This window comes from Allobosea sp. LC85, from assembly GCF_000735605.1.
Classification (GTDB): domain Bacteria; phylum Pseudomonadota; class Alphaproteobacteria; order Rhizobiales; family Beijerinckiaceae; genus Allobosea.
In genome coordinates, this window is record NZ_JPKG01000054.1 from 1 (window position 1) to 55,884 (window position 55,884).

A 55,884-nucleotide genomic window follows, 5' to 3' on the forward strand; every position below is an offset into this window, starting at 1 on the left:
ACGAAAACAACGATCCCGTCCGTTCGTCCCCACCGCGCATCCAAATCAATCCTGTGGCCGCAACCCCACGGAATCATCACACCAACCAAAAAGCCAGCGCGTTTTTCAGCAGCCTGCTAGAAGCATTTTCGAGCGAAGTGGACACCGGTTCGCGTGAAGAAAATGCGATAAAACAAAGAGCTAGCATTTTCGCGATTCGGAGAAACACGGAAATGCTCTAGCCGACGACGCGCTCGACCCGGCTGATCACCCGCTTCTCACGCAGCTCGCTGATGATGGCGCTGAGATGTTTGAGATCCCAGACGGTGAGATCGATGGTGACATCGGTGAAGTCGGGCGTCGGCCGCACCATCGTGACCGCATCGATATTGCCGTCATGCTCGGCGATGGTGGTGGTGATCTGCGCCAGCGAGCCGGGCTCGTTGATCGAGTTGAGCGCGATGCGCGCCGGAAAGCGCTGGGGCGTCTTGTCGTCGAGGTCCCAGCGCACATCGAGCCAGCGATCGGGCTCATTGTCGAAGGCTGCCAGCGAAGGCGACTGGATCGGGTAGATCGTCACGCCTTCGCCCGGCGTCAGGATGCCGACGATGCGGTCTCCCGGAACGGCACCGCCATTCGGCGCGAACCGCACCGGCAGGTCGCCGCCGAGGCCGCGGATCGGGATGGCATTGGCGCCGGGCGTCTCGCCCGGCAGCTTGAACTTGAGGTTGTCGCCCTTGCGCAGCTCGAACCAGCCCTTGCCGCTGCTTTCGCCCTTGGCTTCGGGTGTGGACCGCTTCTCCGACTCGAGGTCGGGATAGACCGCCTTGACGACGTCGCCCGAGAACATCTCGCCGCGCCCGACCGCGGCGAACACGTCGTCGACGGCGGTGCGGGCGAGCCGCCTGAGCGCCGCCTTGAGCTTTTCGTCGGTGAAGACACGCTCGGCGCGCATGAAGGCGCGTTCGAGGATCTGGCGGCCGAGCCCGGCATATTGCCGGCGCACAGCCGCGCGCGTCGCCCTGCGGATCGCGGCGCGGGCCTTGCCGGTGACGACGAGCGATTCCCAGGCCGCGGGTGGCACCTGTCCGTCGGCGCGGGTGATCTCGACCTCGTCGCCATTCTGCAGTTCGGTGAGCAGCGGCGCGATGCGGCCATTGATCTTGGCGCCGACGGCCGTGTTCCCGACATCGGTATGGACCGCATAGGCGAAGTCGATCGGGGTCGCCCCGCGCGGCAAGGCGATCAGGCGGCCCTTGGGCGTGAAGCAGAAGACCTGGTCGTGGAAGAGCTCAAGCTTGGTATGCTCCAGGAATTCTTCCGGATTGTCGCCTTCGGCGAGCAGGTCGACGGTGCGCCGCAGCCACTGATAGGCCCGGCTTTCATCGGCCGCGCCGGAGAGCTCCGTGGTCCGCCCGTCCTTGTAATGGGCATGGGCCGCGATGCCGTATTCGGCGATGCGGTCCATCTTGTCGGTGCGGATCTGCAGTTCGACGCGGCTATGGCCCGGGCCGACCACCGTGGTGTGGATCGAGCGATAGTCGTTCTGCTTCGGTGTCGAGATGTAGTCCTTGTAGCGCCCGGGAACCATCGGCCAGGTCGTGTGCACGACGCCGAGCACCCGGTAGCAATCCTCCAGCTTGTCGACGATGACCCGAAAGCCGAAAATGTCCGAAAGCTGCTCGAAGGAGACCGATTTGCGCTCCATCTTGCGCCAGATCGAATAGGGGCGCTTGCGCCGCCCGGCGACCTCCGCCTGGATGCCGCGCGCGGCCAGCTTCTCCTTGAGGTCGATCTCGATCGCGCTGATGACGGAGCCTTCGCGCTCGGTCACCTCCTCGAGGCGCCTGGTGATGGTGGAGTGGGCCTCCGGCTTGATATGGCGGAAGGCCAGTTCCTCCAGTTCCTCGCGCAGTTCCTGCATGCCCATGCGCCCGGCGAGCGGGGCATAGATCTCGGCGGTCTCCTCGGCGACGCGCAGTCGCTTCTCGGGCGGCACGAAATGCAGGGTGCGCATGTTGTGCAGCCGGTCGGCGAGCTTGACCAGGAGCACCCGGACATCGTCGGCGATGGCCAGCAGCAGCTTGCGGAAATTCTCGCCCTGGGCCGCCTTCTTCGAGACGAGGTCGAGCTTCTTGATCTTGGTCAGCCCGTCGACGAGCCGGCGGATATCCGGCCCGAATATGCTCTCGATCTCTTCGAGAGTGGCTGCGGTATCCTCGACGGTGTCATGCAGCACGGCGGCGACGATCGTCGCGTCGTCGAGCTTGAGATCGGTCAGGATCGCCGCGACTTCGAGGGGATGCGCGAAGAAGGGGTCGCCCGAGGCGCGCTTCTGCGTGCCATGCGCGCGCATGGCGTAGACATAAGCCCGGTTGAGCAGGTCCTCGTCGGTATTCGGGTTGTAGCTCCGGACCCGGTCAACGAGCTCGTATTGCCGCATCATGCCCATGCGGGCCCCTGTAACGCCTGCCAAGGATTGCAAAGCTTCAATATCGGCACGGCGTTCCGGCGGAGCAAGGCGAATCTATGCAGGGTGGACATGAAAAAGCCCGGCAATGCCGGGCTTTAGCTGGGAGTGGTGAACGCTTTGATCAGTCTTCGTCGTCGGCGCTCTCGGTCGGCGGCACGAGGCCGTCGAGGCCGCGCAGCAGATCTTCCTCGCTCATGCGGTCGAACTGGACTTCCGAATCGGGGGTCGCTGCGCTGGAGGGGCCGCTGGTCAGGAGCGGCACGGTCTCGGCCTCCGGCTCGTCGACCTCGACATGCTTCTGCAGCGAGTGGATCAGCTCTTCCTTCAGGTCTTCGGGAGTGAGCTTCTCGTCGGCGATTTCGCGCAGCGCCACGACAGGGTTCTTGTCGTTGTCACGGGGAACCAGAATCTGCGTGCCCGAAGCGATCATGCGGGCGCGGTGGCTGGCCAGCAGAACCAGCTCGAAGCGGTTCTCGACCTTGTCGATGCAGTCCTCAACGGTAACGCGAGCCATGGAACGGCTCCTTCTGATCTTGGCGATGCAGGGAAAGATTGATGTCGGCCGGCCATACAGGCAAAGCCGGGCGGATGCAAGATTTTGCTGCGCGCTCCGGCTCGGCCTTACCAGCTCTCGCCCTGCAAGCGGCTGACCAGTTCGTCGAGCCCCGGCTCGCGGTGGGCCAGTCCGTCGAGGATCGAGCCCCCCGCCATCGCCGGCAGCTCATGCGGCGCAAGCTCGGCAAAGCGCATGCGCATTGGCGTCGCCACGCCCTCGCCGAAGGCGATCGCCTCGCGGTTGCCGATGGCGGAGAGGAACCCGATCGTGCTCGCCGAGGCATCGGCAATGGCCGAGCGGATGATCTGCTGGTCGCGCTCATTGGCCAGCCGCATCGCGAAGATGGTCGAGCACTGCGACAGGATCGTCGGATCGAGCTCGCCCGGGCGCTGGGTCACGACGCCGAGATAGGCACCGTATTTGCGGCCTTCCTTGGCGATGCGGGCAATCGCCTGCCGGGTCGGCGCGAAGCCGAGCGACTGATCCGCCGGCACATAGCGATGGGCTTCCTCGCAGAGCAGCAGCACCTCGTAGCCGCCATGGCTGAACATCGCGAGGTCGAAGGCGATGCGCGACAGCACGGACGCGACGGAGTTGACGACATCGGCCGGCAGGCCGGCAAGCTGGAACACGCAGATCGGCCGGCCATGCTGCGGGATCCGGAAGATCTGGCCGATCACCTGGCCCATGCCTTCGACCATGTTCGCGCGTGCGAACATGAACTGGTAGCTCGGGTCGCCATAGAGCGCTTCGAGGCGGACCTTCAGCGATCGCAGCGCGGCACGCGGATAACGGATCTCATGGAGGCCCATCAGCTCGTCCAGGACCGCGAGCGCGTCCACCATCCTGTAGGGCAGCGGGGCGTCGCCGCTGGAGGCCGCGCCACCGGCCGCCGGCCGCCGCGCCGCCGGATCGAGCGGCCGCTTCAGCAGGGAGGAACCGAGGTCGCGGGCGAAATCCTGGGCCGCAGGCTTGCGATAGCGGGCGCGGGCCGCGGCGATGACCTCGCGCAGGATGTCGATCTCGTCGGCATCGGGGCGGCCGCGAAAGACGACATCGGCAAATTCTTCGAGGCGGAACATCCAGAAGGGCAGATCCAGGCTCTGCGCGTCGGTGACCACGGCCTTGTCGGGAAAGGCATGGGCGTATTCGTTGTGCGGATCGAGGATCAGCACCCGCAGATGCGGCTTCTCGGCAATCGCCTTGCGCAGCAGCAGCGAGACGGCGCTGGACTTGCCGACACCGGTCGTGCCGACCAGCGCGAAATGGCGCGACAGCAGATCGTCGATGCAGACCGTCGCCGGAATTGCTGAATCCTGCGTCAGGTGCCCGATGGCGACACCGGCCCTGGAGCCGAGGTCATGCACCAGGGCGAGATCCTGGGCCCTGATGCGGTGCGCGATTGCGCCGACCGGAGGATAGGTGGTGATGCCGGTCTGGAACGAGGTGCGGCCACCTTCGGCTTCGAGCACTTCGCCGAGCAGTTCCACCTCGATATGGACGGGATTGTCGACTAGCTCGTCCCAGAATTCCCTGACGGCCTTGATCTCGTAGACCATGCCGACGATCCGGCTGCGCCCGAGATTGATCGAGATCATCCGTCCGATCGTCCAGGCGTCGGGCGTTGCCGCGCCGGTGCGCGGCATGGTGGTGCCGATCGTCGCGCGCGCGCCATTGCATGACAGCACGCGGCCGATCGACCGGTCGGCGACCTGGTCGGCCGTGCGGCGGTCCGGCACGATATCGTTCGCGAACTGGCCCTGATTGACGGAAATCTGCACGGCCCTGGGTCTCTCGATCTGATCTGGGTCAGGCATGAAACGAGGCTGCGCGCTTAAGATTGGTTTCCAGGCCGCAGCAGCTTGGTGGCGCGGTTAGCAAATCACGAAGAATCCCGGGAAAGCTCGCGCGATATCCATCACCGAACCTGGCCTTGCCGATCAATTTCCTTGCCTTGAGCCGGGCAGGCGCAGGCGTTATGCACGCTGGCAAGGGGCGAGGGGACTTGTGATGACAAATGGCCGGTTGCGACTGGGCGTGAACATCGATCACGTTGCTACGGTGCGCAATGCGCGTGGCGGAGCCCTGCCCGATCCGATCCGTGCCGCGCATCTGGCGGTCAAGGCCGGTGCCGAGGGCATCACGGCGCATCTGCGCGAGGACCGGCGCCACATCCGCGATGTCGACATCGAGCGGCTGGCGGCGGAACTCACCGTGCCCCTGAATTTCGAGATGGCTGCCACTGCGGAGATGATCGCGCTGGCTTTGCGCCTGAAGCCGCACGCGGCCTGCCTCGTGCCCGAGAAGCGCGAGGAGCGCACGACCGAGGGCGGGCTCGATGTCGTCGGGCAGGAACGCGCCCTGGCGCCGGCGATCGCGCAGCTCAACGCGGCGGGCTCCCGGGTGTCGCTCTTCATCGAGCCGGATGCGGCGCCGATCAGGATGGCGGCCAAGCTCGGCGCGCCGGTGGTCGAGCTGCATACCGGAACCTGGTGCCATGCCGTCGTCGACGGCCGCCAGGACAAGGCCGATGCCGAATTCCGCCGTCTTGCCGAAGGGGCTGCTCTTGCGGCCTCGCTTGGCCTCGAAGTTCATGCCGGCCATGGGCTCGATTACGACACTGCGCGCCAATTGGCGGCGGTTCCCGAGTTCGTCGAGTTCAATATTGGTCACTTCCTGGTCGGCGAGGCGCTCTTCATCGGCCTCGAGCAAGCGATCGTGCAGATGCGTGCAGCCATGGACGAAGGGCGCGCCGCCAAGTAGACCGGCTCCATGATCCTCGGCATCGGCTCCGACCTCTGCGATATCCGCCGCATCGAGCAATCGCTGGAGCGGTTCGGCGAGCGCTTCACCCATCGCATCTTTACCGCGGGTGAGCGTGCCAAATCGGACCGCCGTGCCACCCGGGCCGCCTCCTATGCCCGCCGCTTCGCCGCCAAGGAAGCCTGCTCCAAGGCGCTTGGCACCGGTCTGAGCCGCGGCGTGTTCTGGCGCGACATGGAGGTGGTGAACCTGCCGGGCGGCCAGCCGACCATGCGGTTGACCGGCGGCGCGGCCGAGCGGCTTGCCGCGATGCTGCCGCCAGGGCACGAAGCCTTCGTCCATGTCTCGCTGACCGATGACCCGCCATTGGCGCAGGCTTTCGTCGTGATCGAGGCGCGGCCGCGGCTTCCCTGATTGGGAGTACGGGCATGGCTGGCGTTGTCGATGCGGAAACCGGGGAGCGCGTCCGCGCGAGCTTCCGGGGCCAGTGGAGGCCTGCCGCAGGCTCGGATCCCCCTTCACGGCGCTGTTCTGCGCCGACTATCACGGCCGCTGGGTCGAGTGGCGCTGGAGCCCGTTCCGATCAGCTTGCATCGCAAGCTGATCGGAACGGGCTCCATTCCAAAGTGAGAGACGGATTCACCGATCAGATTGGTTCAATCTGATCGGATCCGGCTCTAGGCAGGGTGCGGAACGCAAAACGGGCCGGAGTTCTGCGCTCCGGCCCGTTCGATCGCGGGAAACGAGACGCCGGACCGAGCCGGCGCCGTATGGTCTACTCCGGCTTGTCGGATTTCAGCCAGCGATAGAGCACGCCGCCGAGAGCGCCGCCGATCAGCGGTGCGACCCAGAACAGCCAGAGCTGCTGCAGCGCCCAGCCGCCGACGAACAGGGCAGGGCCGGTGCTGCGCGCCGGATTGACCGAGGTATTCGTCACCGGGATGCTGACCAGGTGGATCAGGGCAAGCCCAAGGCCGATGGCGAGCGGCGCGAAGCCGGCCGGCGCCTTGCCATGGGTCGCGCCCATGATGATGAAGAGGAACATCATCGTCATGACGACTTCCATCAGGAAGCCGGAGAGCAGGCTGTACTGGCCCGGCGAGTGTTCGCCATAGCCATTCGAGGCAAAACCCTTGGCGAGATCGAAGCCCGGGGCGCCCTTGGCGATCAGGTAGAGGATGAAGGCGCCGGCAACCGCGCCGATCACCTGGGCAACGATATAGGGAAGCACCTGTCCGGAGGGAAAGCGCCCGCCGGCCGCGAGCCCGACGGTGACCGCCGGATTGAGATGGCAGCCCGAAGTATGGCCGATGGCATAGGCCATGGTGACGACCGTCAGGCCGAACGCAAGTGAGACGCCGAGCAGCCCGATGCCGACCTGCGGGAAACCTGCAGCGATGACCGCGCTGCCGCAGCCGGCGAAGGTCAGCCAGAATGTGCCGATGGCTTCAGCTGCATATTTCTTCGAACTCATGCTGATTCCCCCAGAGGTTGTGACGATCCATCAGTGAACCTGTGCTTGGAATGCGTCAATTACGCTACTGCGGGGCTGCCCTTCACCAGCGGCAGGGGATAGATCATCGCAACCTGGCATCTGCTCGGGAGAGAGATCGGACGGTTCGAATTGTATCGCCCCAGTTGCGGCAGGTCACGGGCTGCAGGCCGCCGGCGAATTTTACGGCTGCAGCGCCAATGTTGCATTACCCGGGGCGAGCGGCCCTGTTCGCGCCATCTTGTGCGCGGATATCGCGTTGTCCCCGGCCGTACATTCCGCTATGCCGCGCCTCGGAACCGATGAAGGAGCGCCCCGGGTGGCCAACGACGCCGAAATCAAGAGCAAGACGGCCAAGGACGAGGGCGGCATCCTCGAGACGATCAAGGTCGTCGTCCAGGCGCTTCTCATCGCGCTTGTCATCCGCACGCTGTTGTTCCAGCCGTTCAACATTCCGTCGGGCTCGCTGATCCCGACATTGCTGATCGGTGACTATCTCTTCGTCTCCAAATACACCTACGGCTATTCCAAGCACTCGATCCCGTTCAGCCCGCCGCTATTCAAGGGCCGGGTCTGGGCTGCCGAGCCGAAGCGCGGCGACATCGCGGTTTTCAAGCTGCCGACAGACAATTCGACCGATTACATCAAGCGCGTCATCGGCCGGCCGGGCGATCGCATCCAGATGATCGACGGCATCCTGCACATCAACAACCAGCCGGTGAAGCGCGAGCGCATTGCCGACTTCGAAACCACCGACAACTGGGGCCGCAGCGCGAAGGTCATCCAGTATCGCGAGACGCTGCCCGAGGGTGTCAGCCACAACATCATCGAGCGCGAGGGCGACACCGGCACCTTCGACAACACGCCGGTCTTCCGCGTGCCCGAAGGCCATTTCTTCATGATGGGCGACAACCGCGACAACTCGCTGGACTCGCGGGACCGCAGCGTCGGCTACGTGCCTTTCGAGAACTTCGTCGGCCGCGCCGAGATCATCTTCTTCTCCATCGACGAAGGCGCCTCCGCCTGGCGTGTCTGGGAATGGCCCTGGACCGTGCGCTGGAACCGCCTGTTCAGCACGATCAAGTGACGAAGCCGCAAGTGACGAAGCCGGGGGACAGCGGGCGTAAGACGCCCGATCTCGTTCGGCTCGAGGCGAAGCTTGGCCATGTCTTCGCCAATCGCTCCCTGCTTGAAATCGCCCTGACCCATATGAGCGCCGAGAGTTCGCGGCTCGGCAGCTATCAGCGGCTCGAGTTCCTGGGCGATCGCGTCCTGGGGTTGAGCGTCGCCGACATGCTCTTCGAGCGCTATCCACAGGCCGAGGAAGGCGACATGTCGCGCCGGCTGGCCGATCTCGTGCGCAAGGAGACCTGCGCCGAAGTCGCGATGGGCTGGGATATCGGCAGCTTCCTGAAGCTCGGCGACGGCGAAATCCTGGGCGGCGCCCGCAAGAACAGGGCGATCCTGGCCGATGCCTGCGAGTCGATCATCGGTGCGGTCTTCATCGATGGCGGCTATGCTGCGGCCCGAGGACTCGTCGAGCGCGCCTTTGGCGAACGTCTGCTGAAGCCGGTGCGCCCGTTGCGCGATGCGAAGACCGCGTTGCAGGAATGGGCGCAGGGCAAGGGCTACCAGACGCCGACCTATACCGAGCGCGGTCGCTCCGGCCCGGACCATGCCCCGCTTTTCCGGGTCGCGGCCCGTATCGCCGGATTGATCGACGCCGAAGCCGAAGGGCGCTCCAAGCGCCTCGCCGAACAAGCTGCTGCCGAGGCGTTCCTGCGCCGCGAGGGGCTCTGGAACGAAACCATGGGAGATGACAATGGCTGAGGCCGACAAGCCCACACGCTGCGGCTTCGTTGCGCTGATCGGCGCGCCCAATGCCGGCAAGTCGACGCTGCTGAACAAGCTCGTCGGTGCCAAGATCTCGATCGTCTCGCGCAAGGTGCAGACGACGCGGACCCAGGTGCGCGGCATCGCGCTCGCCGGCGCGGCGCAGGTCATCTTCGTCGACACGCCCGGCATCTTCGCGCCCAAGCGCCGGCTCGACCGCGCCATGGTGACGAGCGCCTGGGGCGGCGCGACCGATGCGGACCTGATCGGCGTGCTGATCGATGTCGAACGCTTCGACAACGAGGAGAACACCCGGCTGCTCGAAAAGCTCGCCGAGCTGAAGCAGCCCAAATTCCTGATCCTCAACAAGATCGACACGATCGCGAAGGAGAAGCTGCTCACCATCACGACGCAGCTGAACGAGCGGAGCAAGTTCGAGACCACCTTCATGGTCGCGGCGCTGACCGGCTATGGCGTCAAGGACATCCTCGACTGGCTCGAGACGCGCCTGCCGCTCGGTCCCTGGCTTTACCCGGAGGACCAGATCTCGGATGCGCCGCTGCGCTTCCTCGCCGCCGAGATCACGCGGGAGAAGATCTTCGAGCGGCTGCACGACGAATTGCCCTATCGCTCGACCGTCGAGACCGAACAGTGGCAGCAGCGGCCCGATGGCTCGGTGCGCATCGAGCAGACGATCTATGTCGAGCGCGAGGGCCAACGGAAGATCGTGCTCGGCGAGGGTGGCCAGACCATCAAGGCGATTGGCCAGAAGGCCCGCGTCGAGATCGCCGAGGCGGCCGAGGCCAAGGTCCATCTCTTCCTGTTCGTCAAGGTTCGCGAGAACTGGAGCGACGATCCGGAGCGCTATCGCGAGATGGGGCTGGAATTCCCCAAAGGCTGAACTGGTAAGCGCTGAGCCTGCAAGCGCTGAACCGGCCCGCGAAACGCCGCCGCCAGCTCCCTGACGAAGGCGTTGGCGCGCGGTGTCGCGACATTGCTGCGCAGCACGACCTCGGATGAGCCGAGCACCGGCAGGCCCCAGTCCCTGCCGACATCGACGGCGCCGAGCGGCGCGATGCGCGCGGCGAGCGGCGTGACGCCGAGCCCGCCCTCGACGGCCGCCACGACCGCGGCCATGCCGCCGCCGACAAAGGCCTCGCGCCACCTGAGCCCGCCCTGGCCAAGCGCCTCGATGGCGTGACGCCTGAGCGCGCATTCCGTCATCAGGCTGACGAGCGGCAGCGGCTCAGACGGATCGCGTGTCAGCGTTGGCGCGGCGAACCAGCCAAAGGCGTCGTGGCGCAGCGTTTCGCCGGTCCGTCCCGCACCGATCCGCAGCATCACGGCGATATCGATCTCGCCGCGTTCGAAGGCCGCATCGAGCAGGCTCGAGCGTTCGATCCGCAGGCTGATCACCAGCGTCGGGTCATGGCCGAACAGGCGCGCCAGCAGGGCAGGCGCATCGGCGCCGACCGCCTGCTCGCTGATCCCGATTGCAATGCGCTCCGGCTCCTCGGTGAAGGCCGCGCGCGCCCGCTCATGCGCGGCGAGCAGCTCGCGTGCCGCCGGCACGAAGCGCTCGCCCTCGGCGGTGAGCTTGACGAGACGCGGGTGGCGCTGGAGCAGGGCCCGGCCGAGAGCCTCCTCGAGCCGCTTGACCCGGGTGCTGACCAGCGACTGGGTCGTACCCAGCGCCTCGGCGGCGCGCGTGAAGCTGCGCAGATCGGCCGCGCCGAGAAAGGCGGCGACCGCGTCGATATCGAGCGTCGTGGCCAGCATAGATCAAAAATCCATATGATTGATATCTTCAATCATACACTACAAGGATGTTTCGAACAGCGCTAGCTTGCTCTGGACAGCGAGGCGAACGGCCTCGCACGTACCGGAGATCCAACCATGCCCCTGATCCGCATTTCCATGAGGCGCGGCCGTCCCGCCTCCGAGCCAGCCGCCATTGTCGATGGCGTCTATCGGGCGATGCGCGAGACCTTCGAGGTGCCGGAGGACGATCTCTTCGCCGTGATCCACCAGCACGATCCCGACGAGTTCATCTTCAACGCCCGCTATTTCGGCTTCGAGCGCAGCGCCGGTCTCGTCATCATCCAGATCACCTGCAACAACAGCCGCGGCGTCACCCAGAAGAAGGCGCTGTTCGCCAAGATCGCCGAGAACTTGCGCCGGGAGCCGGGGCTGAAGCCCGACGACATCTTCATCAACCTGATCGAGACCGCGCGCGAGAACTGGTCCTTCGGCGGCGGCATCGCCCAGTATGTCTGAGGCCGGCTGCTTGCCGTCCCGGGCCGGCGCCGCTGACGCGATCTGTCGGGCTCGGATGCGGGCGGAAATTGACCCGGCCGGGTGCGCCGCCTAACTCCTTGCCATGGAGTGGAGCGACGACGGCACCATCATCGGCGTACGGCATCACGGCGAGAACGCCGTGATCCTGGAGGTGCTGACGCGCCTGCATGGCCGCCATCTCGGGCTCGTGCGCGGTGGGCGCTCGGCCCGGGTGCAGCCCGTGCTGCAGCCCGGCAATGCCGTCTCGCTGACCTGGCGGGCCCGGCTCGACGAGCATCTCGGCGAATACAAGGTCGAGCTCATCACCTCGCATGCAGCACGGCTGATGGCGGCGCCGGTCGCCCTCTATGGGCTGGCAGTGATCTCGGCGCTGTTGCGGCTGCTGCCGGAGCGCGATCCCCATCCCGCCCTGCATGAGGGGCTGGCGGTGCTGATCGAGCATCTCGACGAGCTGACGCTGGCGCCGGCCCTGGTCGTGCGTTTCGAACTCGCCATGCTGGCCGAACTCGGCTTCGGGCTTGATCTCACGCGCTGCGCCGTCACCGGTTCGCCCGACGACCTCAGCCATGTCTCGCCGAAATCGGGCAAGGCGGTCAGCCGCAAGGTGGCCGAGCCCTATCAGGATCGTCTGCTGGCGCTGCCGGGTTTCCTCAGCGAAGGGCAGGGCGCGCGGCAACCCTCCGCCGCCGAGATCGCCGCGGGCTTCGCCCTGACCGGCTTCTTCCTGCGCCGCCATGTGCTCGAGCCGCGCGGATTGCTCGAGCCGCCGGAGCGGGCGCGGCTGCTGGAGCTGGTCGCACGAATTCACTGATTTCCGGCGCGTTTGCGGTTAAGACGCTTTGCGCGGCTTGCATCGGGCCGGCATCGTCATAGGAAGTGATTCGCGGCCGGCGCTTCCCGGCGGCCGCGGCGTAGATCGAGGTTGAGTGACACATGGGAAAACCGGTCGAGCCGCCACCGGAGGACGAGACCGAGCGCATCGATCTGAAATCGGCGCTCGAGGAGCGCTATCTCGCCTATGCGCTGTCCACCATCATGCACCGTGCCCTGCCGGACGCGCGTGACGGCCTGAAGCCCGTCCATCGCCGCATCCTGCATGCGATGCGCCTGCTGCGCCTCGACCCCGGCCAGGTGCACAAGAAATGCGCCCGCATCGTCGGCGACGTCATCGGCAAGTTCCACCCGCATGGCGACCAGTCGGTCTATGACGCGCTGGTGCGCCTCGCGCAGGATTTCGCCCAGCGTTACCCGCTCGTCGACGGCCAGGGCAACTTTGGCAATATCGACGGCGATAACGCCGCCGCCTACCGCTACACCGAAGCGCGCATGACCGAGGTCGCGCGCCTCCTGCTCGACGGCATCGAGGAGGACGCGGTCGATTTCCGCGAGACCTATAACGGCGAGGACGAGGAGCCGATCGTCCTGCCGGCGGCTTTCCCCAACCTGCTGGCCAATGGCTCGCAGGGCATCGCGGTCGGCATGGCGACCTCGATCCCGCCGCATAACGCAGCCGAACTCTGCGATGCCGCGCTCTATTTGATCCAGCATCCGGAGACCACCTCCGAGCAGCTCATGACCTTCGTGCCCGGGCCGGATTTCCCGACCGGCGGCATCATCGTCGAGAGCCGGGCCTCGATGGCCGAGACCTATCGCACCGGGCGCGGCGCCTTCCGCACCCGGGCGCGCTGGCATGTCGAGGACCAGGGCCGCGGCACCTGGCTCGCTGTCGTCACCGAGATCCCCTACATGGTCTCGAAGGGCCGGCTGATCGAGAAGATCGCCGAGCTGCTGAACGAGCGGAAGCTGCCGCTGGTCGCGGACCTGCGCGACGAGTCGGCGGAGGACATCCGCGTCGTCATCGAGCCGCGCAGCCGCGCCGTCGATGCCAATCTGATGATGGAATCGCTGTTCAAGCTCACCGAGCTAGAATCGCGCATTTCGATGAACATGAACGTGCTGACCGGCGGGCTGGTGCCCCGCGTGCTCGGCCTCAACGAGGCCCTGCGCGCCTGGCTCGACCATCGCCGCGAGGTGCTGCTGCGCCGCTCGCGCTTCCGCCTCGGCCAGATCGAGAAGCGGCTCGAGATCCTGCGCGGCCTGCTGATCGTCTATCTCGACCTCGACCGGGTCATCAAGATCATCCGCGAGGAGGACGAGCCGAAGCTCGAGCTGATGCGCTATTTCGAGCTCAGCGAGGTCCAGGCCAACGCGATCCTCGACACGCGCCTGCGCGCCCTGCGCAAGCTCGAGGAGATGCAGCTCAAGACCGAACTCGACGAGCTGACCACCGAGAAGGGCCAGATCGAAGGCTTGCTGGCCTCCGAGGCGACGCAGTGGAAGACCATTTCCTGGGACATCCGCGAGGTGAAGAAGCTCTTCGGCCCGGAAACCGCGATCGGCAAGCGCCGCACCGATTTCGCCGACATGCCGGAGACGACCGATATCGACCTGACGCAGGCGATGGTCGAGCGCGAGCCGATCACCGTCGTCGTCTCCAAGAAGGGCTGGATCAGGGCGCTGAAGGGCCATGTCCAGGATCTCTCGACCCTGTCCTTCAAGGGCGATGACGCGCTGCAGCTCGGCTTCCACACCGAGACCACGGCGAAGCTGCTGGTCCTGGCCTCGAACGGCAAGGTCTTCACGCTGGAGGCTTCCAAGCTGCCGGGCGGCCGCGGCTTCGGCGATCCCATCCGCCTGATGATCGAGCTGGAGGAGGCGGCCGACATCGTCTCTGCCTTCCCCTACCGGCCCGGCCTCAAGCTCCTGATGGTGACGACGGATGGGCGCGGCTTCGTCGCTCCCAGCGACGATGTCGTGGCCAACACCCGCAAGGGCCGCCAGGTGCTCAACGTCAGCGATCCGGTCAAGGCACTGCTCGCCGTCCCGGCCGAGGGCGATCATGTCGCGATCATCGGCGAGAACCGCAAGCTGCTCTGCTTCCCGCTCTCCGAGGTCGCGGAGATGGGGCGCGGCAAGGGCGTGCGCCTGCAGCGCTACAAGGATGGCGGCGTCTCCGATGCCAAGACCTTCAAGCTGGCCGAGGGCCTGACCTGGCTCGACACCTCGAACCGGACCTGGACGGTCGGGGCGGCCGAACTGCTCGAGTGGCTCGGCCACCGTGCGGAATCAGGCCGCCTGCCGCCCAAGGGCTTTGCGAAGAACAACAGGTTCGGCGGCTGAGGCACATCTGCCCGGGCTTGAGCCCGGGCATCTGATCCCCTTGACCGCGGTCGCAAGGGCGGACCACTCGCTCGCAAAGCCGCGGTCACAGGCCCTTGGGCCTGCGCATCGCCGTTGCCGAAAGTAACGTATTGTCAACCTGTTGGCCGGACGCCTTGAATCAACGCGGCAGGGCGTTGAATCAGTTTCTCCGGTCCCTGAATCGATCTCTCAGCCCAGGTCAGCCTCGCAGCCCAGGTCGGCAGCCCCGGCCTGTCCGCCGCGAGGAGGGCCCTACCTGATCGCCTGGCCGACCACGCCGACCTCGAGGCCGAGCGTCAGGTTGTTGGTCACGGCCCATTCGACCCCGGCACGCGCCTCCGGCCGAACCGCGATCTCGCTGCGGTTGAACGGCGAGCTGAACGGCGTCGGGCCATAGCGCCAGGTTTCGTTGCCGGCAGCGAGCCCGACCTTGGTGTAGAGCAGCACGTTCTCGGTTGCGAACACGCCGGCCTTGAGCTGGAAGGCGCCGACGACGTCGCGCGTCCAGGCCACCGTGTTGAAGCTCGGCGTGCCGTAGCCGCCGATCGCAGGGGCGTATTCGAGCGCGCCGATGATGCCGTAGACGAAGTCGCCATCGCGCCACATCTTGCCGCCTTCGAGCCCGATCGTCGGGCCGGCCGAGGTGCCGAGCCCCTTCGCGCTGGTGACCTGGAAGCCGGTGGAGATGCGGGCATAGGAGCCTTCCCACTTCACGCCGCCGGGCGCCAGCGTCGGCTCCGACCAGGCGAAGGAGGGCACGGCGGCAAAGCCCGTGAAGGGCAGGTAGGCCTGCGCCTGCGCGGCACCGGCGCTGAGCGCGAGCGCGCAGAGCGCGCCGGAAAGGATCGGTAGTCTCACGTCGAAGGCATCCTCTCGGCCGAACCCCTGTGCTTGAGGCTAGCAGAAGGTCGCGTGAATGTCGCGGATTTGTGGCGGGAACGGCGCCAGGCGCCGCTCGTCCCTCGATCATCGGACCGGATACCGCATCCGGTCCGATGATCTAACCTTTTTGTGTTTGCGTCGGCTTTGCCCCGAAAACCGCAATCCACTGTTCGGGCCGATGCTTTAGCCGATCGTCGTCTTCAGCTTGAGAAAACGCAGCGTCCGCTCGGCGGTGGCGCTGTCGAGACCGGCATAGTTCTTCAGGTCGCCCTCGGCATCGCGCGCGCCGAAGAGCAGCCGCCGCGAGCGCAGCTCCAGCACGGCCTTGAAGGCCTCCGTGCCGAGATTCAGCGAGCGGCAGGTCACGGCGATGCCGCTGACATCGCGCTGGAGCAGGACACGCAGCGCCTGCTCGTTGGTGATGCCCGAGGCCTGCGCGATCACCTCGGCCAGGTGGTAGGCCCGGTCCTCCTCGGCCAGCATCGTCACGATCTCGTCGAGCTCGCGCTTGCCGGCGCCGAGATCGGCGAGCAGGAGTTTTACCTCCAGCCGCTGCTGGCGCGCGCGGCGGGCGAGCGTTGCGGCCTCGTCGGCGGGCTTGGACCAGAGTCCGGCGCCGCCGCTGAGCCCCTCGACGATCTCCAGGACGCGGCTGGCCCGGTTCGGCGTCAGGTCCGAGCGCCTGGCCAGCGCGCCGCCGATCTCGGCATCCTTGCTGCTGCGTTCCAGCAGCGTGTCAAAGCCCTTGTCGGAAAAATGTGCGCCCTCATTGGCGCTGACCGTGTGCAGCACGTTGCGGTCGCCGCGCTGGACGAGAATGTCGGTGACGCTCTCCGAGAGCCGGGCGCGCTCGGCGATCGCCACGAGATGGTACTGCGACTGGCTCACCGCGATCGCGGCGAGGTCGGTGTCGGTCAGCACCGGAGAGAGCTTCAGCACGAGGCGGGCGACTTCGGAATCGGTGTCGCCGGCAAGCGTCACCGCGACCTCATGCGGCAGGCTCGGCACGGCCGCGACCTGGCCGGCATAGGTCTTGCGGGCCTCGTTCTCGAGATGCGGCAGCGAACGCAGCGCGATCTCGCCGTAATGTGCCTTGGAGGGTTCAGTCGGATCCTGGTCGAGCAGGAACAGGTCTGTGACCGCATTGAGCAGCTGCCGGCGTGCCTCCGAGGACATCTCGGAGGGCATCCGTGTCAAGGAACTCAGCATTGGCCCCCCAGATAGGCGTCAGGCAAGAGCCGGCAACCTGCGACGGCCGGGTTTGATTTAGTCTTAAATCCGTCGCGGGTTTTTCCGGAAAGCGAAGAATTTTCGTTGGCGCCATCAACCAGCCTGCCGGGGGCGCATGCCGGTTGGGGATCCCACTCGCGAGCGGACGGGGCGCGCGACAATCTGAAGCCGGACGATCTAAAGAATGGATCCTGATCTCCAATCGGCGGGATGCTGAATCCCCAAGTAGGAGAACGCAGCCTTAGGTCAATTACAGAACAATCATATCTCGATACGTTAAGTAGAAATCAAAGCTGTTTGAGACGATGCGCTCAAATCGATCCTGAGTTCGTCCATAAATGGAATCTGTAGAATGATTGAAATAGGCACGCGAAGCTTCGCAAGAGAGAAACCTGATTGCGTTACCTCGATATTCAATTCGAGTGTCTGGACAGCCATGGTGCCTGTGGTAATTTTGCTTTTGAATATCTGATCAAGCTCGGCGGCGGTCAGTTTCTGGTTTAGTTGAAGTGCCCGTGCGGTGTCATCAATCGCAAATTTCGCCGCGGTCACATTGTAGGTTGCCCAGGCCGTGTAAAATATGCCGAACAAAAACAAGAGAAACACTGGAGCTACGATCGCAAACTCCAGGGCGGACGCTCCACTCTTGTCGGAGAAAAACCGCTTCTGCATATCACCGCGTCCGCACGATCTGTTCGAATTTGACCAATTGGGTCATGTCCAATGAATTGACATCGACTGGAGGCGCCCAGGTTCCGCTCGCACGTATCGTTACAAAGACCGCTGGTTGCTTGCCGTCGGAGCAGAGGTTTGGCGCACTGGCGACAGCGTCAGCGCACTTATACGTCCGTTGCAGCGTCACTTGGGCATCACCCGGACGGCCACTCCAACTTGAGAGAGCCGCAGCCGCAGTCGACGCGTCGTCTGTTGCCCCCTGCATCAAAAAACTTGCGGCAGTATTGGTCGTCGCGCGCATTTGAAGAACGATTGACAGATAGCTGGAGACATCGGCAATGCCTAACGTCACGATCAGCATGACAGGGGCGATGAAGGCGAACTCGACGGCCGAAACGCCTGTTTCCGATCGCCAAAATTTTCGTGCGAGCTGTGGTTTCATTCGACGAGCTTGACGATCTGTGTCGCAGGGATATCGCGGAGTCCCAAGTTGCTACAGTCTTGCTTGATATTGGCGTTGCCGGTCCATTCGATTGACTTTGCGACAAGCTGTGTGCAGCCGCCATTTCCTGAGAAATTTCCTAGAAATTCGACTTTTTGCTTGGCGAAATAGAGCGCCCCGGTCAGCAGCGAGTTCGCTGTTCCATTAAATTTGTTGGTCCCACCGCCGCTTGCTCGGTCGCCGAAAAACAGCACCCCGGAGTAAGCTCCTGTTGTTGGCGCACTGAGCTGGACCGTTGCCGTCCCGTTCATCGTCACCCGCGCATTCCCTGCCAGATAGATCGTGACGTCTGATCCTGAAATATTGGCATTGGAGTTTATGCGGAAATCGCCGCCGCTGATGACGTAGACGCCAGGCTTGAGCTTGACCGTTCCATTGAGCGTCAGACCTGAGCAATAGACGCCTGGCTGGAGAGTTCCACCGTTCGTGGGATTGCATGAACCCGACGTTGACGGAGCGACCAGATCAGCGAAAGGGTCGTAGGCAGGAGCCGCATTTGTCACAGGCCTGGCGCATCGCGTCGTCACCGATCCCGACGTAAGATCAACGCCGCCTGCCGAGATCAGGCAATCAACAGTCATCGTGGCGGAGCCTTGCGTCCTTATGGCGTCTGTGGCGGTCGAATTCGCCATCGCCGAGCATCCGGTCAGGTTTACGCTTGCGCTACCCGACATCAGGACTGTCCGAGATGCGGTCGGATCGAGTGCAAGCATGCACGCGTTTGAATCGACCGCGTAAACTGCAACCGAGCGGCGCGAGACCACGAGAGGCGTTTCGTCAAAGACCTGAGAAAAGAACCGTGGAAGCGTTTGATTTAAGATGACCTCGACGCCCTTTTTTCCCGCATTCGGGCCCGTCGATGGCGGACTGTAGACGGAGATTGTCCCCGTTGCTGCTTCAAATTGGTTTCCCGTCGCGACATCGACAGCCGCGGCTTTCATCTTGGTGGAATCTGAGCCACCGAGCTTTTCGAGAGCTGCCGCATAAGCAGCTGCGTCGGACGCCGACTGCAGATTCAGGCTACGATAATACCAATACCCTGTCTCAACCGCGAGCCCCGCGCTCCCCATGATCAGCGGGAGACTAAGTCCAAATAAGATTGCGATATTACCGCTCTCGTCCGAAGAACGCCGGAGCGGGACGGCGAAAAGACGAGCAAATTGGGTTAGCCGGTTCAGCATGACGAAGGTACCGGTGAAGCGCGAAGGATAGGCTAGGGCCAACCCTTGAGTCATTCGTTACAGATTTTGCAAAAATTTTCGAAGCTCCTGCTCATGGCTCCAGTGGCTGCTCTTGGAGAGCATCAGGGCAACGGAGATGGCTTAGAACATCGGACCGGAAATCGTATCCGGTCCGATGCTCTAACCTTTTGTGTTTGCATCGGCTTTCCCGAAAACCGCAATGCACTTTCCGGGCCGATGCTATAGGCTTCCTTCGTACGACCGGGGGACGCAGAGCTAGGCGAAGCGCGTGGGCGCCGCCCGGCAATTTAAGGTAACCGTGGCCCCATCAGGCTCGAAGCGCCCCCTCGTCACGCCGCCGGCAGGCAGGCGGGTCCGAGCGGCTCGAAGCTTTTGTAGGTCAGGATGAACTCCTGGTGGCCGAGCTCTTCCGATTTGGTGCACCCGCCCGTGGCCAGCGAGATGACGAGGTCGCGGATCTCGCGGCCGACCTCGTCGAGCCCGGCGCGGCCCTCGAGGATCCGCCCGGCATCGACATCCATGTCGTCTTCCATCCGGCGATAGGTTTCCGGGTTCGCGCAGATCTTGACCACCGGCGAGATCGCCGAGCCGACGACCGAGCCGCGGCCGGTGACGAAGAGCACGCAATGCGCGCCGCAGGCGATCAGCTCCGCGATCTCGGCATTGTCGTTGATATTGGGGAAGCCGAAGCGCACTTCGCCATCCGGCACGACATCGAGCAGGTAGAGCCCGCCGTGGGGCGGGATGTCGCCGGGCTTGATCAGGCCCGAGATCGGCGATGCGCCGGATTTGGCATAGGCGCCCATCGATTTTTCCTCGATGGTCGACAATCCGCCCTCGGCATTGCCGGCGGCGAAGGAGCCATAGCCGAGCGTCGCGTAATAACGGGCCGCCTTGGCGACCGATCTTTCCAGCTCCTCGCCCAGCTCGGGCGTGACCGCGCGCGCCGCCATGATGTGCTCGCAGCCGATCAGCTCGCCGGTTTCCTCGAAGATGCAGGCGGCGCCCTCCGAAATCAGCAGGTCGAAGGCGCGCCCGGCCGCAGGGTTGCCGGTGATGCCCGAGGTGCCGTCCGAGCCGCCGCAGACGGTGCCGACGACGAGCTCACTGAGCGCCATCGGCACGGTCTCCTGCTCGTCGAGACGCGCGCGCTCGGCCTCGACCCAGGCGCGACCCTCCTTGATCGAGCTGCGCGTGCCGCCGGTGCCCTGGATGATGATGGTCTTCACCGGCCGGCCGGAGGCCCGCACGACGCGCTCGAGCGCATATTTGTTGAAGCTCTCGCAGCCGAGCGAGATCAGCAGCACGGCCCCGACATTGGGGTGGGTGCAGAGCCGCTCCATCATCTTTTCGGCATAGCCATTGGGGTAGCAGCCGGGAAAGCCGATGACGTGGACGCCGTTCTCGCGCCAGGGCAGGGCGATCTCGCGTGCGACGTGATGCGCGCATTCGACGAGATAGGCGACGGCGACGGTGTTGCGGATGCCCTTGCGCCCGTCGGAGCGGAGATAGCCGCGCATGTCGTTCATTGGACGGCTCCCGCCTTGCGCTCGTCTTCGAGATGATAGGTCGGGGTGTAGTCGCTCTTCATGTTCTGAACATGGACATGCTGGCCGGCCGCGATCGCTTCCGTCGCCACGCCGATCGGCGCCCCGTATTTCAGGATTTTTTCGCCGGCGGCGATCGGCTGGCGCGCGACCTTGTGGGCGAGCGCGATATCGCGGTCGAGCACGGCCGGGCCTGCGCCGGTGTCCACGGTCTCGCCGGCGGCGAGCCGCATCCGCGCGACAAAGACATTGTCGCGCGGATCGAGCAGGATGAGCCGGGGATCGTGCTGAGCCATGGGCTTAAACTCCTCGAGAAGCAGACCGCCTCGCTCCGGGCGGCCGGGGAAACCGGCCGGAATCGATCAAAACTTGCCGAACTGGAGATAGGCTTCCTGGGGGTCGGTGCCGGCGAGGATCGCGGTGCGGACCTTGTTCTCGGCCGAGATCGCCGTCTCGGCCTTCTCCAGCACCTCCTCGATCACCTCGGCGGGAATGCGCACGATGCCGTCGCGATCGCCGAGGATGTAGTCGCCGGGCCGGATCCAGACGGCGCCGATCTTGATCGGCTCGTCGATCGTCTTCGGCATCCAGAAGCCGACGATGTCGCGTGGCGTATAGGCCCGGAAATAGGCCTGGAAGCCCATATCGACCATGAACTCGGTATCGCGCGACAGGCCGTCGATGACGCAGCCGCGCACGCCCTTGTTCTTGAGCGTCTCGGCCGAAAGCTCGCCCATCAGCGCGACCTCGTCGGTATTCGGCTGGCAGACCCAGACATGGCCGGGCTTGGCGCGCGAGAGCAGGCCGGTCCAGCCGAGCAGGGTCTCATGCGCGTCGAAATCCGGATCGGTCTTGCCCTCGACGGTGAAGGCCGGGCCGGCCAGCTTCTGGCCGGGCAGGAGGGGCCTCAGCTCGGGCGGGAACGTGAAATCCTTCAGCCCCATGGCGCGCATGACATCGTGGATGATGCCGGTGTAGCAGCGTTCCAGCCGCTCGGTCAGTTGATCGCTCAAGGCTTCCTCCGTATTGGCACGTTCCTGCGCCGGGGCGCGCCACCATTGCCGCCGCGACGCACTGCCATTGCGGCCAAGGTGCCGGCAGGGAGCATCGGCCGCAAGCGCGTTTTTCGCGCCTCGACGATGCGTTTCAAACGGTTTAACTGTCCGAGTCGACCCGTTCCCAGCCCTGGGGCGAGAGGCGCTCCTGCGGCAGGAAGCGGGCCTTGTAGGCCATCTTGGGCGAGCCATCGACCCAATAGCCGAGATAGACATAGGGCAGGCGAAGCTTGCGGGCCCGCTCGATATGGTCGAGCACCATGAAGGTGCCGAGCGAGCGCTGCTCCAGTGTCGGGTCGAACACCGAATAGACCATCGAGAGCCCGTCATTCAGCCGGTCGGTCAGCGCCATGGCGAAGAGATCGCCGACGCCGCGCCCGGTGAAGCCGCTATCGGGGCCGCGCCGGCGGTATTCGATCAGGTTGGTCTCGACATGCGTGTCCTCGATCATCATCGCGAAATCGAGGGCCGACATCGAGGCCATGCCGCCATCGGGGTGGCGTTCGTCGAGATAGCTGCGGAACAGCGAGTAATGCTCGGAGCGCGGCTCCGGCGGCAGCTCCTCGCCGATCAGGTCGCAATTGCGGGCGAGCACACGCCGGAACCCGCGCGACGGCCGGAAATCGTCGACGCAGACGCGGACGGAGACGCAGGAGCGGCAGGTCTCGCAGGCCGGGCGATAGGCGATGCTCTGCGAGCGGCGGAAACCGCCTTGGGAGAGCACGTCGTTGAGGTCGCGCGCCCGTCCGCCGACAAGGTGGGTGAACACCTTGCGTTCCTCCCGCCCGGGCAGATACGGGCAGGAGGTCGGTGACGTCAGATAGAATTGCGGGGCATCCCGCAACGGGCGCGTCACGTTCGTATCGCTCCGGAAACGACCTGAACCACGAGTGTAGCAGCAGCGCAGCCGGCAACAAGAGTTGCGATGCGGGTCAGGCGCGGACGACGACCAGCCCGGTCAGGATATCGTGGCCGAGCCTGCGGTCATCGCGCACCAGTCCGCAGAGGATATCGAGCACCCAGAGCGCGACCGTGCCCGCCGCGACATAGAACAGCAGGGCATGGACCGCCGCCGCGAGCCCGTCGGGACGCCCGCCATTGACGGTCTCGACCCTGAGACCCGCCATGCGCATGCCCCAGGTCGATTGCTTCGGACCGCCGACGGTCAGCGCCGCATAGCCGAGCGCGGTCGCCACCGTCGCGATCGGCAGGAGCAGCCAGGTCGCGCCGAAGGTGACGAGGCCGAGGAAGATCAGGAGCGCGACCACGAGCCAGCCCAGGATGAACAGGGCGATGATGTCGCCGATCCAGGCGAACAGGCGCGACCCCAGCACGCCGCTGACATTCTGCAGCGGGCGCTGTTCGATCGGCGTGACCGGTTGCTGATAGCTGCGTTCGCTCATCGAAGGTCGAGACCCCTTGTTTCGCGGGCGCGTCCGGTGGTGGTGCGCTCCGCCGCCATAATGTTTGATCAGCGGTCCTGTTCCGCAAGGCCGCGCGGAAAGATACGGCGCGGCTGGAAGCCATTGGCCCGCAGCGCCTCCTCGATGGCGCGCGTATGGCTCTCGCCCCGCGTCTCGACCGTGACATCGAGCGTCACGCCCTTGGCCGGCACGTCGAGGAAGAGCCTGCCATGGCTGACCTCGAGGATGTTGGCGCCGTGCTCGCCGAGCAGGCTCGCGACCTTGCCGAGCAGGCCCGGCCGGTCGCTGGCGGTGAGGCGGAAGGCGGCGATGCGGTCCTCGCGCTCCAGCTCGCGCACCATGATCGCGGCGAGCAGCCTGGTGTCGATATTGCCGCCGCAGAGCACCAAACCGACCTTGCGGCCGCGATAGCGCTCCGGCTCCTTCAGCATCGCGGCGAGCCCGGCGGCGCCGGCGCCCTCGGCCAGCGAATGCTGCAGGCTGGCATAGGCATTGACCGCGCGCTCGATCAGGTCCTCGCCGACCAGGACGATGTCGGACACCAGGCTGGAGACGATCGGCAAGGTCTGCTCGCCGACCGTCTTGACGGCGATGCCTTCGGCCAGCGTCGCGCCGCCGATCGGCCGGTCCTCGCCATTCACGGCATTGTAGAAGGAGGGATAGAGCTCGGCCTCGACGCCGATCAGCTCGATCTCCGGCTTCAGGGCCTTGGCCGCAATGGCGTTGCCGGCCATCAGCCCGCCGCCGCCGAGCGGAATGATCAGCACATCGAGATCGGGCGCATCGGCCAGCATTTCACGCGCGATCGTGCCCTGGCCGGCCATCACGGCCGCGTCGTCATAGGGGTGCACGAAGACCAGGGCTTCGGCCTGCGCCAGTTCGCGGGCGCGCACGGCCGATTCGTAGAGCGTTTCGCCATAGAGCACGACGCGGGCGCCATGGGCCCTGGTGTTCTCGACCTTCACCAGCGGCGTCGTCTCCGGCATCACGATGGTCGCCGGGATGCCGAAGCGGCGCGCGTGATAGGCGACGGCCTGCGCATGGTTGCCGGCGGACATGGCGATGACGCCGCGGGCCTTCTCGGCCTCCGTCAGGCCGAGCAGCTTGTTGACCGCGCCGCGTTCCTTGAAGGAGGCCGTCGCCTGCATGTTCTCGTGCTTGACCAGCACGGTCGCGCCGGTGAGCTCGGACAGGCGCGGCGCCGGTACCAGCGGCGTGCGCAGCACATGCCCCTCGATACGCCGGGCGGCCGCTTCGATATCGGCGGGAGTGATCGAGAAAGGCTCGCTCATGCGTGGAGTTCCGTTCAGACCTGACGAGGCGCAAGCGCGCCCTCGCCGAAGAAGCCGCCGGGGCGCAGGATCAGCACCACGGCGAGCAAGCTATAGACGGCGATGTCGCGCTGTTCGAGCGGCATGGCCGATGACCACAGGACCTCGAAGAGCGCGATGCTGAGGCCGCCGAGGCAGGCCCCGGCGACCGAGCCGATGCCGCCCAGGATCGCGGCGACGAGCGCCTTCAGCCCGAGCGTGAACCCGCCGGCGAAGCCCATGCCGCCATAGATCGCGGTGACGATGACGCCGGCCGCGCCGCAGGCCGCGCAGGCGAGGATCAGCGCCCGGTCATGCACGGCACGCGCGTTGACGCCGAAAAGCGCTGCGGTGCCGGCATCGTCCGAGACCGCGCGCCAGGCCCGCCCGAAGGCGGAATGGCGGATCAGCAGCACGAGCCCGAGCGCGGCACTGAGGCCGCCGGCGGCGAGCGCCAGCCCGACCGGGGTTGCGGTGACGATGAAGCTGCCCGAGCGGGCCAGCGCCCAGGGCTCGTTGAAGACCGGCGGCAGCCAGCGCAGGTCCGGCCCCTGCGCCAGCCGCAGGTACTCCGACAGCGCAATCGCGAGCCCGATCGTCGCGATCAGCATCTGCTGGCCGCTGGCGCGCTCGAGATGGCGCAGCACGAAACGCCCCATGGCGAAGCCGTGGAAGGCCGCGACCAGCATGGCCACGACGAAAGCGACCAGCAGCCCCGAGACCGGCGTCGAGATCGCCGCCGAGACGAGGAGCGCCACGCCGATGACGGCGGCAAGCGCGCCGAGCGCCGCGAATTCGCCGAAGCACAGGATGATCCGCCCGGTCAGGCCATAGATCAGCGCATAGGCCGAGGCGAGCAGCGCGTAGACCGCCGCCGAGGGCAGGGCGCTCAGGCCCTGCTGCAGGGCATAGGCGAGGCCGGCCGGGAGCTGCGGCAGGCCGTCGATGCGGGCCGAGCCCGGATCGGCCGGCGGTTCCTCGCGATTCTCGAGATAGAAGCGCCGGAGCAGGTAGAAGCTGGCATCGTTCATCGGCCGTCCGTCGACCGCGACCCCGAGCAGCGCGCCGCGCTGCAGGCCCGCGCCCTCGCCGGCGAAGAGGCAGTCGATCATGCGCTGGCGGGCCGGGCCGCCGCCGGTCTCGACATGGTAGAGGATGCGCAGGGCATTGGCGCGCGGGCCGGTCGTCGCGCGGTCGATGGTGATGCGCGCGTCCGGCGCGTTGAGCGCCGGAATCGCCTGGCGGCAAAGCCGCGTCTGGTCCGTATCGAAACGCTCGCCGCAGCCGGTCAGCAGCAAGGCCAGGAGAATCGGGAGGAGCGCGCGCATTGCGCGGACGCTAGCGCCAGTTGCGTCGCGTTGATACTCGCTGCGTCGCGCAATTCATCGCTTTGCCAGTCGCCTGTGATGTGATGCGGTGCGCTCCGAGGCGCACGCGCTTCAGCCGTTAATCTTCAGCTTCTCGGCGACGCGTGGCGCGAAATAGCTCAGCACCCCGTCGGCGCCGGCGCGCTTGAAGGCGATCAGGCTCTCCATCATGGCCCTGTCGCCATCGATCCAGCCATTCAGGGCGGCGGCCTGGATCATCGCGTACTCGCCGGAGACCTGATAGGCGAAGGTCGGCACCCGGAAATGGTCCTTCACCCGCGCGATCACGTCGAGATAGGGCATGCCGGGCTTGATCATCACCATGTCGGCGCCCTCTTCGAGATCGAGCGCGACCTCCGCAATGGCCTCGTCCGAATTGGCGGGGTCCATCTGATAGGTGCGCTTGTCGCCGACCAGCGTCGCATTGGTGCCGATCGCGTCCCGGAACGGACCATAGAAGGCCGAGGCGTATTTCGCCGCATAGGCCATGATCTGGACGTCCTCGAAGCCGGCCTCGTCGAGCTCGACCCGGATGGCACCGACGCGGCCGTCCATCATGTCGGAGGGGGCGATGACATCGGCGCCGGCATCGGCCAGCGCCAGCGCCTGCTGCGTCAGGATGCGCACGCTCGCATCGTTCAGGATGCGCTCGCCCGCCATCACGCCGTCATGGCCATGCGAGGTGTAGGGATCGAGCGCGGCGTCGCAGATGATGCCGATCTCGGGCACTGCGGCCTTGATGGCGCGCACGGCACGGCACATCAGGTTGCGCGTGTTCAGCGCCTCCGAGGCCGTGGCGTCGCGCAGCGATTTCTCGACATAGGGGAAAGGCGCGATCGCGGGGATGCCGAGGCTGGCGGCATGGGCGCTCTGGCGCACCGCCTCCTCGATGTTCAGCCGGTCGACGCCCGGCATCCAGGCAACGGCGGAGCGGGCGTCGCTCGAATCCACCAGGAAGATCGGCCAGATCAGGTCGTTCGTGGTCAGGACCGCCTCGCGCACCAGCCGCCGTGACCATTCGGCCTTGCGGTTGCGCCGCATCCGGCGGGTCAGGTCGAGCGAATCCTTGCTGCGCAGGGCGGCCGCCGGCAGATCATCCTGCCGCGACACCGGCGCCGGAAACGGCTTTACAACCCGATGTGCCATGAAATCCTCCGCCGCGTGGGCGCGTTGGCTTGTCCTTTACCGGAGGCTTAGCACATCGGAACCATTCCAAAACAGGGGTGGATGGTCGCAACCTTGCGGTCGAGCCTGCGCAGCGGCGCGCGTTGACAATCGCCCGAGCCCCGGCCCAGAACCTGACCTGTCATCAGGGATCAGCACGGCATGTCGCAGGAACCAGAGATCATTTGCGAAATCCGGGGCGCGGCGGGGGTCGTCATCCTCAACCGCCCCAAGGCGCTGAATGCGCTGAGCCTTGTCATGGTCCGCGAGCTGGCGCGCGCGCTCGATGCCTGGGAGCGCGACCCGCAGGTGACGCGGATCGTGGTGATGGGTGCCGGCGAGAAGGCATTCTGCGCGGGCGGCGACATCCGTTCGTTGCATGATCTCGGCCGCGCCGGCCGTCAGGGCGAGATGCTCGCCTTCTGGGGCGAGGAATACATCCTCAATCACCGCATCAAGCATTATCCCAAGCCCTATATCGCGCTGATCGACGGCATCGTCATGGGCGGCGGCGTCGGGATTTCGCTGCATGGCAGCCACCGCATCGCCGGCGACCGCTACCTCTTCGCCATGCCCGAGGTCGGCATCGGCTTCTTCCCGGATGTCGGCGCGACCTATGCCCTGCCGCGCTTGCCAGGCGCAGCCGGCATCTATCTCGCCTTGACCGGAGACCGTGTCGGGGCAGCGGACGCCCTGGCCATCGGCCTTGCGACCCACGCCGTGCCGAGCAGTCGGATGGCCGAACTCGCCGATGCCCTGACCGGCCGCGGCGCCATCGACGAGATCCTGTCAGGCTTCACCCAGGACCCGGGCCCGCAAAAGCTCGCAGCCGAGCGCGCGACCATCGCCGAATGCTTCGGCGCCTCCGAGCTCGACGGCATCAGGGAGCGGCTGAAGCTGAAGGCCGAATCCGGCGACGCCTTCGCCGGCAAGGCCCTGCAGACGCTTGCCGTCAAATCTCCGACCAGCATCACGATTGCCTTCGAGCAGATGCGCCGCGGCGCGGGGCTCGATTTCGCGGAGGCGATGCGCACCGAGTATCGCATCGTCTCGCGCATTGCCGAGGGGCATGACTTCTATGAAGGCGTGCGGGCGGTGGTGATCGACAAGGATCATGCGCCGCGCTGGCAGCCGGCTACGCTCGAGGCGGTCGATCCGCAGGCGATCGCGCGCTACTTCGCCCCGCTTGGCGCGAACGAACTCGTCCTGGAGCATTGAGCGATGGGGAGGGGGGATACCGAGCCCTTGCGTGGGCAGCGCGTCATCGGTTCGGCCGGCCCCGAGGAGAAGAAGGGCAAGCTGACCCGCTGGCGGCGCGTGCTCGTCTGGCTGCTGCGCCTGCTGTCGCTCGCCTGGATGGCCAAGGGGCTGATGGCCTGGGCGGTGATCTTCGGCATCGGCATGGAAGGCCAGACGCCGTTCGAATCGCAACTGCTGAGCTTTCAGGCGATCACGGTCTATTTCGCGGTGATCGATCTCGTCGCCGCGGTCGGGCTCTGGCTGACCAGCACCTGGGGCGGTGTGCTCTGGCTTCTGGCTGCGATCAGCCAGCTGTTGCTCGGCTTCTTCTTCCCGCGGCTGCTGCCGCTGACGCCCTATCTGATCGCGACCTATGTCGGGCTGATGGCGGCGTATTTCCTGGCGACCTGGGCGGCGGAGAACGAGGAGGCCTGAGATGGGGCGATCCGGGTTGCGGTTCGCGCGGCTGCCGGCCCTGGCTCTGGTTGCCGGGATCGGGGCCCTGCCGGCGGCGGCCGCCGGTGCCGCGCTCTTCATCTCCGATATCAGGAAGAGCCATCCCCAGGCGCTCGCCGCCTATCGCGAGATCGTCCCCCTTCGCTTCGGGCGGGTTCCGTGGATTGCGTCCCTGCTGGGTGTCGGCGGGCCGGTTCAAGCGGTGGCCGGCGTCGGCGGGCGGAGGTTCCTTGGAAGCATCTGCCAGCCGCATGACTGCGCCGACAACAAGGTCGCCTATCTCCTGAACGCCGATGGCAGCCGGGCGGTCGCCCTGGTCCGCTCGCGCAGGCGCACAGATGGCCGTGAACTCGCGCTGGGCAGCCCCGATGCCGGTGAAATGGCGCTGCTCAGGCGGGCGCTCGCGCCCTAGCTCTTTATTTTATCGCATTTTCTTCACGCGAACCGGTGTCCACGTCGCTCGAAAATGCTCCAGAGCCCGTTCCGATCAGCTTGCACCGCAAGCTGATCGGAAAAGCCTCGTTCGGCGCAAAAGCCCCTCGATTGCTTCGAGTCATGGTAACAAACGCTTTAGCTTAAGCGTTTCTGGCTTCACTTACGATTCACCCAAAGGGGTAAATCTCCGATTCATCCTGATATTTAAACTCGTTTTCATCCGTCCGGCCTATGGTGTTTTCAGAAGCGGACCGGGAGATAAATCCTGGCCGGCATGCAACAGGCGGGATATACCATGAAAGCCAGCGTAAAGACTTTGGATCCTGTGAAGTCGGAAGAGGTTCAACTCAAGGTGAAGCCTCTTTACCTTGAGTCCCTCACCTTGGTCGAGCGGCTGCATCGCCGCCTGCTCGACGTCATCAAGGATGAATTCGAACGTCGCAACCGTGACGACGTCAACAGCGTCCAGGCGCTGCTGCTCTACAATATCGGCGATGCCGAGCTCAGTGCCAGCGAGCTCCGGACGCGCGGCTACTATCTCGGCTCGAACGTGTCCTACAACGTCAAGAAGCTGGTCGAGCTCGGCTACCTGCACCACGCCCGTTCGCGCATCGACCGCCGTTCGGTCCGTATCAGCCTGACCGAGAAGGGTCATGAGGTGCACAATCTCGTGAAGGGCGTCTACGACAAGCATGTCCAGACGGTCGAGCAGATCGGTGGCATCGCGGCCGATGACTTCGAACGCATGAACAATGCGCTGCTGCGCCTCGAGCGCTTCTGGACCGACCAGATCCGCTACAAGCTCTGATTTTTAGGCTGAACCGCCAGATAATCGGCGCCGACCTGACCTGAACCTGGATAGCTCCCGCCCTCGCTGCGGGAGTCTCATCGGGCCGCTATTGCTCCCCCGGTCCGCCAGTGTTGCAGCTGGGCGACGCAGGGCGCCCATGCTGCATTCCCCGCTTCCTCTTCGTCGCCAATGCCCTAAAAACGCCGCGCTCATCACGAGACGTTAACTGTGGTATTGGATCGTCGCTCGCAACCGGGCCGCCGTCCATGGCGGAGCCGGATGTGTTGTTTGCGGCGCTTAGGCGCGGCCTTGCTCCTTGAGGATGAGGGAAGAGGGATACGATGTCGAATTTCAGCCTGACCCGCCGCGAAACCGTGCTGGCACTGCTTTCGGGTGCTGCAACGGCCGCGACCGCGCCAGCCTGGGCTCAGCAGGCGGAGTGGCGCCAGAGCTATGATTCAGGCGCTCGCAATGCTGTCGCCCGTTCCTCGACCCCGACCTTGTCACCCGAGACGCTGCAGGCGACGGAACAGGCGATCGTCGCCTATCGCGAGCTTGCCGCCCGCGGCGGCTGGGCCCCGATCCAGCTCAGCGACAAGCTCGGCGTCGGCACGCGCGGCCCGGGCGTGGTCGCCCTGCGCCAGCGCCTGATCATCACCGGCGATCTCGATCCCGCCGCCGGCACCAGCAATATCTATGATTCCTATGTCGAATCCGGCGTGCGCCGCTTCCAGTCGCGCGTCGGGCTCTCGACGACCGGCGCCATCAACCGCGCGACGCTGACGGCCCTGAACGTGCCGATCGAGCGGCGCATCCGCCAGCTCGAGACCAATGTGGTGCGCCTGCGCACCTGGTCGGGCAATCTCGGCAACCGCTATGTCGTCGCCAATATCCCGGCGGCATCGGTCGAGACGGTCGAGAACGGCCATGTCGCGACCCGCCACGCCGCCGGCGTCGGCAAGGCCGACCGGCAGTCGCCGCTGCTGCAGACCAAGATCCCCGAGGTCAATTTCAACCCGACCTGGACCGTGCCGGCTTCGATCATCCGCAAGGATCTGATCCCGAAGATGCGCAAGGAGCCGAGCTACCTCACCGAGAACAAGATCCGCATCATCGGCCCTGCCGGCGAGATCGCGCCCGAGCGCGTCAACTGGAATTCGGACGAGGCGACCCGCTACACCTTCCGCCAGGATCCCGGCGGCGAGTTCAATTCGCTCGGCTTCGTGCGCATCAACATCCCGAGCCCGCACGGCGTCTACATGCATGACACGCCGGCCAAGGGCATTTTCGGCGATGATTTCCGCTTCGTCTCCTCGGGCTGCATCCGCGTCCAGAACGTGCGCGACTATATCGCCTGGCTGCTCAAGGAGACGCCCGGCTGGGATCGCGCCAAGATCGACGAGGTGATCCAGTCCGGCGAGCGCATCAACGCGCGGATCAGCAATCCGGTGCCGTGCTACTGGGTCTATGTCACCGCCTGGGCGACGCCCGATGGCGGCGTCCAGTTCCGCGACGACATCTACAACAAGGACGGCCTCGGCCCGGCGCCGGTGGCGGCGCTGCAGGAAGACCAGAACATCTGAGCGCAAGCGCTGCTCCAAGCGCTTTCCCACTCCAAGCGCTCCCTACTCATAGTGAAACGGCCCGCCAGTTCTGGCGGGCCGTTTTCATTTGGTGTCCGCTACGCACCGCGGTCGGTCTCTGCCGTCAGGCTGCTATCGCAGCCTCCCGCAGCACAGCGACCACGCGCTCGGTGAAGGCCTTGGTCCCGAGCGTTCCGCCGAGATCGCGCGTGCGCTGTTCCGGCAGGCGGATGGTCCGGTCGAGCGCGGCTTCGATCGCCTGGCCGGCCCGCAGCAGAGCGGGGTCCCGCCTGCGCTCGCCCAGCCAGGTCAGCAGCATCGCGGCCGAGCCGATCAGCGAACAGGGATTGGCAAGGTCGCGGCCGGCGATGTCGGGAGCCGAGCCATGCTGCGCCTGGGCCACCGCATGGTCCTGCCCGGCATTGAGCGAGGCGGCAAGGCCGAGGCTGCCCGAGATCTCCGAGGCCTGGTCGGAGAGGATGTCCCCGAACATGTTGGTCGTCACGATGACGTCGAACACGCCGGCATCGCGGACCAGGAGCGCCGCCATGGCGTCGATGATCTTCTCGTCATAGGCGACGTCGGGATAGCGCTCGGCCACCGACCGCACGCATTCCAGGAACAGCCCGTCCGAGATCCGCAGCACATTCGCCTTGTGCACGGCCGTGACCTTGCGCCGGCGCTGCCGGGCAAGGGCAAAGGCGCTCTCGGCGATGCGTAGCGAGGCCTGCCGCGTCACTTTCCGGAAGGAGAGGGCCAGGTCCGGCGTCGGCATCATCTCGCCGGGGCCGAGATGCATCGAGCGGTCGGAATAGAAGCCCTCGGTGTTCTCGCGCACCACGACGAGGTCGAGCGGCTTGCCGCAGCGCGGCTCGAAACCCTCGCGCGAGCGGGCAGGGCGGATATTGGCGTAGAGGTCGAGCCGCTTGCGCAACTGGCCGGAGGGATTGAGCCCGCCCTTCTCGGCCGGCGGGTAGTCATTATGGGATACGGGCCCCAGGATGACGCCGTCGGCGTGGCGCGCGGCCTCGTACACATTCTCCGGGAAGGTCGAGCCGACCTTGCCGAACGCGGCGAAGCCGATCTCGGCATGCTCATAGGCCAGCGCGAAGCCGAACAACTGGCTGGCCTCGTCGAGCACGCGACGGGTGGCGGCGCTGATCTCGGGGCCGATGCCGTCTCCGTCCAGGACAAGAAGCTGCAGAGCAGCGCTTTTGGGTGATGTATCGGTCATTGCAGGGTTTCGTCCGGGACAGGGATGGAGCTGCCCGCCCTTGCGCGTCGCCGCGCGGGCCGGGCAGCAGGGATCATTCGACCTTGATGTTCGCCTGCGCGACCACCTTCGCCCATTTCTCGCGCTCCGCCTTGACGAAGGCCGCGAACTCCTGCGGCGTGTTGCCGATCGGCTGTGCGCCTTCCAGTTCGAGGCTCCGGCGCACTTCGGGCAGGTTGATGATGGTCGCGACCTCGCTGCGCAGCTTGTCGATGATCGGCTGCGGCGTGCCCTTGCGCACGAAGACGCCATACCAGCCGCTGGCCTCGTAGCCGGGGACCCCGGCTTCGGCGAGCGTCGGCACGGCCGGCAGGGCCGGCGCGCGCTCGGAGGTCGTGACGGCCAGAGCCCGCAAGGTGCCGCCATGCACATGGCCGATCGCCGAGGGCAGGGTCGCGAACATCATCGGGATATGGCCGCCGATCAGGTCGTTGAGGGCGGGGCCGGCACCGCGATAGGCGGCATGCTTCAGGTTCGTCTGCGCCATCAGCTCGAACAGCGCGGTCGCGATATGGTTGGCCGAGCCATGGCCGGCCGTGCCGTAGGTCAGGCCTTCAGGCTGCGCCTTCGACAGCGCGATCAGCTCCGCGACGGAGTTGGCCTTGACCGAGGGATGCACCAGGAGGAGCAGCGGCGCCTTGGCGATCAGGGTGACGGGCTCGAGCACCTCGGCCGGGTCGTATTTGAGGTTCTTGAACAGGCTCGGATTCACGGCCATCGGGCCGATATTGCTGATCAGCACAGTGTAGCCATCGGCCGGCGCCTGCGCCGCGGCCGTCGTGCCCAGGTTGCCGCCCGCGCCGGCGCGGTTCTCGACCACGACACCGACGCCGAGGCGCGCCTGCAGCTTCTCGGCCACGGCCCGGGCGATCACGTCCGTGCCGCCGCCCGCGGCATAGGGCACCACCATGGTGATCGGCCGGCTCGGCCAGTCCTGGGCCGTGGCCACGCCGGCCATGCCCAACATCGCCCCGAGCATCGCGCCCAGCCGCAGTCCCGCAAATCTCCGCATCGTCATGTCCTCCCGTGCATTTCTTGTTTTCGGTATACCGAAATATACTGAAACGCGTCGATGCTAGGCAAGCGTTGATTTCGGCGCTCGCTCACGCGATCACGCAGGGCAGGCCGAGCACGCGGCAGGCAGAGCACGCGGCAGGCGGAGCGCGCGCCGGGCGGAGCGAGGAGATGGTTTTGGGTGATTTTGCCGACATTCAGCCCGCGCCCTCGCTGGCGGGCCAGGCCTATGCGCGCTTGCGCGACGCGATTGCCAGTGGCGAGCTTCGGCCCGGAGCCAGGCTGCGCGAGGAGGATCTGGCGAAACACATGCAGATGAGCCGCACGCCGCTGCGCGAGGCGGTGCGCCGGCTCGAGGCGGAAGGCTTCTTCACGCGCGAATCGCGCAGCCTTGTGGTCGCTTCGCTCGATCACCAGGCGGTCTCGGAACTCTATGCGATGCGCGAGGCGCTCGAGGGCACGGCGGCCGCCTTCGCCGCGCGCCATGCTTCGGAAGTCGAAATCGAGGCGCTGCGCGATCTCCATACGATGGAGGCCGGGCTACTCGCGCGGCCGCAGGATCTGGCGCGTCACAACGAGCGCTTCCATTCCGCGCTCTACGGCGCAGCGCATAATCGCTATCTGCTCAAGACCCTGAACGCCTTGCGTGACGCGCGCGCGCTGCTCGGTCCCACGACCCTGCTGGACCCCGTCCGCGCCGCGCAGGCCCATGCCGAACATGAGGCCCTGGTTGTCGCTGTCGAGCGCCGCGACCCGGTTGCGGCCGATGCGGCTGCGCGCAGCCATATCCGCTCGGCGCAGCGCGAGCGGCTGCGGCGGCTGGTGACCGGCGAGTAGGCGGGTTCCCCTAGATCACGCTGCGTTTGGACGAAATCGTCCAAGCGCAGAAAACGTGATCGACTCTCATAGTTTAGAGCATGCTTCATGCGAAAAACCGTGCCACTTTTTCGCAGCATGCTCTGGAAGGAGAGAGCGCGGCTCGGGGAGCGTGCTTCCTGTCAGGGACCGTGCTTCTTGCCGGCCGGGCCTGCCGAGGCCAGCTTCAGCACGAGCGCTCCGGCGAGTGCCGAGAGCAGCGAGCCCATCAGAACGCCGATCTTGGTGGCGTCGCCGAGTTCCGGATTATCCGGAAAGGCCAGCGCCCCGATGAACAGGCTCATCGTGAAGCCGATGCCGCAGAGCAGCGCGACGCCGTAGAGCTGTGCGAAATTCGCCTTGGCCGGCATGGTGCCGAGCCCGGCCTTCACCGCCACCCAGGCGAAGCCGAAGACGCCGACCTGCTTGCCGACGAACAGGCCAAGCGCGATGCCCAGCGGAATCGGGGCGAGCAGGCTCGAGGGCGACATGCCCGCAAAGGATACCCCTGCATTGGCGAAGCCGAAGATCGGCACGATCAGGTAGGACACCCAGGGATGCAGCTTGTGCTCGAGCATGTGCAGGGGCGAGTGCTCGGGCTCGTCGCTGTCGGTGCCGTCGCCGATCGGGATCGTCAGCGCCAGCATGACGCCCGCGAGCGTCGCGTGCACGCCCGATTTCAGCTCGAAGAACCAGAGCAGCGCGCCAATGGCGAGATAGATCCAGATCCGCGTCACGTTCATCCGGTTGAGCGCGATCAGGACGGCAAGGCACAGGCCGGTCATGCCGAGCATCGGCAGCGAGATCTCGCTGGTATAGAACAGGGCGATGATCAGGACCGCGCCGAGATCGTCGAGAATCGCGAGCGCCGTCAGGAAGACCTTGAGCGAGACCGGCACGCGCGGCCCGAGCAGGGCGAGCACGCCGAGCGCGAAGGCGATGTCGGTGGCTGCCGGGATCGCCCAGCCGCGCATCGCGACCGGGTCTCCGCGCGTCAGCGCCAGATAGATCAGGGCGGGCGCGATCATGCCGCCGAGCGCCGCGATGCCGGGCAGGGCACGCCGCGACCAGGTCGAGAGTTGCCCCTCGATGAATTCGCGTTTGATCTCCAGTCCGACGAGCAGGAAGAAGACCGCCATCAGCCCGTCATTGACCCAGTGCAGGACGCTGAGGCCGCCGACATAGCTGCCGAGCAGCTTGAAATAGGCGGGGGCGGCCGGCGAATTGGCGATCAGGAGGGCAATCGCAGCCACGCCCATGAGCAGGAGACCACCGGCCGCTTCGCTTGCCAGCAGGGCCTTCAACGGCGAGCGCCTGGCAGGTGGAGCATTCCCGGCGATGTCTTGTGTCACGTTGAATTCCTTGCTGGCTGCTGTCGCTGCCCTTTGTGCAGGTGACGCGCGCTCATGTCACCCCGCATCGGCCCTTGGAATGGCGGCCCCCACCGTGCTACGGAGCGCGCGATAGCGGGCTCGGCCGCGAGATTCCGCAACAGCCAGAACTGCGTGGCTGCCGCATGGCCTTTGCCGGCCCCTGCGGCAATCCGAAGCGCCGATGGAGCATCCCATGAGCCGTGACGCCGCCGCCGAGAAGCATCTCTCGAACTCCTTCTTCGGCGCTTCGCTCGCCGATTCCGATCCGGAGATCTCGCATGCCATCGGCCTCGAGCTCGGTCGACAGCGCGACGAGATCGAACTGATCGCCTCGGAGAACATCGTGTCGCGCGCCGTGCTCGAGGCGCAGGGTTCGGTGATGACCAACAAATACGCGGAAGGCTATCCGGGCCGCCGCTATTACGGCGGCTGCCAGTTCGTCGACATCGCCGAGAAGCTGGCGATCGAGCGCGCCTGCCGCCTGTTCGACTGCCAGTTCGCCAATGTCCAGGCGAATTCCGGCAGCCAGGCCAACCAGGCCGTGTTCATGGCGCTGATGCAGCCCGGCGACACCTTCATGGGCCTCGATCTCGCAGCCGGCGGCCATCTCACCCATGGCGCCCCGGTCAACCAGTCCGGCAAGTGGTTCAAGGTCGTGCCCTACGGCGTCTGCGTCGTCGACCAGACCATCGACTATGACGCGATGGAGCGCCTCGCCGTCGAGAACAAGCCCAAGGTCATCGTCGCCGGCGGCTCGGCCTATGCCCGGCACTGGGATTTCGCCCGCTTCCGCGAGATCGCCGACAAGGTCGGCGCCTATTTCATGGTCGACATCGCGCATTTCGCCGGCCTGGTGGCGGGCGGCGCGCATCCCTCGCCATTCCCGCACGCCCATGTCGTCACCACCACGACGCACAAGACCCTGCGCGGCCCGCGCGGCGGCATGATCCTGACCAATGACGAGGCGCTGGCGAAGAAGATCAATTCGGCGATCTTCCCGGGCATCCAGGGCGGCCCGCTGATGCATGTCATCGCTGCCAAGGCCGTTGCCTTCCACGAGGCGCTGCAGCCGGAGTTCAAGATCTACGCCCGCGCCGTCGTCGAGAACGCCAAGGCGCTGGCCGAGACGCTGAAGACCAAGGGCTTCGACCTCGTCACCGGCGGCACCGACAACCACCTGATGCTGGTCGATCTGCGCTCCAAGAAGCTCACCGGCAAGGCGGCGGAAGCAGCCCTCGGGCGGGCCCATATCACCTGCAACAAGAACGGCATTCCCTTCGATCCGGAGAAGCCGATGGTCACCTCCGGCATCCGCCTGGGCACGCCGGCCGCGACCTCGCGCGGCTTCGGTGTCGCCGAGTTCCAGCGTGTCGGCGAGCTGATCGCCGAGGTGCTGGACGGCCTCGCCGCCCATGGCGAGGAGGGCAACGGCGCTGTCGAGCAGGCGGTGAAGGCCAAGGCCCACGAGCTGACGGCGCGCTTCCCGATCTATTGAGGCAAGGCGGCCGATCCGCCTGAAGGAGAAAAGCCGCGATGCGCTGTCCCTATTGCGGCTCCCTCGAGACCCAGGTGAAGGACTCGCGTCCCACCGACGATCACGCCTCGATCCGGCGCCGCCGCGTCTGTCCTGACTGCGGCGGCCGCTTCACCACCTTCGAGCGCGTGCAGCTGCGCGAGCTCACCGTGGTGAAGCGCTCCGGACGGCGCACCCTCTTCGACCGCGACAAGCTGCAGACCTCGATCGAGATCGCATTGCGCAAGCGCCCGGTCGCGCCGGAGCGCGTCGAGCGCATGGTCAACGGCATCGTCCGCCAGCTCGAGAGCTCGGGCGAAGGCGAGGTCTTGAGCTCCACCATCGGCGAACTGGTGATGGAGGGGCTGAAATCCCTCGACGATGTCGCCTATGTCCGCTTCGCTTCGGTCTACAAGAATTTTCGCGAGGCCCGCGATTTCGAGGAGCTGCTCGGCCAGCTCAGCGGCGACGAGATCGAGGCTGCGAGCGTGACTCCGCCCATCCGCAGCGATGACTGAGCAGAGCGCGCTCGACCGCGCCTTCATGCAGCAAGCCCTTGCCTATGGCGCGCGCGGGCTGGGCACCACCGGCACGAACCCCTGCGTCGGCGCGCTGATCACGCAGGACACGCCGGACGGCCCCGTCGTGGTGGCGCGCGGCCATACCCAGATCGGTGGCCGGCCGCATGGCGAGGCCCATGCCTTCGACCGGGCAGGCTCCGCCGCGGCCGGCGGCACGCTCTATGTCACGCTCGAGCCCTGCTCCCACCGCACCATCCGCGCCGCGACGCCTTGCGTCGAGCGGACCATTCTGGCCGGCGTGAAGCGGGTCGTGGTGGCGATGGCCGATCCGAATCCGCGCTTTCGCGGGCTCGGCTTCGCATTGCTGCGGAGCGCCGGCATCAGCGTCACCACCGGCGTGCTGGAGGAAGAGGCCAGGCGGACCCATCGCGGCTATGTCCTGCGGATCACCGAGGGCCGGCCGATGGTGACCTTCAAGGTGGCGCGCACCGCCGACGGCTATGCGGGGACGGCGGCAGGCGGCCCGATCGCGGTCTCCTGCCCGGCCGCGAATGGATGGGTCCATCTCCAGCGGGCACATCACGACGCGATCATGCTCGGCATCGGCTCGGTGCTCGCCGATGACCCGATGCTGACGGTCCGGCTGCCGGGAATGGCGAAGCGCTCGCCGATCAGGGTCATTCTCGATTCGCATCTGCGCCTGCCGCCGGAAGCGCGGCTCGTCCAGACGGCCGGCGAAGTCCCCGTCTGGGTGATCGCGGCGGCATCCGCCCCGGTTGCGAACGAGGCCGAGCTGGTCGCCTCGGGCGTCGAGGTCATGCGCGTCTCCGCCGGACCGGACGGCCATCTCGATCTCGGCGAGGCGCTGCAACTGCTCGGCGCACGCGGGATCAACCGGGTCTTTTCCGAAGGCGGCCCGACGATCGGCGAGAAGCTTGCCCTGGCGGGCCTGACGGACGAGATCATCGTTTCGACCTCGCCGCGTCTGCTGGGTTCGCCCGGTGTCGTCGCCGTCCGTCCGGCCCTTGCCGGATTGCTGGCCGATCCCGATCTGTACCGGCTTGCGGAGTGCGGCCTGATCGGCCACGACCATTTCGAGCGCTATGAGAGGATTGCCTGATGTTCACCGGCATCGTCACCGCCATTGGCACGGTCGTGGAGGCCCAGAGCAAGGGGCCGAGCCTGAAGCGATTTGCGATTGCAAGCCCGTTCGAGGCTGCCGGGGTCGAGATCGGCGCGTCGATCTGCTGCGCCGGAATCTGCCTGACGGTGACGGCCCTGAAGCCTCGCGAAGACGGCGAGGCGGGCTGCATCTTCCAGGTCGAAGCCGCTGCCGAGACCTTGTCGAAGACCCTTGTCGGCGAGTGGCAACCGGGCACGAAGGTCAATCTCGAACGCTCGCTGAAAATGGGCGACGAGCTTGGCGGCCACCTGGTGACCGGCCATGTCGACGGCGTCGGCACGATCCTGAAGATCGAGCCGATCGCGGCCGATCCCGACGAGCCCTGGGGCGCGACGGCGCGTTTCCATATCCGCGCGCCGCAGGGGCTGCCGCGTTTCATCGCGACCAAGGGCTCGATTTGCCTGGATGGCACCTCGCTCACGGTCAACAGCGTCGAGGACGATGTCTTCACCGTCCTGCTGATTCCGCACTCCTTCAGCGTCACCACCTGGGGCGAGCGCAAGCAGGGGGACCGCATCCATGTCGAGGTCGATCTGATGGCGCGGTATGCCGCGCGGCTTGCGGAGGCGAGCCCGGGGGGGTAACCAGCCGGCTTGAAATCCAACAAGGATAAGAATGATGGCCGGACCCCGGCAGATCTCGGCCGACAAGGCCGCAACTCCCGCCGCTCCCCTGGACGGCGCACGCGTGCTCGTCGTCGAGGCGCGCTTTTATGACAAGCTGGCCGACGAGCTGCTCGAAGGCGCGCTCGCGGTGCTCGACAAGGCCGAGTGCCGCGTCGATGTCGTGACCGTGCCCGGCGCGCTCGAAATTCCGACTGCGATCGTCATCGGCCTGCGGGCCGCGGACGAGGCGGTTGATCCCTACGAGGCCGTCGTCGCGCTCGGCACCGTCATTCGTGGCGAGACCGGACACTACGACATCGTCGCCGGCGAGAGCTCGCGCGCGCTGATGGACGTCTCGGTTGCCTATGCCATGCCGCTCGGCAACGGCATCCTGACCGTCGAGAACGATGCGCAGGCCTGGGCCCGCGCCAACCGCGCCGACATGGACAAGGGCGGCGGCGCGGCGGAAGCGGCGCTGGCCGTGCTGCGCTACAAGCGCTCGCTTGCGGATAAATCCTTATGAGCCGCGCGGAACTGCGTCGCGGCGCACGGCTCTCCGTCGTGCAGGCGCTCTATGAGATGGAGATCGGCGGGCGCGGCGTCATCGAGGCGATGGCCGAGTTCGAGGCGTTCTGGATCGGCAAGGAGGTCGAGGACATCGAGCTGCCCAAGGCCGAGATCGCCTTCTTCCGGGACCTGCTCGGCGGTGTCGTCCGCGAGCAGCGCCTGGTCGACCGCTCCGTCGACGACGTTCTCGCCACGGGCTGGCCGCTCAAGCGCGTCGAGGCCGTGGTCCGCGCCATCCTGCGCGGCGGTGCCTATGAGCTCGCCTTCCGCAAGGATGTGCCGGCGCGTGCCGTGATCTCGGAATATGTCGCGGTCGCCCGTGCCTTCTACGAGGGCGAGGAGATCGGCATGATCAACGCCGTGCTCGACAAGATGGCCCGCGACTTCCGCGCCGACGAATTCGACACGTCGACCGCCTGACGCGCTGATGGCGGGCGCTTCCCAACGACCCGGCGAGTTCGAGCTGATTGCGCGCTATTTCGCACCGATCGCCGGTGCCGGCGGCCTCGGCCTGCGCGACGATGCCGGGCTGCTGCGCCCGGCACGCGGCTTCGAGCTGGTGGTCACGACGGACGCGCTGGTCGCCGGCGTGCATTTCCTGGCTGACGACCCGCCAGCCTCGATTGCCCGCAAGGCGCTCGCCGTCAACCTCTCGGACCTGGCGGCCAAGGGGGCGTCTCCATTGGGCTTCGTGCTCTCGCTCGCCTTGCCGAAGGGCTGGACCGAGCCCTGGCTCGCTGGCTTCGCCCAAGGGCTTGGGGAGATCGCAGGCGAAAGCGCCTGTCCGCTCGTCGGCGGCGATACGGTCTCGACGCCCGGACCCCTGACGCTCTCCATCACCGCCTTCGGCAGCGTCCCGGCCGGGCGCATGGTCCTGCGCTCGGGCGCAAAGTCAGGCGATCTCGTCCTTGTTTCCGGCACGATCGGCGACGGGGCGCTCGGCCTGAAGGTTCATGGCCCCGGCAAGCCGGACTGGGTTGCCGGCCTCGACGAGGCCGATCGCGCCTATCTCGCCGACCGTTACCTGCATCCGCGCCCGCGCCTGGTGCTGGCGCAGTGCCTGCAAGCGCATGCCTCGGCCGCCATGGATGTCTCCGACGGGCTCGTCGGCGATCTCGGCAAACTGGTTGCGGCATCTGGAATCGGTGCCGAGATCGACCTCGATACCGTGCCGCTCTCGGCCGCGGCCCGCGCCGCGATCATGGCTGACCCCGCTCTGGCGGAACTGGCCTGGACCGGTGGAGACGACTACGAAATTCTCTGCACGGCCTCGGAAAGGGAATTTCCTGCTATGGCTGCTGCGGCCGAGGCGGCGGGTCTTGGACTCGCCTGCATCGGCCGGGTCACGTCCGAGCTCGGCGTGATGCGTTTTCTTGAACGGGGCAGGGCGCGCAGCTTCGCGCAAGGCTCCTTCGCCCATTTCTGAGGGCCGCCCGCTCAGGCCGCCCGGTGTGTGAACGACGGCCCCAGCGATGAACCAGCATGTTTCCATGGCCGAGGGCGATGCCCTGGCGAAACGCAATGCCCTCGTCCTCGCCTGCGCCCAGGCGTTTGGCGGCGCGAACCCGGCGATCGTGATCTCGCTCGGCGGCATCGTCGGCTCGCAGCTGGTCACCGACAAGACCTTCGCGACCGTGCCGGTCAGCCTGATGCAGCTCGGCATCGCCTGCGGCGTGATCCCCGCCGCGATGCTGATGCGCCGGCTCGGCCGCCGCAACGGCTATCTCATAGGGGCGCTGACCGGCGTCATCGCCTCCAGCATCGCGGCCGCTGGTACAGGGAGCCGGATCTTCTGGCTGTTCTGCCTCGGCACCTTCATGTGCGGGCTCTACGGCGCCTTCGTTCAGAGCTATCGCTTCGCCGCAGCCGACACCGCGAGCGAGAGCTTCAAGCCGCGTGCGATTTCCTGGGTGATGATCGGCGGGCTTGCCGCGGGCGTGATCGGCCCGCAATCGGTCTACTGGACCCGCGACCTGACGCCGGACGCGCCCTTCGCCGCCAGCTTCATGGCGCAGGGGCTGCTGGCGCTGCTGGCGATCGGCGTCGTCATGATGCTGCGCGCCCCGCCGGTCGCGGCCGTGCGTTCGGGCGGCGGCCGGCCGCTTTCCGAGATCATGCGCCAGCCCAAATTCATCGCCTCGGTCACGGCCGCGCTTGTTTCCTATGGCCTGATGAGCTTCGTGATGACGGCTGCGCCGCTGGCCATGGTCGGCTGCGGCCACAGCATCGGCGATGCCGCGCTCGGCATCCAGTGGCACGTGCTCTCGATGTTCGGGCCGAGCTTCTTCACCGGCCGGCTGATCGCCCGCTTCGGCAAGGAGAAGGTCACGGCGGCCGGCCTGCTGCTGCTCGCTTGCGCTGCCGCCGTCGGCTTGAACGGGCTCAGCGTCGCGCATTTCTGGATCGCGCTCGTCCTGCTCGGTATCGGCTGGAATTTCGGCTTCATCGGCGCGACCGCGCTGGTCACCGACTGCTATCGCCCGGAGGAGCGCGTCAAGGTCCAGGCCGCCAACGACTTCCTCGTCTTCGGCTCGGTCGCGATCGCCTCCTTCTCGGCCGGCGGGTTGCTGAACACCGGCGGCTGGGAGAGCGTCAACTGGCTGGTCTTCCCGCCGGTGGCTGTCGCGCTGGCGCTGGTCGCCTGGCAGGCCACGCAGAAGCGCGTCCGGCTGGCCTGACCGGCCGGCCTGGCGCGTGGCCGGCCACGGCTGCGCAGAACAAGCTTCATCCCATCCCCAGGAACCGCCAGGAGATACGATGCGTCCGCACCAGTTGCCCGTCACGACAGGCCGGTTTCCGCCCGGCGCCATCGGCCATAATCGCGGCGTGGTCCGGCCGAACTACGCGTTCATGCCGCCGGAAGGCGTGCTGATCAGCCGGTTGCCGCATTTCAGCGGGACGATCGTGCGGATCCTGGCCGCCCCGGTGCTGGGCGCAAAATTCGCGCAGTATCTGCTCGAGATCGCGCCCGGCGGCGGCACGCCCGAGGCTTTCCGGGAAGAAGACATCCAGCACTTCTATTATGTGCTCTCGGGCCAGGGCCGTTTCGTCATGGCGGGGATGCCGGCGTGCGACCTGCGGCCGGGCCACTTCGCCTATGTGCCGCCTGGCACCGCCTTCACGCTGAGCAATACCGGCTCCGAGCCCTTGCGCATGCTCGGGCTGCGCAAGCGCTTCGAGGCGATCGGCCTGCCGGCGCCCGAGCCGATCCTGTCCCATCGCGACGAGATCCCGGTCACCAATCACACCGGGGCGGACGGGCGCGGCTTCCAGTTCCTGCTGCCCTGGGGCGATATGCGCTTCGATTTCGAGATGAACCTGATGTGGTTCAAGCCCGGCGCGCATTTCCCCGATGTCGAGACCCATGTCATGGAGCATGGGCTCTACATGCTCGAAGGGCAGGGGCTCTATTTCCTCGGCACCGAATGGCACGAGATCTGGGCCGGCGATTTCATCTGGATGGGCGGCTACTGCCCGCAGCAATTCTACCCGACCGGCTTTGCCGACGCGGCCTATCTGCTTTACAAGAACGTCAACCGGGACGTGGCGCTCTGACGCCCGAAAACGGCTCCCGATCGGCCGGTCGCGCCGCAAAGCGCGCCGGCCCTGCCTGACATCTGCGCAAAATTGTCAGCCTCCGCGTTTGCGATTCCGTCGAAAGCTTGGCAGAAAGTTGGCCGGTACTGGCGATGCGCGACGCGGGCGCGATTCCCTCGACCCGTATTCTTCGTCTCCGGACCCAAGAAACCGAATGAATTCGGGGTCTGAAGCCCCGTTGGACGGAAGCTCGAGGTCAGGAATCCCGAATGTCAGCCTTGCTCATCATCATAGTTTTGAGTGCGCTATCGATAGCCTACGGCATCTGGGCCTATGGCGATGTCATGAAGCGCGACGCCGGCAACCAGCGCATGCAGGAAATCTCCGGCGCGGTTGCCGAGGGCGCGCAGGCCTATCTGAAGCGTCAATACGTCACGATTTCCATGGTCGGCGCGGTGCTCTTCGTGATCCTGACCTATCTGCTCGGCCAATGGGTCGGCATCGGTTTCCTGATCGGCGCCATCCTGTCCGGCACTGCCGGCTTCATCGGCATGAACGTCTCGGTCCGTGCCAATGTCCGCACGGCGCAGGCGGCGATGAAGTCGCTCGGTGACGGGCTCGATGTCGCCTTCAAGGCGGGCGCGGTCACCGGCATGCTGGTCGCCGGCCTCGCCCTGCTCGGCGTCGCCGTCTATTACGGCGTCCTGACCTCGTTCGTCGGCTTCTCGCCGTCGAGCCGCACCGTCATCGACTCGCTCGTGGCGCTGGGCTTCGGCGCCTCGCTGATCTCGATCTTCGCCCGCCTCGGCGGCGGCATCTTCACCAAGGGCGCCGATGTCGGCGCCGATCTCGTCGGCAAGGTCGAAGCCGGCATTCCCGAGGATGATCCGCGCAACCCCGCGACCATCGCCGACAATGTCGGTGACAATGTCGGCGACTGCGCCGGCATGGCCGCCGACCTGTTCGAGACCTATGCCGTGACGCTCGTCGCCACCATGGTGCTCTCGGCGATCTTCTTCGCCGGCCAGCCGGTGCTCGGCACGATGATGCTCTATCCGATGGCGATCGGCGCGGCCTGCATCGTGACGTCGATCCTCGGCACCTTCTTCGTCAAGCTCGGCGCCAACCAGTCGATCATGGGCGCGCTCTACAAGGGCTTCATCGCGGCCGGCGTGCTTTCCGTCGGCGCGATCGCGATCGTCAACTGGCTGATGTTCGGCGGCTTCTCCACCTCATTCACGACGGGGCAGGGCGTCAGCTTCACCTCCGGCAATCTGTTCGGCTGCGCGCTGGTCGGCCTCACCGTGACGCTCTTCATCGTCGTCATCACCGAATACTACACCGGCACCGGCAAGCGCCCGGTCGTCTCGATCGCCCAGGCCTCGGTCACCGGCCATGGCACCAACGTCATCCAGGGCCTCGCGGTCTCGCTGGAATCGACGGCGGCGCCGACCATCGTGATCATCGCCGGCATCATCGTCTCCTACACGCTGGCCGGCCTGTTCGGCATCGCCATCGCCACCACCGCCATGCTGGCGCTGGCCGGCGTCGTCGTCGCGCTCGATGCCTTCGGCCCGGTCACCGACAATGCCGGCGGCATCGCCGAGATGGCGGGGCTGCCCAAGGAGGTGCGCCAGTCCACCGATGCGCTCGATGCGGTCGGCAACACCACCAAGGCCGTCACCAAGGGCTATGCGATCGGCTCCGCCGGTCTCGGCGCCCTGGTGCTGTTCGCGGCCTATACCTCGGACCTGAACTTCTTCATCGCCGAGGCCAACAAGGCAGGCTCGACCAGCTTCCAGTACTTCAAGGGCGTCACGGTCGATTTCACCCTGTCCAACCCCTTCGTCGTCGTCGGCCTGCTGCTCGGTGGCCTCATCCCCTTCCTCTTCGGCGGCATGGGCATGACGGCGGTCGGGCGCGCGGCCGGCTCGGTCGTCGAAGAGGTGCGCCGGCAGTTCAAGGAAAAGCCCGGCATCATGCTGGGTACGGACCGGCCGGATTACGGCCGCGCCGTCGACATGCTGACCAAGGCCGCGATCAAGGAGATGATCGTGCCCTCGCTGCTGCCGGTCCTCGCGCCGATCGTCACCTTCTTCGCCATCAACGCCATTGCCGGCCGCAACCAGGCCTTCGCCGCGGTCGGCGCCATGCTGATGGGCGTCATCGTCACCGGCATCTTCGTCGCCATCTCGATGACCTCGGGCGGCGGCGCCTGGGACAACGCCAAGAAGAGCTTCGAGGACGGCTTCGTCGACAAGGACGGCGTGCGCCATCTGAAGGGCTCCGAGGCGCACAAGGCCTCGGTGACCGGCGACACCGTCGGCGACCCCTACAAGGACACCGCCGGCCCGGCGGTGAACCCCGCGATCAAGATCACCAACATCATCGCGCTGCTGCTGCTGGCGATCCTGGCGCATTCCTGAGCCGGCTCGCACGCTACGCAGATATGGCCCCGCGGAGCGATCCGCGGGGTTCTTCTTTGGTTAAAGCATCGGCCCGAAAAGTGGCTTGCGGTTTTCGGGGCAAAGCCGATGCAAGCACAAAAAGGTCAGATCATCGGACCGGATATGATATCCGGTCCGATGATCGAGATTTTCCTTGATGACGCAACAGCTTGGCGCGCCATCTTGAATCAGGATGTCGACGACTTGAATCAGGATGTGAAGCTACGGCCGGGACCGTAGCGTTGCTGCAAGCTCCGGGCGGCCCGCGATGGCATGGTCTCTCCGACAGAAGGAGAGCCATCATGACGACCCAAGCCGCTGCTGCACCTGCCGAGGTCAGGTCCGGGCACGTCAATCCCGGGGAGGTCAAGTCCGGGCACGCCGTCGAGCTTGCCCTGCTGCTCCTGCTCGCCACCCTCTGGGGCGGCTCCTACACCTTCATCAAGATCGGCGTGGAGACGATACCGCCGCTGACCCTGATCGCCGGGCGCACCCTGATTGCGGGCGTGATCCTGCTGGCCGTCATCCGCTGGCGGGGCCTGAGGCTGCCGCGCGACCTGGACAGCTGGCGGAAGTTCCTGTTCCAGGCCTGCCTGAACAGCGCCGTTCCCTTCACCCTGATCGCCTGGGCCGAGCGCAGCGTCGATGCCGGCCTTGCCGCGATCCTGAATGCGACGACCCCGGTCTTCGTCTTCCTGATCACCCTGGCGCTGACCCGGAGCCGGGAGGTCGACCTGCGCAAGGCCTTCGGCGTCGCGGCCGGGCTCGCCGGCATCACCCTGGTGGTCGGCATGCAGGCGCTGGGCGGGTTCGGCAGCGAGCTGGTCGCGCAACTCGCCATCGTGCTGGCGACCGTCTGCTATGCCTGCGCTGCCCTGTTCGGCCGCAACTTCACCGGCTTCGATCCGCTCATCCCCGCCGCCGGTTCGCTGATCTGTGGTGCAGCGCTGCTCACGCCTGTGGCGCTGGTCGTCGACCGGCCCTGGACGCTGAACCCCTCGCAGGATTCGCTCATCGCCCTGCTGGCGCTCGCGGCGGTCTCGACCGCGCTCGCCTTCGCCATCTATTTCCGGCTGATCCGCACCCTCGGCCCGGTCGGCACCACGGCCGTGTCCTATCTGCGCGTGCCGGTCGGCGTCGCGATCGGCATCGTCTTCCTCGGCGAGCGCCTGAGCCCAACGGCCTGGGCGGGGCTCACCCTGGTCATCCTGGGCGTGATCGCGATGACGCTGCCGGAGCGCAAGCCGACCCGGGCCGCCTAAGCACATTCTGGTCCCAAAGAAAAACCCCTGAGGCGGTGGCCGCAGGGGTTTTCCGTGTTCGGTCATTCCGGTCCGATGATCTAGTTGCTGCCGCCGCCCAGGCCGGAGAGCGGCGAGAACTTGGTGACGCCACGGAAGAGGTTGCGCAGGAAGCTCTGCTCTTCGCCGCCGGTGACGGTGGTGCGGCTGATGAAGTCGAAGATCACGCCGTCCTGCATGCCGTAATGGGCGATGCGCTCGACCTTGAAGGCCTTGTTGAAATAGATCACCAGCACCTTCTGGTCGATGACGCTGGGCTCCTGGAACTGGAAGCGGCGGCGCACCGTCTGGCTGATGTAATAGAATGTCCGGTTCCCGACGGTCGAGGTCGTCGAGGGCGTGCCGAGCAGGGTCAGCACCTGCTGCACATCCATGCCGGGCTTCACCTGCGACACCAGGCGATCGTCCATGACGAAGCCGCGGGTGTACTGCTCGTTCAGCCCCGCCGATGTCGGCAGGACGAAGCCGCCACGATTTGCTCCGCATCCGGCGAGAGCGAGTGACGAGGTCGCGAGAAGGCCGAAGAGGGCCGCGCGGCGGGTCATGTCGATCATGCGGGAGAATCCAGGAGCAGAGTGGGCAAGGAGGTATCCGAAGCCGCTTGTCAAACGGGTAGAGGTTGGCGTAACGCCCGAGAATGGCTTTGGCAAGGCAGTGGCGGCGAGCGGAGATGCGCTGGTGATCTTCGGCTTGTTCGGAAAACGCGCAAAACGGCTCGCGCCGGTCGAGGCGCTGCTGGCCCGCGTGGCTGACGCGTCACGCCAGCCCGGCCTCTACATCGCCGGCGGCATCCCCGATACCTTCGAAGGGCGCTTCGAATCGCTGACGCTGCATGCCTTCCTGATTCTGCGCCGCCTGCGCGAGCTTCCCGCGCCGGCCGGCGATCTGGCGCAGGATTTCGTCGATGCCTGCTTCGCCTATCTCGAGCTCGGCTTCCGCCAGGGCGGGATCAGCGACATCGCCGTGCCCAAGCGCATGAAGAAGATCGGGCAGAGCTTCTATGGCCGCATCAAGGCCTATGAGAGCGCGCTCGCAGTGCCTGGGCCCGGCGCGCTGGCCGAGGCGCTGCGCCGCAATGTCAGTCCGGGCGAGGGGGCGACAGCCCTGGCCGATTATGTCGGACAGGCGCAGGAGCGCCTGTCGCAGCTCGATCTTGACGCAATTTTGGGGCAGGAGAGTCTCTTCCCTGCGTTCCCGGTTCACGAAAGTACCCCCAGTGACTGATTCCGCTCGTGCCTTGCCGCTGAGCCAGCCTGTCCGCGTCGAGACGATCAAGCCGCGCGGCACCCATATCGTGGTCAGGCCCGAGGGCGCCGCGCTCGCCGGGCTCGCCCGTGCGCTCGACCTGCCTTCGATCGAAGCGCTCGAGGCGCGCTATGAGCTGGCGCGCAATGGCGAGCGCGTGAAGCTCGAGGGCGAGATCGCGGCGCAGCTGCATCAGACCTGCATCATCACGCTCGAGGCCTTTCCGGTCAGCATCAAGCTGCCGGTGAAACTCGATTTCGCGCCGGAGGCCGAGGTGCTGGCCGCGGCCCGCCGCGAGGAGGAAGAGGCGGAGAAGGGCGAGATCGACATCGAGGTCATGCTCAACGAGGAAGACCCGCCGGAGCCGATCATCGACGGCATGATCGACCTTGGCGCGATCACCCTCGAGTTCCTGGCGCTCGGCCTCGACCCCTATCCGCGCAAGCCCGGGGCGAGTTTCGAAGCGCAGGTCGACGACCCGGCGCTCGCATCGCCCTTCGCGGCCCTGGCCAAACTGAAACGCGGCGAATGAGGGCTTTGCCGGCACGCGCAGTGGCTTGCGGCGGCTCGCCAAGTCGCTATTGTCCGCCGCCGCTCCATTTTGCGCCACAGCGGCCGAGCCCCTCGGGAACAATCATCACCCAATGAAACGACCAGTTACAATCGCGCTCGATGCGATGGGCGGGGACCATGGCCCTGCCGTCGTCGTGCCCGGCGCGGCGCTGACCCTCGAGCGGCGGCCCGACGCACGCTTCGTCATGTTCGGCGATCAGGCCCAGGTCCTGCCGCTTCTGGAGGCTCACCCGAAGCTCAAGGCGGTGACGACCTTCCACCACACCGAAGTGTCGGTGAAGATGGACGACAAGCCGAGCCAGGCCCTGCGCTATGGCCGCTACAAGTCCTCGATGTGGCGCGCCATCGACGCGACCAAGACCGGTGAGGCCGATGTCACCGTCTCGGCCGGCAATACCGGCGCGCTGATGGCGATGTCGAAATTCTGCCTGAAGTCGATGCCGCAGGTCGACCGCCCGGCGATCGCGGCGCTCTGGCCGACGGTCCGCGGCGAGAGCGTGGTGCTCGATGTCGGCGCGACGATCGGCGCCGATGCGCGCCATCTCGTCGATCTCGCGGTGATGGGCGCGGCCATGGCCCGCGTCGTCTTCGACCTCGACCGGCCGACCGTCGGCCTGCTCAATGTCGGCGTCGAGGAGATCAAGGGCGTCGAGGCGGTCAAGGAGGCCGGACGCATCCTGCGCGAGGGCAACCTGCCGCATCTCGACTATCGCGGCTTCGTCGAGGGCGACGATCTCGGCAAGGGCACGGTCGACGTCGTGGTGACCGAGGGCTTCACCGGCAACATCGCCCTGAAGACGGCCGAGGGCACCGCCCGGCAGATCGGCGAGTATCTGCGCGCCGCGATGAGCCGGTCGCTGATGGCCAAGATCGGCTATCTTTTCGCACGTGGCGCATTTGCCGCGTTGAAGGACAAGATGGATCCGCGCAAGGTCAATGGCGGCGTCTTCCTCGGGCTCGAAGGCATCGTCATCAAGAGCCATGGCGGGACGGACGCGATCGGGTTCGCCAGCGCGACCGAACTGGCCTATGAGATGGCGCGCGATGACCTGATGGCCAAGCTGCGCGAGATGGTGGCTGCCTCGGTGCAGCCGGCGACGGCGCCTCAGGCCGCTGCCGTCGAATAGGGATCCCTGACTTGTCCATTCTGCGATCTGTGGTTTGCGGATGCGGCTCCTATCTGCCGGAGCGCATCGTCACCAATGCCGAGCTTGCCGAGCGCGTCGACACGACCGACGAGTGGATCGTCCAGCGCACCGGCATCCGCCAGCGCCATATTGCGGCCGATGACGAGCCGACCTCGGTGGTCGGCCTCAAGGCGGCGCAGGCGGCGCTGGCCGATGCCGGCATGGATGCCTCCGAGATCGACCTGATCATCGTCGCGACCGCGACGCCGGACCATACCTTTCCCGCGACCGCGACCCAGATCCAGGCTGCGCTGGGCATCACCGAAGGCGCGGCCTTCGATCTGCAGGCGGTCTGCTCCGGCTTCGTCTTCGGGCTCGCGACGGCGGATAACTTCATCAAGACGGGCGGCGCCCGCGCTGCGCTCGTGATCGGCGCCGAGACCTTCTCCCGGATTCTCGACTGGGAAGACCGCACCACCTGCGTCCTGTTCGGCGATGGCGCCGGTGCCGTCGTGCTCAAGGCGGAGCCGGGCGAGGGCACGCTTGCCGATCGCGGCGTGCTCGCGACGCATATCCGCTCCGACGGGCGCTACAAGAACAAGCTCTATGTCGATGGCGGCGCAGGCTCGACCAAGACGGTCGGTTTCCTGCGCATGGAGGGCAAGGAGGTGTTCCGCCACGCGGTGCTCAACCTCGCCGAGACCGTTCGCCACACCTTCGCCGCGACCGGGCTCAGCGGCAACGACATCGACTGGTTCGTGCCGCACCAGGCCAATCGGCGCATCATCGATGCCACCGCCGACAAGCTCGGCATCGCGCATGACCGCGTCGTGGTGACCGTCGACAGGCACGGCAACACCTCGGCCGCCTCGATTCCGCTGGCTCTGGCGGAGGCCCATCGCGACGGGCGAATCCAGCCCGGCCAGCTCGTCCTGATCGAGGCGATGGGCGGCGGCTTCACCTGGGGGTCGGCCTTGATCCGCTGGTGAGCATTTCGGCTGAGATAGCTGGCACTTAGGACAGTTTCTCTTCTCTTTTTTTGCCATTTCGACCAAGGGCGCCGCTAAACGGCGTTCGAGGATTGACCGGACCGGCTGGGGCGCATAGCGTCCGGCGTCCGTAATGGCGCAAAGCTGGTGACGAGGTCGCCGGCTCATGAACGCCTTGGAGGCTATGAATGGCGGGGCAAACGGTCACTCGCGCCGATTTGTGCGAGGCTGTGTATCAGAAGATCGGTCTGTCGCGGACAGAGTCGTCGAAACTTGTCGAAGCGGTGCTCGACGAGATCTGCGACGCCGTCGCGCGCGGCGAGAATGTGAAATTATCGTCCTTCGGCTCGTTCGTCGTGCGAGACAAAGGCGAGCGAATCGGGCGTAATCCGAAAACGGGCGTTGAGGTCCCCATCGAGCCGCGTCGCGTGATGGTGTTCAAGCCTTCGAATGTGATGAAGGCGCGCATCAACGGGCAAACGGGCGAGGGCGACGAGGAGTGAGTCTGGAGTTCCACACCGGCAACGTAGAGGCCGAATTGGACACCAAGAGCCCAGATGCCTTCCGAACCATCAGCGAGGTCGCAGACGACCTCGACATCCCCCAGCACGTCCTGCGTTTCTGGGAAACGCGCTTCACCCAGATCAAGCCGCTCAAGCGCGGCGGTGGCCGGCGCTATTACCGGCCGGACGATGTCGCCCTCCTGAAGGGCATTCGCCGGCTGCTCTACGGCGAAGGCTATACCATCAAGGGCTTGCAGCGGATCCTGAAGGACCAGGGGCCGCGCCATGTCCAGGCCATTGGCCGGGGCGCGCCGATCGGGGTGCAGGCTCCCGTCGCCGCTGCTGCGCCGGTGCCGGCGCAGCGCCGGCCCATGCCGGCCGGCGGCGCGGACGGGGCCGATGACGAATTGCCCTGGCAGCTCGATATGGAACCGGTGCAGCCGGACGAGCCCGATCACCGGGCCGAGTTCGGCGAGGATCTCCTCCTGCTGAGGGCCGCGCTGGTCGAAATGACGGAATGCCAGCGCGTCCTGCGCGGCGTGCTGCAGCCGGAACTCGGCGGCGACGCGGTTTAGCTCATCGAACCGGAAATCGTATCCGGTCCGATGATCTAACCCTTTGTGTTTGCATCGGCTTTCCCGAAAACCGCAATACACTTTTCAGGCCGATGCTTTAAGAGGCCCGCATCGCGATTGGCGGTTTTCCCCGGGATCAGGAAGCACTGGGATCAGGAAACAGGCGCGGCCCTTGCCGCACGCACGCGGCGGCTGAAACGCGTGCTGCGCCCGCTGGACTCCACGCGGCCGGTCGGCACCAGCGTGGCGACGACGGGATTGGGATAGTGCTCCAGCGTCGAGCCGGTCGCGGCGTCGACGCCCATGCCGACGATGCCCCCGACGATGACGTTTCCGGCAAAGCCGGCGGCTCCTTCCCCGGCGATCCGGGTCGAGACCGGGACCTGGGCGTCCTGGAAGCCGCGCTTGCTGTAGCTGACCGTGAACTCCGACTTGCGGCTGACCTCGATCGTGCAGGGCGTCGAGGGGCAGCTATGCCCGGTCGAGGTGCGTGCGTCCGCGCCGGGCGGAATGCTGTTGATCGTAACCTGGCTTGTCGTACCCCGTGTGACAGTGGCGCAGCCGCCGAGCGATGCGGCGACCGCAATCAAGCCCACCCATTTCCCCAGATTCATGTTTGCTTGGCCCCTTGTTGCCCCACCGGCGCAATGCCGGCGCAATGCCCGTAGTCAGCGCCTGTTCGTGGCGCCATGCCGGGGGCCGAATGCCTGGGGCCGGCATGCGCCTTATCCACAAGACTTACGTCGGGGTAGGTAGGGCGGGCGCTGCGAAATGAGTTGGCCATGAGAGCCGCGCAGGGGCTGGCAGCGCCGTGCTCCTTCCCAACCGGCAGAGGCGCGGCCTAGTTTGCGGCAAGGGTGGTCTTGGGCGTCTCCTGCCGCGTCCCGCGGCGCTGACGATCTCGCCCTGTCCCAGCTGGCCCCTTCTCACGCGGAGCGCGCTGCCATGGCCTGGCTCTATCTGTTCGTCGCAGGCCTGTTCGAGGTCGGTTGGGCGATCGGCCTCAAATACACGCAGGGCTTCACCCGCCTGGTTCCGACCGCGCTGACTGTCGCCAGCATGGTCGTCAGCCTCGGCCTGCTCGGACTGGCGCTGAAGACGCTGCCGGTCGGCACCGCCTATGCGATCTGGACCGGAATCGGCACGATCGGCACTGCGGCGCTGGGGATCGTGTTGCTCGGCGAGCCGGCCGGCGCGCTGCGGCTCACCTGCATCTTGCTCATCGTGGCCGGGATTGTCGGGTTGAAGCTGGTCTCCTGACCAGCGTCACTTGCTGACCAGCGTCATCTGCGGAAGGCGTCGGGCCAGTTGCCGCTTCTTTCGAGCAGCACGATCAGCACGACCACCACGAGCGTGATCGCCAATGTGATCAGCTTGGCGTTCCAGGGCGCGCCGCGACCGATCAGCCAGATCAGGCTGAGCCCGATCGCGAGGGGGATAAGCATCTCCATGACGGAAGCCTAGCGCTAGCGACGCCGCAAGGGAACCCGACTGCTGTGCCCCGGCTCAGCCGCGCGCTGCGACTGCCCGCTCGCCCTCGATCAGCGGCTTCATCCTGCCGATCTCGGTCGCCATGAAGTCGAGGAACAGCCGCACGCGCGGCGAGTGCCTGAGATCGGGATGGGTCAGGAGCCAGAGATCGGCCGCGAATTCGGGATCGGGCGCAGCCAGGCGGACGAGTGCCGGCTTGGTGTCGGCAATGAAGCAGGGCAGGAAGCCGATGCCGATTCCGGCCTCGACCGCCTCGGCCAGGCCGAGCACGGTGTTGACCTTGTAGACGATGCGCTCCGGCGGCACGTAATCCTGCAGGAAGCGGACCGCCTTCAGCCAGGCGAACTGGTCGCCCAGCGAAATCCAGTTCTGATCCCTGAGCCTGTCCAGGCTGGTATCGGCATCGGGCGGGAAACGGTCCGCCAGCCCGTAGAGCGCCCAGGCGATGCGGGCTCCGCGCCGGCCGACCAGGGTCTCGGGTGGATTGTCGGTTGCCCTGATCGCGACATCGGCGTCGCGCTTGGAGAGGTTGAGCGCCTGGTTGCTGAGCAGGATGTCGAGGCGGATCTCGGGGCATTGCTGCAGGAAGGCCGCGAAGACCGGGGTCAGCAGATCGACCAGCAGGGTGTCGTTGGTGGTGACCCGCAATTCGCCGGCGGGTTGGATTTCCTGCCCGGCAAGCTTGCGGCTGAAGGCGGTGATGTCCTCGTCCAGACGCCCGGCGAGCTGCACCATCTCTTCGCCGGCAGGCGTCGGCACATAGCCGCTGCGATGCCGCTCGAACAGTTTCAGGCCGAGCCCGTCCTCGATCTGGCCGAGGCGGCGAAACACCGTGGAATGGTTCAGGCCGATCAGGCTGGCGGCGGCCGGCAGGGCGCGGGCTTCGGCGATCGCCTTGATCAGCCGGAAATCGTCCCAGGCGAGGGTCTTGCTCGTGCCGCTCATCCGCTTTTCGTCCTTATCATGCGTCCGCCGCCGTCATGGCGCTCAAGCATCGGCCCGAAAAGTGGATTGCGGTTTTCGGGGCAAAGCCGATGCAAACACAAAAGGTTAGAACATCGGACCGGATACGATTTCCGGTCCGATGATCTAAGCCATGCGGCGGCGATCGGGAAGTCGTGGCGCGGGCCTTTCGGCCGCGCTCACCGACCGTCTCAACCGGCTCAGGCGGTGGCGACCGCGGCGCGGGGGCTGAACTGCACCGGGCGTAGCGCCAGCGCGCCGTCGCCGATCAGGCCGTGAGCCAGCGCCGTCAGCGCCAGGAAGGCGGGGTATTCCCAGCCGCCATTGGCGGCGGTGAAGAGCCAGCCATTCGGAGCATGCACCATCAGGGCGCCGAGCAGGACCGGCAGCAGCGCCAGTGAGACGAGGCGCCCATAGAAGCCGGTCAGGATGGCGACGCCGCCAAGCAACTCGGCCAGGATGATCGGCCAGGCGAGGAAACCGGGCAAGCCGATCTGGCCCAGAAAGCCGGCGAAACCTGCGGGGGTGAAAACGGCGAGCTTGAGATAGGCGTGGGCGATGAACATCAGGCCGAGCGCGACACGCAGGCCGAGGGCGCCGTAAGGGGCGAGGCGATTGTCGATCATGATTGCATCTCCAGAGGGCAGGGGACCGGGTTGGTCTCGGCGCTGAAAATGCCCTCTCTCGACTGCAATGCAAATTGTTAGATACCAAGATATTCATTGCGCCCATGCAATGATGTCAGGCTGGCGCTTTGCCTGCCGCAATCCGAT

At 66.2% G+C, this 55,884-nt stretch carries 59 protein-coding genes; 33 read left to right on the forward strand and 26 right to left on the reverse strand.

What is annotated here, in order from left to right; translation table 11 throughout:
- Positions 1-221 (forward strand): hypothetical protein (locus FG93_RS33430; RefSeq protein ID WP_210165838.1); only part of this gene is annotated, 221 nt, incomplete at its 5' end.
- On the opposite strand, the gene FG93_RS23440 is transcribed toward FG93_RS33430, so the two are convergent.
- The 3 genes from FG93_RS23440 to FG93_RS23450 all read right to left on the reverse strand — a co-directional run bounded on the left by FG93_RS23440 (position 218) and on the right by FG93_RS23450 (position 4,825).
- The gene (locus FG93_RS23440) at positions 218-2,425 is read right to left on the reverse strand and encodes a bifunctional (p)ppGpp synthetase/guanosine-3',5'-bis(diphosphate) 3'-pyrophosphohydrolase (RefSeq protein ID WP_043239530.1); all 2,208 of its coding nucleotides are present in this window, start codon (positions 2,423-2,425) and stop codon (positions 218-220) included. The genes FG93_RS33430 and FG93_RS23440 overlap by 4 nt on opposite strands.
- Positions 2,426-2,573: 148 nt before the next feature.
- Complete coding sequence (gene rpoZ, locus FG93_RS23445) at positions 2,574-2,966, reverse strand: DNA-directed RNA polymerase subunit omega (RefSeq protein ID WP_043239219.1); 393 nt, start codon at positions 2,964-2,966, stop codon at positions 2,574-2,576.
- A 107-nt stretch (positions 2,967-3,073) separates the two neighbouring features.
- A complete protein-coding gene (locus FG93_RS23450; RefSeq protein WP_081881780.1) occupies positions 3,074-4,825 on the reverse strand; it encodes an ATP-binding protein in 1,752 nt (583 codons plus the stop codon).
- Positions 4,826-5,018: 193 nt separating this feature from the next.
- On the opposite strand from FG93_RS23450, the gene FG93_RS23455 reads away from it, so the two are divergent.
- Both FG93_RS23455 and acpS read left to right on the forward strand, forming a co-directional pair.
- On the forward strand, positions 5,019-5,771 hold the full coding sequence (locus FG93_RS23455) for a pyridoxine 5'-phosphate synthase (RefSeq protein WP_043239221.1): 753 nt from the start codon (positions 5,019-5,021) through the stop codon (positions 5,769-5,771).
- Between the two features lie 9 nt (positions 5,772-5,780).
- Complete coding sequence (gene acpS, locus FG93_RS23460) at positions 5,781-6,185, forward strand: holo-ACP synthase (RefSeq protein ID WP_043239224.1); 405 nt, start codon at positions 5,781-5,783, stop codon at positions 6,183-6,185.
- Positions 6,186-6,546: 361 nt separating this feature from the next.
- On the opposite strand, the gene aqpZ is transcribed toward acpS, so the two are convergent.
- Positions 6,547-7,245, reverse strand: coding sequence for an aquaporin Z (aqpZ, locus tag FG93_RS23465; RefSeq protein WP_043239226.1), 699 nt, complete (start codon positions 7,243-7,245; stop codon positions 6,547-6,549).
- Between the two features lie 337 nt (positions 7,246-7,582).
- On the opposite strand from aqpZ, the gene lepB reads away from it, so the two are divergent.
- The 3 genes from lepB to era are packed head-to-tail and all read left to right on the forward strand — an operon-like array spanning position 7,583 to position 9,997.
- Positions 7,583-8,350 carry a signal peptidase I gene (gene lepB / locus FG93_RS23470; protein ID WP_244448708.1) on the forward strand — a complete coding sequence of 256 codons (768 nt, stop codon included), beginning with the start codon at positions 7,583-7,585 and terminating at the stop codon, positions 8,348-8,350.
- 11 nt (positions 8,351-8,361) lie between these two features.
- The gene (rnc, locus tag FG93_RS23475) at positions 8,362-9,093 is read left to right on the forward strand and encodes a ribonuclease III (RefSeq protein ID WP_244448718.1); all 732 of its coding nucleotides are present in this window, start codon (positions 8,362-8,364) and stop codon (positions 9,091-9,093) included.
- Positions 9,086-9,997: a GTPase Era gene (gene era, locus FG93_RS23480; RefSeq protein WP_081881782.1), complete on the forward strand. Its 912-nt coding sequence runs from the start codon at positions 9,086-9,088 to the stop codon at positions 9,995-9,997. Before rnc ends, era begins: the two co-directional genes overlap by 8 nt.
- Here era and FG93_RS23485 read toward each other — a convergent pair.
- Positions 9,961-10,875, reverse strand: coding sequence for a LysR family transcriptional regulator (locus FG93_RS23485; protein WP_081881784.1), 915 nt, complete (start codon positions 10,873-10,875; stop codon positions 9,961-9,963). The two genes, era and FG93_RS23485, sit on opposite strands and share 37 nt — an antisense overlap.
- A 117-nt stretch (positions 10,876-10,992) precedes the next feature.
- Between FG93_RS23485 and FG93_RS23490 the strand changes: the two genes are divergently transcribed.
- The 3 genes from FG93_RS23490 to parC all read left to right on the forward strand — a co-directional run bounded on the left by FG93_RS23490 (position 10,993) and on the right by parC (position 14,574).
- Entirely contained in the window at positions 10,993-11,373 is a 381-nt protein-coding gene (locus FG93_RS23490; protein WP_043239232.1) for a tautomerase family protein, read from the forward strand.
- Between the two features lie 103 nt (positions 11,374-11,476).
- Positions 11,477-12,205: a DNA repair protein RecO gene (gene recO, locus FG93_RS23495; RefSeq protein WP_043239233.1), complete on the forward strand. Its 729-nt coding sequence runs from the start codon at positions 11,477-11,479 to the stop codon at positions 12,203-12,205.
- Between the two features lie 122 nt (positions 12,206-12,327).
- Positions 12,328-14,574 (forward strand): DNA topoisomerase IV subunit A, encoded by a 2,247-nt coding sequence (gene parC, locus FG93_RS23500; RefSeq protein WP_043239234.1) that lies wholly within the window; start codon positions 12,328-12,330, stop codon positions 14,572-14,574.
- Positions 14,575-14,847: 273 nt separating this feature from the next.
- Here parC and FG93_RS23505 read toward each other — a convergent pair whose 3' ends face one another.
- The 13 genes from FG93_RS23505 to hemB form a co-directional block, all read right to left on the reverse strand.
- Positions 14,848-15,453, reverse strand: coding sequence for an outer membrane protein (locus tag FG93_RS23505; protein ID WP_043239235.1), 606 nt, complete (start codon positions 15,451-15,453; stop codon positions 14,848-14,850).
- 207 nt (positions 15,454-15,660) lie between these two features.
- Positions 15,661-16,653, reverse strand: a complete 993-nt coding sequence (locus FG93_RS31385; protein WP_161783870.1) for a DUF2336 domain-containing protein — start codon at positions 16,651-16,653, stop codon at positions 15,661-15,663.
- Positions 16,654-16,983: 330 nt separating this feature from the next.
- A complete protein-coding gene (locus FG93_RS31390; RefSeq protein ID WP_052514102.1) occupies positions 16,984-17,379 on the reverse strand; it encodes a TadE/TadG family type IV pilus assembly protein in 396 nt (131 codons plus the stop codon).
- 1 nt (position 17,380) lies between these two features.
- Positions 17,381-17,824, reverse strand: coding sequence for a TadE/TadG family type IV pilus assembly protein (locus FG93_RS23520; protein ID WP_052514103.1), 444 nt, complete (start codon positions 17,822-17,824; stop codon positions 17,381-17,383).
- A complete protein-coding gene (locus FG93_RS23525; protein WP_244448709.1) occupies positions 17,821-19,107 on the reverse strand; it encodes a pilus assembly protein TadG-related protein in 1,287 nt (428 codons plus the stop codon). The genes FG93_RS23520 and FG93_RS23525 overlap by 4 nt, the downstream gene beginning before the upstream one ends.
- A 308-nt stretch (positions 19,108-19,415) precedes the next feature.
- Positions 19,416-20,615: a UxaA family hydrolase gene (locus tag FG93_RS23530; RefSeq protein WP_052514104.1), complete on the reverse strand. Its 1,200-nt coding sequence runs from the start codon at positions 20,613-20,615 to the stop codon at positions 19,416-19,418.
- Positions 20,612-20,929: a UxaA family hydrolase gene (locus FG93_RS23535; protein ID WP_043239237.1), complete on the reverse strand. Its 318-nt coding sequence runs from the start codon at positions 20,927-20,929 to the stop codon at positions 20,612-20,614. The genes FG93_RS23530 and FG93_RS23535 overlap by 4 nt, the downstream gene beginning before the upstream one ends.
- 66 nt (positions 20,930-20,995) lie before the next feature.
- Positions 20,996-21,646: an RraA family protein gene (locus FG93_RS23540; protein WP_043239240.1), complete on the reverse strand. Its 651-nt coding sequence runs from the start codon at positions 21,644-21,646 to the stop codon at positions 20,996-20,998.
- Positions 21,647-21,788: 142 nt separating this feature from the next.
- The gene (locus FG93_RS23545) at positions 21,789-22,544 is read right to left on the reverse strand and encodes an arginyltransferase (RefSeq protein ID WP_043239241.1); all 756 of its coding nucleotides are present in this window, start codon (positions 22,542-22,544) and stop codon (positions 21,789-21,791) included.
- Between the two features lie 76 nt (positions 22,545-22,620).
- Positions 22,621-23,091: an RDD family protein gene (locus tag FG93_RS23550; RefSeq protein WP_043239244.1), complete on the reverse strand. Its 471-nt coding sequence runs from the start codon at positions 23,089-23,091 to the stop codon at positions 22,621-22,623.
- A gap of 68 nt (positions 23,092-23,159) precedes the next feature.
- Positions 23,160-24,404 (reverse strand): threonine ammonia-lyase, encoded by a 1,245-nt coding sequence (locus tag FG93_RS23555; RefSeq protein ID WP_043239245.1) that lies wholly within the window; start codon positions 24,402-24,404, stop codon positions 23,160-23,162.
- Positions 24,405-24,418: 14 nt separating this feature from the next.
- Positions 24,419-25,750, reverse strand: coding sequence for a branched-chain amino acid ABC transporter permease (locus FG93_RS23560; protein ID WP_043239246.1), 1,332 nt, complete (start codon positions 25,748-25,750; stop codon positions 24,419-24,421).
- Between the two features lie 111 nt (positions 25,751-25,861).
- Positions 25,862-26,935: a porphobilinogen synthase gene (gene hemB, locus FG93_RS23565; protein WP_043239247.1), complete on the reverse strand. Its 1,074-nt coding sequence runs from the start codon at positions 26,933-26,935 to the stop codon at positions 25,862-25,864.
- Positions 26,936-27,115: 180 nt separating this feature from the next.
- On the opposite strand from hemB, the gene FG93_RS23570 reads away from it, so the two are divergent.
- The 5 genes from FG93_RS23570 to FG93_RS23590 all read left to right on the forward strand — a co-directional run bounded on the left by FG93_RS23570 (position 27,116) and on the right by FG93_RS23590 (position 31,456).
- Positions 27,116-28,171: an enoyl-CoA hydratase/isomerase family protein gene (locus FG93_RS23570; protein WP_043239250.1), complete on the forward strand. Its 1,056-nt coding sequence runs from the start codon at positions 27,116-27,118 to the stop codon at positions 28,169-28,171.
- Positions 28,172-28,174: 3 nt separating this feature from the next.
- Positions 28,175-28,627, forward strand: a complete 453-nt coding sequence (locus tag FG93_RS23575) for a DUF6163 family protein (RefSeq protein ID WP_043239253.1) — start codon at positions 28,175-28,177, stop codon at positions 28,625-28,627.
- Position 28,628: 1 nt separating this feature from the next.
- On the forward strand, positions 28,629-29,060 hold the full coding sequence (locus FG93_RS23580) for an Ivy family c-type lysozyme inhibitor (RefSeq protein WP_081881787.1): 432 nt from the start codon (positions 28,629-28,631) through the stop codon (positions 29,058-29,060).
- A gap of 318 nt (positions 29,061-29,378) precedes the next feature.
- Entirely contained in the window at positions 29,379-29,891 is a 513-nt protein-coding gene (locus tag FG93_RS23585) for a transcriptional regulator LdtR (RefSeq protein WP_043239545.1), read from the forward strand.
- A gap of 323 nt (positions 29,892-30,214) precedes the next feature.
- Positions 30,215-31,456: a murein L,D-transpeptidase gene (locus FG93_RS23590; protein ID WP_052514106.1), complete on the forward strand. Its 1,242-nt coding sequence runs from the start codon at positions 30,215-30,217 to the stop codon at positions 31,454-31,456.
- Positions 31,457-31,580: 124 nt separating this feature from the next.
- Here the strand turns inward: FG93_RS23590 and FG93_RS23595 are convergent, their stop codons facing one another.
- Positions 31,581-32,690, reverse strand: a complete 1,110-nt coding sequence (locus tag FG93_RS23595) for an isocitrate/isopropylmalate dehydrogenase family protein (RefSeq protein ID WP_043239257.1) — start codon at positions 32,688-32,690, stop codon at positions 31,581-31,583.
- Between the two features lie 73 nt (positions 32,691-32,763).
- Complete coding sequence (locus FG93_RS23600) at positions 32,764-33,741, reverse strand: tripartite tricarboxylate transporter substrate binding protein (protein ID WP_161783871.1); 978 nt, start codon at positions 33,739-33,741, stop codon at positions 32,764-32,766.
- A 173-nt stretch (positions 33,742-33,914) separates the two neighbouring features.
- On the opposite strand from FG93_RS23600, the gene FG93_RS23605 reads away from it, so the two are divergent.
- A complete protein-coding gene (locus tag FG93_RS23605) occupies positions 33,915-34,580 on the forward strand; it encodes a GntR family transcriptional regulator (RefSeq protein ID WP_043239549.1) in 666 nt (221 codons plus the stop codon).
- A gap of 161 nt (positions 34,581-34,741) precedes the next feature.
- Here FG93_RS23605 and nhaA read toward each other — a convergent pair whose 3' ends face one another.
- Positions 34,742-35,950 (reverse strand): Na+/H+ antiporter NhaA, encoded by a 1,209-nt coding sequence (gene nhaA, locus FG93_RS23610; RefSeq protein WP_244448710.1) that lies wholly within the window; start codon positions 35,948-35,950, stop codon positions 34,742-34,744.
- 214 nt (positions 35,951-36,164) lie between these two features.
- On the opposite strand from nhaA, the gene glyA reads away from it, so the two are divergent.
- The 11 genes from glyA to FG93_RS23665 all read left to right on the forward strand — a co-directional run bounded on the left by glyA (position 36,165) and on the right by FG93_RS23665 (position 47,606).
- The gene (gene glyA, locus FG93_RS23615) at positions 36,165-37,466 is read left to right on the forward strand and encodes a serine hydroxymethyltransferase (RefSeq protein WP_043239553.1); all 1,302 of its coding nucleotides are present in this window, start codon (positions 36,165-36,167) and stop codon (positions 37,464-37,466) included.
- Positions 37,467-37,504: 38 nt separating this feature from the next.
- On the forward strand, positions 37,505-38,002 hold the full coding sequence (gene nrdR, locus FG93_RS23620; RefSeq protein ID WP_043239262.1) for a transcriptional regulator NrdR: 498 nt from the start codon (positions 37,505-37,507) through the stop codon (positions 38,000-38,002).
- Entirely contained in the window at positions 37,995-39,125 is a 1,131-nt protein-coding gene (gene ribD, locus FG93_RS23625; protein ID WP_043239263.1) for a bifunctional diaminohydroxyphosphoribosylaminopyrimidine deaminase/5-amino-6-(5-phosphoribosylamino)uracil reductase RibD, read from the forward strand. The genes nrdR and ribD overlap by 8 nt, the downstream gene beginning before the upstream one ends.
- Positions 39,125-39,772 carry a riboflavin synthase gene (locus tag FG93_RS23630; RefSeq protein ID WP_043239265.1) on the forward strand — a complete coding sequence of 216 codons (648 nt, stop codon included), beginning with the start codon at positions 39,125-39,127 and terminating at the stop codon, positions 39,770-39,772. The genes ribD and FG93_RS23630 overlap by 1 nt, the downstream gene beginning before the upstream one ends.
- A 31-nt stretch (positions 39,773-39,803) precedes the next feature.
- The gene (gene ribH / locus FG93_RS23635; protein WP_200878149.1) at positions 39,804-40,316 is read left to right on the forward strand and encodes a 6,7-dimethyl-8-ribityllumazine synthase; all 513 of its coding nucleotides are present in this window, start codon (positions 39,804-39,806) and stop codon (positions 40,314-40,316) included.
- Positions 40,313-40,780, forward strand: a complete 468-nt coding sequence (gene nusB, locus FG93_RS23640; RefSeq protein WP_043239270.1) for a transcription antitermination factor NusB — start codon at positions 40,313-40,315, stop codon at positions 40,778-40,780. Before ribH ends, nusB begins: the two co-directional genes overlap by 4 nt.
- A 7-nt stretch (positions 40,781-40,787) precedes the next feature.
- Positions 40,788-41,786, forward strand: coding sequence for a thiamine-phosphate kinase (gene thiL, locus FG93_RS23645; protein ID WP_043239272.1), 999 nt, complete (start codon positions 40,788-40,790; stop codon positions 41,784-41,786).
- A 46-nt stretch (positions 41,787-41,832) separates the two neighbouring features.
- Entirely contained in the window at positions 41,833-43,038 is a 1,206-nt protein-coding gene (locus FG93_RS23650) for an MFS transporter (protein ID WP_244448711.1), read from the forward strand.
- Positions 43,039-43,117: 79 nt separating this feature from the next.
- Positions 43,118-43,915 carry a (S)-ureidoglycine aminohydrolase gene (gene allE, locus FG93_RS23655; protein WP_043239273.1) on the forward strand — a complete coding sequence of 266 codons (798 nt, stop codon included), beginning with the start codon at positions 43,118-43,120 and terminating at the stop codon, positions 43,913-43,915.
- Between the two features lie 251 nt (positions 43,916-44,166).
- Entirely contained in the window at positions 44,167-46,323 is a 2,157-nt protein-coding gene (locus FG93_RS23660; RefSeq protein WP_043239275.1) for a sodium-translocating pyrophosphatase, read from the forward strand.
- 323 nt (positions 46,324-46,646) lie between these two features.
- Positions 46,647-47,606: a DMT family transporter gene (locus FG93_RS23665; protein ID WP_052514108.1), complete on the forward strand. Its 960-nt coding sequence runs from the start codon at positions 46,647-46,649 to the stop codon at positions 47,604-47,606.
- Positions 47,607-47,686: 80 nt separating this feature from the next.
- On the opposite strand, the gene FG93_RS23670 is transcribed toward FG93_RS23665, so the two are convergent.
- A complete protein-coding gene (locus tag FG93_RS23670) occupies positions 47,687-48,199 on the reverse strand; it encodes an outer membrane protein assembly factor BamE (protein WP_152579590.1) in 513 nt (170 codons plus the stop codon).
- Positions 48,200-48,323: 124 nt separating this feature from the next.
- Here FG93_RS23670 and FG93_RS23675 point away from each other — a divergent pair, with 124 nt between their 5' ends.
- From FG93_RS23675 to FG93_RS23700, 6 genes are all read left to right on the forward strand, one after another.
- Positions 48,324-48,869, forward strand: coding sequence for a ubiquinol-cytochrome C chaperone family protein (locus tag FG93_RS23675; RefSeq protein ID WP_043239562.1), 546 nt, complete (start codon positions 48,324-48,326; stop codon positions 48,867-48,869).
- Positions 48,862-49,422: a DUF177 domain-containing protein gene (locus FG93_RS23680; RefSeq protein WP_043239284.1), complete on the forward strand. Its 561-nt coding sequence runs from the start codon at positions 48,862-48,864 to the stop codon at positions 49,420-49,422. Before FG93_RS23675 ends, FG93_RS23680 begins: the two co-directional genes overlap by 8 nt.
- Before the next feature lie 112 nt (positions 49,423-49,534).
- Entirely contained in the window at positions 49,535-50,590 is a 1,056-nt protein-coding gene (plsX, locus tag FG93_RS23685) for a phosphate acyltransferase PlsX (RefSeq protein WP_043239286.1), read from the forward strand.
- An 11-nt stretch (positions 50,591-50,601) separates the two neighbouring features.
- On the forward strand, positions 50,602-51,579 hold the full coding sequence (locus tag FG93_RS23690; protein ID WP_043239288.1) for a beta-ketoacyl-ACP synthase III: 978 nt from the start codon (positions 50,602-50,604) through the stop codon (positions 51,577-51,579).
- A 188-nt stretch (positions 51,580-51,767) separates the two neighbouring features.
- Positions 51,768-52,082 (forward strand): integration host factor subunit alpha, encoded by a 315-nt coding sequence (locus FG93_RS23695; RefSeq protein WP_043239290.1) that lies wholly within the window; start codon positions 51,768-51,770, stop codon positions 52,080-52,082.
- Positions 52,083-52,117: 35 nt separating this feature from the next.
- Positions 52,118-52,657, forward strand: coding sequence for a MerR family transcriptional regulator (locus FG93_RS23700; protein ID WP_043239564.1), 540 nt, complete (start codon positions 52,118-52,120; stop codon positions 52,655-52,657).
- A 152-nt stretch (positions 52,658-52,809) separates the two neighbouring features.
- Here the strand turns inward: FG93_RS23700 and FG93_RS23705 are convergent, their stop codons facing one another.
- Entirely contained in the window at positions 52,810-53,271 is a 462-nt protein-coding gene (locus FG93_RS23705) for a hypothetical protein (protein WP_043239292.1), read from the reverse strand.
- A 331-nt stretch (positions 53,272-53,602) separates the two neighbouring features.
- On the opposite strand from FG93_RS23705, the gene sugE reads away from it, so the two are divergent.
- Positions 53,603-53,917: a quaternary ammonium compound efflux SMR transporter SugE gene (gene sugE, locus FG93_RS23710; protein WP_043239293.1), complete on the forward strand. Its 315-nt coding sequence runs from the start codon at positions 53,603-53,605 to the stop codon at positions 53,915-53,917.
- Positions 53,918-53,940: 23 nt separating this feature from the next.
- On the opposite strand, the gene FG93_RS33005 is transcribed toward sugE, so the two are convergent.
- From FG93_RS33005 to FG93_RS23720, 3 genes are all read right to left on the reverse strand, one after another.
- Positions 53,941-54,108, reverse strand: coding sequence for a hypothetical protein (locus tag FG93_RS33005; RefSeq protein WP_161783872.1), 168 nt, complete (start codon positions 54,106-54,108; stop codon positions 53,941-53,943).
- A 55-nt stretch (positions 54,109-54,163) separates the two neighbouring features.
- Complete coding sequence (locus FG93_RS23715; RefSeq protein ID WP_043239294.1) at positions 54,164-55,093, reverse strand: LysR family transcriptional regulator; 930 nt, start codon at positions 55,091-55,093, stop codon at positions 54,164-54,166.
- A 218-nt stretch (positions 55,094-55,311) separates the two neighbouring features.
- Positions 55,312-55,737, reverse strand: a complete 426-nt coding sequence (locus FG93_RS23720; RefSeq protein WP_043239295.1) for a DoxX family protein — start codon at positions 55,735-55,737, stop codon at positions 55,312-55,314.
- Positions 55,738-55,884 lie beyond the last annotated feature (147 nt).

Coding starts and splice junctions, on each gene's coding strand:
- plsX (WP_043239286.1), top strand. CDS start 49,535: ATGAAACGACCAGTTACAATCGCGCTCGATGCGATGGGCGGGGACCAT.
- ribD (WP_043239263.1), top strand. CDS start 37,995: ATGACTGAGCAGAGCGCGCTCGACCGCGCCTTCATGCAGCAAGCCCTT.
- FG93_RS23570 (WP_043239250.1), top strand. CDS start 27,116: ATGTCGCAGGAACCAGAGATCATTTGCGAAATCCGGGGCGCGGCGGGG.
- FG93_RS23450 (WP_081881780.1), bottom strand. CDS start 4,825: ATGCCTGACCCAGATCAGATCGAGAGACCCAGGGCCGTGCAGATTTCC.
- FG93_RS23455 (WP_043239221.1), top strand. CDS start 5,019: ATGACAAATGGCCGGTTGCGACTGGGCGTGAACATCGATCACGTTGCT.
- FG93_RS23595 (WP_043239257.1), bottom strand. CDS start 32,690: ATGACCGATACATCACCCAAAAGCGCTGCTCTGCAGCTTCTTGTCCTG.
- FG93_RS23585 (WP_043239545.1), top strand. CDS start 29,379: ATGAAAGCCAGCGTAAAGACTTTGGATCCTGTGAAGTCGGAAGAGGTT.
- acpS (WP_043239224.1), top strand. CDS start 5,781: ATGATCCTCGGCATCGGCTCCGACCTCTGCGATATCCGCCGCATCGAG.
- FG93_RS23695 (WP_043239290.1), top strand. CDS start 51,768: ATGGCGGGGCAAACGGTCACTCGCGCCGATTTGTGCGAGGCTGTGTAT.
- FG93_RS23650 (WP_244448711.1), top strand. CDS start 41,833: ATGAACCAGCATGTTTCCATGGCCGAGGGCGATGCCCTGGCGAAACGC.
- nrdR (WP_043239262.1), top strand. CDS start 37,505: ATGCGCTGTCCCTATTGCGGCTCCCTCGAGACCCAGGTGAAGGACTCG.
- hemB (WP_043239247.1), bottom strand. CDS start 26,935: ATGGCACATCGGGTTGTAAAGCCGTTTCCGGCGCCGGTGTCGCGGCAG.
- FG93_RS23560 (WP_043239246.1), bottom strand. CDS start 25,750: ATGCGCGCGCTCCTCCCGATTCTCCTGGCCTTGCTGCTGACCGGCTGC.
- ribH (WP_200878149.1), top strand. CDS start 39,804: ATGATGGCCGGACCCCGGCAGATCTCGGCCGACAAGGCCGCAACTCCC.
- FG93_RS31390 (WP_052514102.1), bottom strand. CDS start 17,379: ATGCAGAAGCGGTTTTTCTCCGACAAGAGTGGAGCGTCCGCCCTGGAG.
- FG93_RS23550 (WP_043239244.1), bottom strand. CDS start 23,091: ATGAGCGAACGCAGCTATCAGCAACCGGTCACGCCGATCGAACAGCGC.
- FG93_RS23490 (WP_043239232.1), top strand. CDS start 10,993: ATGCCCCTGATCCGCATTTCCATGAGGCGCGGCCGTCCCGCCTCCGAG.
- FG93_RS23600 (WP_161783871.1), bottom strand. CDS start 33,741: ATGCGGAGATTTGCGGGACTGCGGCTGGGCGCGATGCTCGGGGCGATG.
- FG93_RS23520 (WP_052514103.1), bottom strand. CDS start 17,824: ATGAAACCACAGCTCGCACGAAAATTTTGGCGATCGGAAACAGGCGTT.
- FG93_RS23590 (WP_052514106.1), top strand. CDS start 30,215: ATGTCGAATTTCAGCCTGACCCGCCGCGAAACCGTGCTGGCACTGCTT.
- FG93_RS23580 (WP_081881787.1), top strand. CDS start 28,629: ATGGGGCGATCCGGGTTGCGGTTCGCGCGGCTGCCGGCCCTGGCTCTG.
- FG93_RS33005 (WP_161783872.1), bottom strand. CDS start 54,108: ATGGAGATGCTTATCCCCCTCGCGATCGGGCTCAGCCTGATCTGGCTG.
- FG93_RS23720 (WP_043239295.1), bottom strand. CDS start 55,737: ATGATCGACAATCGCCTCGCCCCTTACGGCGCCCTCGGCCTGCGTGTC.
- FG93_RS23660 (WP_043239275.1), top strand. CDS start 44,167: ATGTCAGCCTTGCTCATCATCATAGTTTTGAGTGCGCTATCGATAGCC.
- FG93_RS23665 (WP_052514108.1), top strand. CDS start 46,647: ATGACGACCCAAGCCGCTGCTGCACCTGCCGAGGTCAGGTCCGGGCAC.
- allE (WP_043239273.1), top strand. CDS start 43,118: ATGCGTCCGCACCAGTTGCCCGTCACGACAGGCCGGTTTCCGCCCGGC.
- thiL (WP_043239272.1), top strand. CDS start 40,788: ATGGCGGGCGCTTCCCAACGACCCGGCGAGTTCGAGCTGATTGCGCGC.
- parC (WP_043239234.1), top strand. CDS start 12,328: ATGGGAAAACCGGTCGAGCCGCCACCGGAGGACGAGACCGAGCGCATC.
- aqpZ (WP_043239226.1), bottom strand. CDS start 7,245: ATGAGTTCGAAGAAATATGCAGCTGAAGCCATCGGCACATTCTGGCTG.
- FG93_RS23440 (WP_043239530.1), bottom strand. CDS start 2,425: ATGATGCGGCAATACGAGCTCGTTGACCGGGTCCGGAGCTACAACCCG.
- rpoZ (WP_043239219.1), bottom strand. CDS start 2,966: ATGGCTCGCGTTACCGTTGAGGACTGCATCGACAAGGTCGAGAACCGC.
- FG93_RS31385 (WP_161783870.1), bottom strand. CDS start 16,653: ATGTCCTCGGAGGCACGCCGGCAGCTGCTCAATGCGGTCACAGACCTG.
- FG93_RS23530 (WP_052514104.1), bottom strand. CDS start 20,615: ATGAACGACATGCGCGGCTATCTCCGCTCCGACGGGCGCAAGGGCATC.
- FG93_RS23575 (WP_043239253.1), top strand. CDS start 28,175: ATGGGGAGGGGGGATACCGAGCCCTTGCGTGGGCAGCGCGTCATCGGT.
- FG93_RS23715 (WP_043239294.1), bottom strand. CDS start 55,093: ATGAGCGGCACGAGCAAGACCCTCGCCTGGGACGATTTCCGGCTGATC.
- sugE (WP_043239293.1), top strand. CDS start 53,603: ATGGCCTGGCTCTATCTGTTCGTCGCAGGCCTGTTCGAGGTCGGTTGG.
- era (WP_081881782.1), top strand. CDS start 9,086: ATGGCTGAGGCCGACAAGCCCACACGCTGCGGCTTCGTTGCGCTGATC.
- nusB (WP_043239270.1), top strand. CDS start 40,313: ATGAGCCGCGCGGAACTGCGTCGCGGCGCACGGCTCTCCGTCGTGCAG.
- FG93_RS23535 (WP_043239237.1), bottom strand. CDS start 20,929: ATGGCTCAGCACGATCCCCGGCTCATCCTGCTCGATCCGCGCGACAAT.
- FG93_RS23705 (WP_043239292.1), bottom strand. CDS start 53,271: ATGAATCTGGGGAAATGGGTGGGCTTGATTGCGGTCGCCGCATCGCTC.
- FG93_RS23485 (WP_081881784.1), bottom strand. CDS start 10,875: ATGCTGGCCACGACGCTCGATATCGACGCGGTCGCCGCCTTTCTCGGC.
- glyA (WP_043239553.1), top strand. CDS start 36,165: ATGAGCCGTGACGCCGCCGCCGAGAAGCATCTCTCGAACTCCTTCTTC.
- FG93_RS23630 (WP_043239265.1), top strand. CDS start 39,125: ATGTTCACCGGCATCGTCACCGCCATTGGCACGGTCGTGGAGGCCCAG.
- FG93_RS23605 (WP_043239549.1), top strand. CDS start 33,915: ATGGTTTTGGGTGATTTTGCCGACATTCAGCCCGCGCCCTCGCTGGCG.
- FG93_RS23670 (WP_152579590.1), bottom strand. CDS start 48,199: ATGATCGACATGACCCGCCGCGCGGCCCTCTTCGGCCTTCTCGCGACC.
- recO (WP_043239233.1), top strand. CDS start 11,477: ATGGAGTGGAGCGACGACGGCACCATCATCGGCGTACGGCATCACGGC.
- FG93_RS23555 (WP_043239245.1), bottom strand. CDS start 24,404: ATGAGCGAGCCTTTCTCGATCACTCCCGCCGATATCGAAGCGGCCGCC.